The organism is Pseudomonas sp. Irchel 3A18 (genome assembly GCF_900187465.1).
GTDB lineage: Bacteria > Pseudomonadota > Gammaproteobacteria > Pseudomonadales > Pseudomonadaceae > Aquipseudomonas > Aquipseudomonas cichorii.
In genome coordinates this window covers 1-57,213 of sequence record NZ_FYDI01000008.1, presented here as the reverse complement: position 1 = coordinate 57,213, position 57,213 = coordinate 1, and the positions used below count along the sequence as shown (strand labels likewise).

The following is a 57,213-nucleotide window of genomic DNA, read 5'->3' as shown; positions in this document are numbered from 1 at the left end:
ATGGGTGCCATCGGTTTCGATTGCCTGCTCTGGCTGCACAGCACCCTCAGCCGTCACGACGGCAGCGAGTTCAATCGGGTAGACGGCATGCTGCGTTTCAAGCGGCGTTTTCGGCGCCTGTTTGTCGCGCCTTTTGAAGAGTTCGACCCGGTACTGACCACGCTGCCCAGCGGTTATGGCTCCCGTGACTATGCGATCACGCTCTATCACCGCTACACCAATACCCGAATCTGTCTCGCCACCAAGGTGCATAGCCTGGGACTGGACAAGGCCAATGCCCTGGCCTTCTGGGATTGCCTGCAACGCTATATGGACATCACCCAGCCCCTGCCCGACCTTCCGGTACTGGAACAAAGCCGCCATCTGGACCCGGTTACCGCCGCCCACGACACCCGCACTGGCCGCAACCCTCGCCGCTGGCGCGATCAGGCACTAACCGGCTGGAAAACCTCGGGAGAAAAGAAGCTCAACGAGCAATTGCAACACTATCCCTGGCAACAACAACCCTGCGTGATCAAGGCCCGCCTGAGCGAAGAACTCACCATCGAAGCCTGGTATCGCACTCAGGAAGCCAAGGGTATTCAGGCAACCTCCAAGGCTGAGGACTTTGTGTCGTGCGCTGGTGACTGAGAGAAACGGATCCCCCCAAGCATAACCCGGACTGTACAAAATCCGGGGCTCAGGCAAAATCTACCCGCCCGATACAAGACCACTGCTGCAAGCCCTTCTGCAAGGAGCACCATGATTCAGATTCGCCCCATGACCCACGACGATTTCGAGATTTTCTGGCCCACGTTTCAGGCTGTCGTGGTAGCACAGGAAACCTACGCTTATGACCCGGCACTGACTCGGGAACAGGCACAGGACCTGTGGATGGGATTGCCTTTGCATACGCTGGTCGCTGAAGAAGACGGCCAGTTGCTGGGCAGTTATTACCTCAAGGCCAATGCCGCCGGCCCCGGCAAGCATGTCAGCAATTGCGGTTATATGGTGACCGAGGCCGCACGCGGACGCGGCGTGGCGCGTCTGATGTGCGAGCACTCTCAGCAACTGGCTCGCGAAAGCGGTTTTCTGGCCATGCAGTTCAATTCGGTGGTGTCCACCAATGAAGCGGCGGTTGCCCTGTGGACCAAGCTGGGGTTTGCAACCGTGGGACGCCTGCCACGCGCCTATCGCCATCGGCAATCGGGGTTGGTGGATTGCCTGGTGATGTTCAAATGGCTGATTGATGAGCCCGAAGCTCAAGAACCAGCCCAGCCGAAGTTGATCGGACGCAAGAATATCGAGTCAGTGGTCTCGCGACCACGACGCCGGTAGTCAAAAGCCCGCTCAGTCCTTGACTTCGTTCAGGGCAAATCTTCGCCCCTTGGTGTCCCGCACCTCGGCGCCCACGATATAGGCGATGGTTTGCCCGTCATGGTCAACCAGACGCTGTGGGGTTCCAAGGCTCAAGGTGCCTATCTCGCCACTCCAGTCGCGGCGCGGATCATGTTCCAGATAGGCGTAGACCTTGCGCTCGCGGATACGCCAGACGGGATAGGACTTGCGGGTTGAAACAACGTCATAAGTCAGATTGGGATTGAACAGGAAGGCAGTGGCCATGGCAGTCTCCGTTTGTGGACGTGGTTGACTGCATGTTGAAACCACAGGGAATGAGGCAGGATAGACCAAGCATCACTGGCAGTGCAGGTTCGCCTGACCGCCGACAGCAAAACGCGGGCGGAACGGGCTAAAAGTGCCCGCCCCGCCCGACGTTCAAGGTTTAAGAGGTTTACGCATCAGGTTGCTTTTGCAGCAGAACCCGCGTCACACGCCGTTCCTCGACACCGACGACCTTGAGTTGCCAGCCTTGCCAGTCCAGGTTGTCACCGATCACCGGCAAGCGATCCAGCAGACTCATGACCAGGCCGGCCAGGGTCTGATAATCATCGGTTGCCTTGGCCTGAAAGCCGGTCCGCTCGCGGATCAGGCTCAGGTTCAAGGCGCCCGACACCAGGAAGTCCTCACCCTGCGGCACGATATCCGGCCCTTCCACTTCGCTGGCATCAGGTAACTGGCCAGCGATGGACTCCAGAATATCGGTCATGCTCAAGACACCGATGAAGTCGCCGAACTCATTGACCACGAATGCAATGTGAGTCGACTCTTTGCGCATCTGCTCTAGGGCATTGAGGATGGTGAAGTTATCCAGCAGGTTGATCGCCTTGCGGCTCATCAGACGCAGGTCAGGTTCGTTACCCGCCAGGATTTCCTTCAACAACTCCTTCTTGTGCACAAAGCCCAATGGCTCATCAATGCCAGCCTCGCCGATCAGCGGCAGTCTGGAGTATGAGGAGTGCATCAGCTTGAGGCGGATCTTCTCCGCATCATCACCAATGTCGATGTAGTCGACTTCAGTACGCGGTGTCATGGCGGTGCGCACCTGACGTTCGGCCAGTTGCAGGACGCCGCTGATCATGACGCGCTCGCGACGGTCAAAGACAGGCTCAGTGCCTTCGCCCTCGATCATTTCGATGATTTCCTCCTCGACCTCACCCGCTTCCAGCTTGCGGCCGCCCAGCAGACGCATCACCGCATGGGCTGCACGCTCACGGCGCGGCAGATGACCATGGGCAGACTTCTTGCTGCGCTTGCGAGCGATCTGGTTGAACACCTCGATCAGGATCGAGAAGCCAATCGCGGCATACAGGTAGCCTTTAGGTATGTGGAAACCCAGACCTTCCGCAGTCAGGCTGAAGCCGATCATCATCAGGAAGCCCAGACACAGCATGATGACGGTCGGGTGGCTGTTGACGAACTTGGTCAGCGGCTTGCTGGCAACCAGCATCAGGCCGATGGAGAAGATCACGGCAATCATCATGATCGACAGGTGCTCGACCATGCCAACCGCTGTAATCACAGCATCCAGCGAGAACACAGCGTCCAGCACCACGATCTGCGCCACGATAGGCCAGAACATGGCATAGGCGGCATTACCGGCACGCTGGCTGACATGGCCTTCGAGTCGCTCATGCAACTCCATCGTGGCCTTGAACAGCAGGAACACACCACCGAACAACATGATCAGGTCACGCCCGGAGAAGCTGTGATCGAACACCTCGAACAGAGGCTCGGTCAGCGTCACCATCCAGGAAATACTCGCCAGCAGGCCCAGTCGCATGATCAGCGCCAGGGACAGGCCAATCACGCGAGCCTTGTCGCGCTGTTCGGGAGGCAGTTTGTCGGCCAGGATGGCAATGAACACCAGGTTGTCGATACCCAGCACCAGTTCAAGCACGATCAGCGTAAGCAGGCCAAGCCATGCCGTGGGGTCAGCAATCCATTCCATAGGAATCATTCAGTCTCGTGCAAAAAGTGGCGGGAGGATGTCATCGGCAGAATCAAGCATGCACTGCGAGGCGTTACCGGGCTTGGCTCGGTAAATCCGGAGGGCAAAAGGCTGACGGGGCGAACACCCTGCAAGAGAGTGAAGAAACCAATGCTTGAATGAAGTGATCCGCTCGATAACGAGGCGTGGGCACGCGAGCAGATGGGGGGTGTTGATGAAGCAGAGCGACCAGGAGGCTCCTGAGGGGTATTCATATAGTCCTGAAAATTAATGCGGGATGAGATCCTACAATAGAAAAAGATATTTCACCCGTCGAATAAGTATTACAAAGATTGACTGAGATCATGGGTAAGTCATCCTCCAGCGACACTATGTCGCACGCCCAAAGGCGACCAGTTATCTGACGACGGCGGCCAGGCGGTAGCTGCACGCCTTCATTTGTCTTAAAATGTTGCAATACCGTCAAGCGAGTGCGGAATCGAACATGGGCAGCCAGCCTGTCCTGTCGCGACATCCCACTTGACTTGAACCGACTTATAAAAAGAAAGCCCGTCCCTGACGGGCTTTCTGCGTTTTCAGCTTTTGCTTTCTGGCTCACAAAGCCGTAAAGCCAGCTCCGTTTTCTGATATTGAGGCTATTTCCAATGCTGCGGCTTGTTGTGATTCACCTGTTCCAATGGTTCAAACGTCTTTCCTCGGTGCTTGCATCCCGCCGCTCTGCAGACACCCCCTACTCCCGTGATTTCAATCGCGAAGACGATCAGGGCCGCTGGACCTTCATTTCGATCTTTATCGTGCTCACCCTGAGCCTGTATTGCCTGGCCGGGCTTGGTTACTATGCCAAGGTCAATGTCTGGGACCACTTCACCGAAGAGCAGAAGGCCAATATCGCCCAAGCCATGGTGATCAGCACACAGAACCTGTGACACAAGACGCAGTGACCACCGGACGGGGAAGTGAAAGCTTCCCCGTTTTCATTTGCGCAACTTGCCACCCACAGGCTTTTCTGCGAGAAAGCAGCCCCGACCATCACAGGACAATCAGGCCATGAGCAACGAACTACAGATTACCGACCTGCATATCGGGGACGGCAAGGAAGCGGTAAAAGGCGCCTTGATCACCACTCATTACACTGGCGTTCTGGACGACGGCACCGTCTTCGACTCATCCCATGAGCGCGGCAAGCCATTTCAGTGTGTAATTGGCACCGGCCGGGTCATCAAGGGCTGGGACATTGGCCTGATGGGCATGAAGGTTGGTGGCAAACGCAAGCTTTTCGTCCCTGCTCACCTGGGCTATGGCGACAGAAAGATGGGTGCCCATATCCAGCCCGGCTCCAATCTGACGTTTGAAATAGAGCTGCTGGAAGTCCTGACCCGCGACGATTGATCACGGGCAAGGTATGGCCTGCCCGACACCATTTCCTTCGTGAATGTCTGATACAGCCCCCGGATTGCTTGTTACCGTGGAAAAAGCCATGCTCTGGGCATGGAGTTCAGACATTTATCTGACAGGAATATATATGGCTCTCAATAAGCCGACCCAGGAGCTGAAACGGCACCTGAAGGGCACTGCCTCCAATCTTGAAAAAACAGCCGATGAAATTCTCAAGCTCGCCTCTGGCATGAAAGATGTCGATGTGACCGCCATTCTGCAGTTGGTCAATCGGCTCTATGGCGATGCCGACCAGCTCAAGGCCTATGTGGATGAGGTCAAGGCGAAAAGGATCGTGCGCACCAAGCCGCAGTGAAACACGGACAGAACCCCAGCCCCCGCGCAGCCTACTGCCAGAGAGCCATCCATGTTGCCATCCGCCACAAAGATAAGCGCCAGCCCCAGACACCTGAACATGCAGAAATGGCGTGGCAGGGTCGGCATGGCACTGGCGGCCAGCCTGTCAGTGCTGGCGGGCATGACCGATGCGATAGGCTTCATGGCCACCGGGGATTTCGTTTCATTCATGAGCGGCAACACTACTCGCCTGGCCGTCGCTATCAGCGATGGTGACTCGGGGACAACCACACGCCTGATACTGGCCATTATTGTTTTTATTGCAGGCAATGCCCTGGGCGTCATCATTGCCCGCCTGGGTGGCAGACGCGCCCTGCCCTTGTTGCTCAGCGTCGCCACACTGCTTTGCGCTGCCGCGGCCTGGCCAATGGATTCAAATATTCTGGTACTTGTCTGGGCCATTCTGGCAATGGGCATGCTCAATGCTGCTGTTGAACAGGTCAACGGTCTTCCCGTGGGCCTGACCTACGTGACCGGCGCGCTGTCACGCTTCGGGCGTGGCCTGGGGCGCCGGATGCTGGGTGAGCGCCGCGATGGCTGGCGGATTCAACTTGTCCCGTGGGCAGGCATGTTTGTCGGTGCCGTCATTGGCGCCGTGCTTAAAAGGTATAGCGTTTTCTAATAATTTAGATCGAGGCGGCCAAAGGTGCGGAGGCTTTGCATCCGTGCCTTTGGGTGCCGGAAATCTGTGATATTGATACGATCCAATAAAATAGCTATGGAAAGTAGAGCATGGGAAGCCTAGGTTTTTATGAGGAGTTGCTTGGGAAGAACGGGCTAATGATACCGGTCTATTCCAATATGGGTTTACTGGACTCTATGTGTCAGGTGTTAATGGATAATGACCACCCAAGTGACTCATTAGTGGAAGATTTGCTGGCAAGGGTATATAACCCTAATCAGTTAGCGGCGATGGTATTAAATCGCTATCCAAAAATTCCGATTGTCTGTGATTATAAAATATCTATTGCTGAATCAATAGAAGCCCATTTTTTAGGACTTGACCATGTTGCTGTTGCGGGTCTTATGCCCGTGGTCGAAGGCGTGGGCAGGTCGCTATATGAGAAAAATGGGCTTGGCTCAAAGAGGGGTAAAGGTCTTGTTGGACGTTTCCAACGTCTTACTGAATTTGCAATATGCGATATTACAAAAAAGAAACTTGGCGACTATTTGGAAGTTGAATCTATGCTCGCGTCGTTTCAAAATTTTCTAAAAACTTGCTTCTTCAGTGATTCAGACTCCTATCCCTTGAGTGACAAAACTAATAGAAATGGTATTTTTCACGGGGTGTATACTGACAAGGATTACGGCAGCCCATTAAATTTCTATAAGACATTAGGTGCTGTGGATATGTTGTGCCTTATTTCTAATTTTCAAGTATTTCAACCTAAGCCCACTCCGGAGAGTGAAGCATTAGCATCATATTATTTCGCTATTAGTCATCAAGCAGCTGTGCGTGAAAAACTGTGGGGGGAGGTTGTATTGGGCGTATAAACAAGTTATTGAGTTGGGTGTACGTATGTGTGTTACGTATGCGTGTGTCTTTCTTACTAAAGATGATCTTCTTTATTTAACTCAAAAAGCCTTAGGCTTTTCTCGCTTTTTAATTCCAGAATTGCCTTCGAAGAAGGCTTCGCCTTTGATCTTCTCAGGCAAATCTGGTCTTCCTCGTTTTTACCAAAAAAAACAAGTAAAGCCTGACCTGATTTTGTTTATTTCTCAGGGCTTAAATTCAGTGATACTCAGTTTAAGCTTTGAACACTATAGTGGCTAACAAGCTATCATCGCCACACTGGAACCCTGTTCAACATATATTACTATATGGCTGGCGGGTCGAAGAATTTCCAGTTTCCCCATTCTATTCCTCTTAGGCTACGCAACGGAACCATCTCTTGAATTTCCAACATTGCTTACAGGGGTTAATACTATCTTTCTTGTAGTTATGGATTATTTACAGCAGAAGGGACTTGAAGGATTAAAATCATATGCTATAACTTTAATTACAAGTTGAACTGCCGTTAACAGTATCAACGCCGAACCCTAAATACTAACTACATTTGGGGTTCACCTTTTTACAAACTACCATTTAATTCTACTCTGTCAAATTCCGACAATAAAAAACCCGCTCAATGGCGGGTATTTTCATTGTGCCTGCTGCACTTTTTCTCTATATCGTTTCTCAAGGTCAGCAGCAGTGGTAAAGGTTTCATTATAAAGCCATTCAGTCACATTGCCATTTTTGTACAGCTCGGCAGTTTTACGATAGATGTTAACGGCAATGTTTCTTGAAATTCTTAGGTCTTCGATATTATTAAGGTCTAGCTTTCTACACATATTATTCTCCTTTGTTTTTCACTTTAATATCAAACCATAGTTTTTTCGACTTGCAAGCGGAAAACAAAAAAATATTATCGTGCTTATTGCTCTTCGCTTTAGCTCTAGCTTTGGCAATTGGTTTTAAGCCCGTCAGGGCTGGGGTATTAGGGGGTATCCCCCTAACAAGTAGGAAGGCGAAGCCGTCAACCCGAAGGGTTGTCCTATCTTGAATACCCTATAATAACCGTGCCAGTTGCAATTATTTGGTTGCGTGGTAAAACATATATATCAACAATATTTTATATATGGCAAAAATCAAAAACTGGACGGTCGTTTCCCAGCGAGTGAAAGACAAACAAGATGGACTAGTAGCGTATTCAAAATATCTACTGGATGAAAAACACAAAAATCACTCAAAAAAAGACACTCGCATAGTGCCTATGCATGGAGATGTGAAAGATTTCGTAAAGTACTCCACCTGCCAAGCGTTGGACTTTGATATGGCTAATACAAAGGGTGGTAGAAGAGTTGAATCATATGCTCAAAGCTTCGTTTTCACATTGCCCGATACGGTCGAGAAACCGACCGATGCACAATGGAAGTCGATATCGGCTGATATTATTAGAGCGGTACATAAGCACTTAAAATCAGATGTGCCGGTAAATAATTTTGGGAAAAGGTGTTTCACTAACTTGCACGACCAGTCAAATCCGCATCTAAATTTATTAGTCTCTCGAATATTTGAAGGTGAGAGGTTGGACAAGTTAGATAAGAAAGGGCTGATAGTAGCACTTAAAAAGCAGTTCAATAGCTCTGTATTGAAGCACTGCAATATTAACTATGCGAATTATCAACCAACCAACCCCAGCAGGGGTAAAAGGTTGGAAAACTGGAAACTAGAACAACAAAAGCTAAGGGAGGAGCAGGAAAAGTCCTTGAGATTGAAGCAAGAGGCGGCAGATGCGGCCCTGCAAGCCGCCAGCCAGTTGCTACTGGCCCAGCAGGTCAAAGATGAATCAGAAGTGACGGAAATCGCAGCACGGGAAGCCGTAGCAGCGGCCAGAATGGCCAAAGCTGATGCTGATCGTTCAATTTCTCTATTGAGTGAGATGAAGAATCTGTTTTCTCAGTTCAAGATGTCATTAGCTGATTGGATTAAGAACATTAAAATTTACGATCCGATAATGGAAGAGCTGAGCAGGGTCGAAGTTATTGATAGAGCAGAAACTATTCAAAAACATCCAATATATGACAGCGAACTAGAAATAGTCATGTTTAACTCAATAGAGCAGGCTGAAATAGAGGCGGAACCTTATACTGTCGAGGAAAAACCAATATCGGGGAGAATTCGTAGAAGACGGACTAATAAACCAAGCTAAGAAAAATCCTTTTGGGACTTTTCTCAGTTCGGGTATGAGCTATTTTATAATGTGAGATAGGTCTGATATTCCAAATTCGGCTAAGGGCGATTTTTCTGTAATGCGATGCCATATCGTCAATTTGAATTGTTCATCGCCTTTTATCCTGACATTTAAGGACATGTAGTAGTTATCTTTGCTACGATTGACCTCAAAAATAATGCCTCGACTGATGAAGAAAGTATTTAACTTTAATCGGCCTTCTTCCGTTTCGTATAACTCAATGACATCTTTGTAGGTGGTGACCTCTAGGGTTTCTGTCGAGATGGTCAATTGACCTTCAATGTTTTGGATTTCGCTTTCGAGGGCTGTAATCCTCGATTCGCAATCTGCTATTCGCTTAATAAAAGTCTTGGGTATGATGCCGTCGAACTGGGCCAGTGAGGCGTCTAACATTTCCAAGGTGTTCCTTTCCGTGCTTAATAGTGCTTTCTTTGCTCGTATTTCTTCTTTGGGTGCCGAAGTATCACGAACTGAAAAAAACCGGCTAAAAGCGTCATTTACGACGTCCATGTTTTGATACTGCTCTTGGCTGAACCACGTAAAATCTTTTCGTTTTTTTGTAGTGCGTTCATCGACATATCGGTTTTCGGATATCTGCTTTACAAAGGCAAGGAAGGCTCCGAAAACTTGCTCGAATCGGATTCGGTTATCGCATTCACACACTCGTTCGGCTCTGTTAGAGCATACGAGGTAGGCATAACGCTTCTTTTCTTTTCCTAAGCCTTGCAGATTGAACAACATTCCTACTTTATGAAGTTCGCACTGTATGCAGTGCCGGAAAATGTTGTAATTGCTCGGTGAACGCCTACCGCGTTTATTTTCGTTGAATCTGCCCTTAATTGCCGAGACAGCAGCGTCGAAGTCGGCTTCTTCGATTACTTTTGGAAAATAGCCGGGAACGTATCGGTCTAATACCCTACCGTTGCCGTCTTCCTTTCGACGGCTAAGGCACAAAACCCCGATGGGACTTTTTGTTTTGATAAGTTCGTCAATATGCTTGCGAGTCCATCGGCGTTTTGAGTATTGGTTAACTCGCTTGATACTTTCCAAAATTCCCATATGTTTGAGTAATTCAAAAATGTGGCGGATTTCTTGGGCCTCGCCTTCAACAATGGCGAAGGCTTGTGTCTTTTCGTCGTAGCGGAATCCGTAAGGGCATTGTTTACGAATGATGGTTGTTTCGGCAGCATCTCGCTTTTTGAGCCATGAAGATTTGAGTCGTTTACTCTTCGTTTCGCTTTCCTCATGTGCTCGCTTGGCAATGACGCCCACAAGGATCAGCGTCTCTAGGTCGCGGCTAGGATCGTCATAGGAATAGGTCTTGTTGTCGAAGACAGTATGTAGTCGCACCCCTTTTTTGAGAATCGACTGGATAAGATCAACGGAATCGGTGAGCTTCTGGCGGGTAAGACGGTCGATAGATTCAACAATGATGTAATCACCTCGTTCGATCTCTCCGTTCTCTACTCTATCCAACAAGCCTTTGAGCTGGCCTATGCGGGCGTTTGCACCCCGGAAGGCACTGATTCCCTTGTCGATGACTGTTTCGACCACAGGGACGCCTTTGGCCTCCGTGAAGGCTTGTAGCGGGGTGATCTGACGGCTGTGGCTATCTCGGCCTTCCTCACCTTGTTCTGCGGTTGACCAGCGGACGTAGGCATAAGCCTTGGACATGGTGACGACTCCGGATAAATTCTAAATGTGATTTTATTAGAAAATACACCACCGTTGTTGAACGGCACATGGGACTCAATGCACTGCTGGTCAGCGGCGGGCTCTCAGCCTTGCTGGGGCTTGTGTCACTGAAAATCCCCCATCGCTGGCAACGCCGCTATATGCCACGCTGACGCGACTGGATTGCTCTTCCATTTCAGCGTCGCTTGAAATGCGTTTAACATACGCGCCCTTTCACTGCCGACCCTTGTCATGACCCCTGATGCGCTCGCCACTCTGCAACAGCACGTACTCGATGCCTTGAGCACCGTGCCCGATGAAACCCGTCGCCTGTTTCATGGACGCGGCAGAGTATGGCCGGGGCTTGAACACATTACCGTCGACTGGATGCAGGGCGTGGTGCTGGTCTCGCTGTTCAGGGAATCACTGGAGTCAGAACTGGAGTCATTGACCCGACTGCTGCTGGAGCTTACGCACTCCCCTCAATGGCAACAGAGCCAGGCCCATACGCTGTTGCTGCAACATCGCTATCTGCCACAAAGCACTGTGCAATGCCTCGTGGGCGAGCTGATGGACGAGTGGGTCATTACCGAGAACAACCTGCGCTACAAGGTGGATTTCGGCAAGAAACAGAACAGCGGTCTGTTTCTGGACATGCGTTATGGCCGCGAATGGGTTCGCTCCCGGGCCAAGGGCAAGCGGATACTCAATCTGTTCGCCTATACCTGCGGCTTTTCGGTCGCTGCCATTGCCGGCGGTGCCGATCATGTGGTCAATCTGGACATGGCCAAGGCCGCGCTGAATCGTGGACGTGAGAATCATCGGCTCAATGGCCATGATCTGAGCCGGGTCAGCTTTCTGGGACACGATCTGTTCAAGTCGTGGGCCAAAGTCACCCGTTCGGGTCCTTACGATCTGGTGATCATCGACCCGCCGTCATTCCAGAAAGGCAGTTTCATGCTCGACAAGGATTATCAGCGGGTTTTGCGCCGCTTGCCGGAACTGCTGACCGAGGATGGAACGGTACTGGCCTGTATGAACGATCCGGCAGTCGGCACGGACTTTCTGATCCGACACACAGCAGTTGAAGCTCCGGGATTGCGCTTCGAGCAACGCCTGGAAAATCCGCCCGAATTTCCCGATGCCCGTATCGAGGGTGGTTTGAAAGCTCTGGTGTTCAAGGCTGATGGTGAACCCCGGGCAGGATGGGCATAGCGGCGAGGAATGCAGCCGGGAATACCTTCCTCAAATGCAATAAGCGGCTGGCGCATACGCACCAGCCGCTTATTGGTTTGCAAGCATCAGTTTCTACCGGCACACTCAGTTATTGCCTTGTAACTCAGTGTATTGAGATCGCCTTGCGAGTCTTCATAAGTCATGAACTTATAGTTGATACCGCAGTCGCCAGGGGCCGGGGTCTTGATGACCACCTTGGCAACATCCAGCTTCATTCCGTAGGCATAGTTCTGTATAACGGGAACCGGCTTCTGGACCTTGGCCGCATATTCCTCGACCTTGATCTGATGCGCTTTGCTGCGCTCATCACTGCCCCGCAAGTCCGTCGTACTGAAAGCATACGAAGTCAATGGCGAAGCCAGTGCAAAGGCAAGAACGGACAGCTTTAAAACATTCATCTATTTTCTCCTGTTTGGTGGTAACTCAATGTAGCAATACAATCACTCGGTAAAAATATGCCACCCGGCATACCCTGAAGCGCCAATTGTTTCTGTTTGTTTTTTATTTGTAAAAAGATCGTGATATTTAAAGAAACCTGCTCACTGGCTTACCGTGACCTGCCGCCGGCCACGACGACAAAGCGAGGCAGCCAGAGCGTCATCAGTTCTTGCCAGCGCAGTCACTCAATACCTTGTAGCGCAGCGTATTGAGTTCGCCTTGGGAGTTTTCATACGTCATCAACCTGGCGTTGACCCCGCAACTCTTCGGCGCCGGAGTTTTAACGATCACCCTGGCAATATCCAGGTTCATACCGTAGGTGTAGTTCTGTATTTCAGGAACAGCCTTCTGCATCCTGGCTGCATATTCCTCAACTTTAAGTTGATGCACCCTGCTCCGCTCGTCGCCTTGAAGGTCCACAGAACTGAAAGCGTACGAGGTCAGTGGCGAAACAAGCGCAAAGGCAAGAACAGACAGTTTTATAACATTCATCTTGCGACTCCTATCAAGTGATGACTCACTGTAGCAATCAGACACTTTCCAGAACGTTGCTCGAGAATTACCATTTTGTAATCGCGCTGAACGCTTTATAAACCCCAAATAAAAAAGCCCGTGGCAGTTCACCCGCCACGAGCCTTTCAACAACTTGAATTCTTATTCTTCTCGACGATGAGCCCACTGATACAGCGCTGGCAATACCAGCAAAGTCAGAATCGTCGACGACAGGATCCCGCCGATCACGACGGTAGCCAGAGGCCTCTGCACTTCCGCGCCAGTGCCAGTCGCCAGAGCCATGGGGATGAAGCCCAGAGAAGCAACCAAAGCCGTCATCAGTACCGGGCGCAACCTTGTCAAAGCGCCTTCATGGATGGCTTTTTCCAGGCTGAAGCCTTCCTCACGAAGGTTACGAATGAAGGCAATCATCACCAGACCATTCAAGACCGCGACACCGGACAGGGCAATGAACCCGACCCCGGCGGAAATCGACAATGGAATGTCCCGCAGCCATAACGCCAGGATACCGCCCGTCAAGGCAAAGGGAATCCCGGTGAACACCAGCAAGCCATCCTTGAGGTTGTTGAACATCATGAACAGCAGCGCCAGCACCATCAGCAACGCCACGGGCACCACGATTTGCAGGCGCTGGGCCGCTGATTGAAGCTGCTCGAACTGGCCACCCCAACTGGTCCAGTATCCCGGCGGGATCGTCACCTGCTCCTGAATGGATTGCCCGGCCTCTTCCACGAACGAGCCAAGATCACGGCCTCGTACGTTGGCGCTGACGATGACCAGACGCTTGCCGTTCTCGCGACTGATCTGATTAGGCCCGAGGACCAGATCCAGGCTCGCCACCTGGGACAATGGGATGAAGCCGATCTGCGCATTGCTGCTGCCCGGACTGGCCGGAATGGGAATCAGCAGATTGGAGAGCCCGTTCACGTCGGTGCGCAGTTTCTCGGACAAGCGCACCACCATGTCGAATCGGCGGTCCCCGTCATACAGCGTGCCGGCCTGACGCCCACCGACAGCAATCGCAATGGCATCCTGCACATCGCCCATGTTCAAGCCATAACGGGCAGCCTTGTCGCGATCGATATTGATCGTCAGCACCGGCAGGCCGGTCGTCTGTTCGACCTTGACCTCCGAGGCGCCGCTGACCTTCTGCAGCGTTGCGGCGATCTTGTTCGCCGTCTGATTCAGTACATCCATATCATCGCCAAACACTTTCACCGCAACATCGCTGCGCACACCTGAAATCAGCTCGTTGAAGCGCAACTGAATCGGTTGGGACAGCTCGTAGTTGCTGCCCGGCACGCTGGCAGCGGCGGCCTGCAACTCGGCAATCAGTGCCTCGCGGGACTTCTTCGGATCAGGCCATTGATCGGCAGGCTTGAGCATCACGTAGCTATCGGAAATATTCGGCGGCATCGGATCGGCGGCGATTTCCGCAGTCCCTGTACGGGCGAACACGCGCTCCACTTCCGGCATGCGCTCGATAATGGCTTTCTCGAGTCGCTGTTGCATGTCCACCGACTGGGTCAGGCTGGTGCCCGGAACACGCAAGGCCTGCAAGGCAAAGTCGCCTTCACTCAGACTGGGAATGAACTCACTGCCCATTCGGCTGGCGGCAACACCAGAAACGGCAATAACCGCAAACGCCATGCCGAACGCCAGGGTACGGTTGCCAAGCACCCAGTCCAGAACCGGTGCATATCGCTGGCGGGCCGTACGCATGACCACGCCTTCCTCTTCCTTCACCTTGCCAGTGACGAACATGGCAATGGCAGCCGGTACGAAGGTCACGGACAGGATCATCGCACCCAGCAGCGCAATGACCACGGTAAAGGCCATCGGGTGGAACATCTTGCCCTCGACACCTGTCAGGGCAAATATCGGCAAGTAGACGACCATGATGATCAACTGACCGAAGATCAACGGACGCCGGGCCTCACGCGCGGCTGCAAACACTTCATGGAAACGTTCGGAACGGGTCAGCATCCGGCCATGCCGCTGCTGGGCATGGGCCAGCCTGCGAATGGCGTTTTCGACGATCACCACCGCGCCATCGACGATAATCCCGAAGTCCAGCGCCCCCAGGCTCATCAGGTTGGCACTGACCTTGTTGGCGAACATGCCGGTAAAGGTGAAGAGCATGGCCAGTGGAATCACCATGGCGGTGATCAGGGCAGCACGAATGTTACCCAGGAACAGGAAGAGGACCGCGATAACCAGAATCGCGCCTTCGATCAGGTTCTTCTTGACCGTGGCAATAGCCTTTTCCACCAGATTGGTACGGTCATACACCGTCACCGCAACGACGCCCTTGGGCAGCGAGCGATTGATCTCGGTCAGCTTCGCAGCCACCGCCTGGGAGACGCTGCGACTGTTTTCGCCGATCAGCATGAAAACTGTACCCAGCACGACTTCACGACCGTTTTCGGTCGCTGCACCGGAACGCAGTTCCTTGCCGATCACCACATCGGCAACATGACTCACCCGGATCGGCGTGCCCTGCACATTGGCAATCACGATATTGGCGATATCGAGTTCATTGACCAGTTGCCCCGGCGCCCGGATCACCAGTTGCTCACCACCCCGCTCGATATAGCCAGCGCCGACATTGGAGTTGTTGCGCTCAAGGGCCACGATCAGGTCGTTGAGTGTCAACTTGTAGGCAGCCAGCTTTTTCGGATCGGGCGCTATCTGGTACTGCTTGGCAAAGCCGCCAATGGTATTGATCTCGGCGACACCCGGCACATTGCGCAACTGTGGCTTGATGATCCAGTCCTGAATGACCCGCAGGTCAGTAGGCGTATATGGCGTGCCATCCTCTTTCAGCGCCCCCTCTTTGGCCTCGACCGTCCAGAGGAATATCTCTCCGAGACCGGTTGAGACAGGCCCCATCATGGCATCGATGTTTTCAGGCAACTGCTCCTTGGCAGTCTGCAAACGCTCGCTGACCTGTTGGCGGGCGAAAAACAGGTCGGTGCCATCCTCGAAAATCACGGTGACCTGGGACAGCCCCGAGCGCGACAGCGAACGGGTCTGCTTCAGGCCTGGTAGACCGGCCATGGCGGTTTCGATGGCAAAGGTAATGCGCTGCTCCGTTTCCAGCGGAGAAAAACCCGGTGCAGCGGTATTGATCTGCACCTGGACGTTGGTGATATCGGGCACCGCATCGATGGGCAGCTTCTGGTAGCTGGCAATGCCCAGCCCGGCCATTAGCAGGACCGCCAGCATGACGACAATGCGTTGCTCTATGGCAAATTGAATCAGGCGTTCAAACATGGAAGAGTTCTCGTGCGTAGCGGATCAATGGGCATGCTCGGCCGAGCCCTTGCCCAGCTCCGACTTGAGGACGAAGCTGCCTGCGGTTGCAACTTGTGTGTTGACTGCCAGCCCCTTGAGCACTTCCACATAGCCGCTGTCGCTACGCCCGAGCGTGACTGGCTGGACCTGGAAACCCTGTGGCGTACGTACGAAGACCGAAGGCTTGTCTTCAACGGTCTGAATCGCTTCTTCGGGAATGCTGACCGCGACCTCGCTGGCATGCGCCACCACCGCAACGGAGACGAACAGTCCTGGCCGCCAGGCGCCCTGCGGGTTGGCGAGTTTCACCCGAACCGTCGCAGCCCTGCTCTGCTCGCCCAGCAGGTTGCCGACATAGCTCACCTGCCCCTCGACTTCGGCATTCATATCGGGTGAACTGACTTTGACATTGCGCCCGACCAACACCTTGTCCAGATCCTTGGGCGTCACACCAAAGGTGGCCCAGACACGGGAGAGATCCGAGAGCGTGAAAACGTTGCTGCTCTCGCTGACCACTTCACCGAGCCCCAGATGCTTTTCAACGACCACGGAATCGAAAGGCGCAACGAGTTCGTAGCGATTGCCAGTGGCTTTGCCGGCAGCCCCCATGGCACTGACTTTCTGCCGGGCATTGCTCAGGGCGATTTCGGCCTCCTGCAAGGCCTGACGCGCCTGCTGGTAATCCTGCTCGGCCGAGATCTTGTCTTCCCAGAGTTTTTTCTCGCGCTGAAATGTCAGGCGGGCCAGTTCGACCCGACGCTGCGCCGCGCTCAACTCACTGCGCTGCTCCGAGACCTGCTGGCTGGCAATCACCGCCAGAACCTGGCCTTTTCTGACCTGCTGCCCCAGATCGGCTTTCACCTCTTCCACGACACCGCTGACTCGTGGCACCACATGAGAGGTGCGATCCTCATCGAAGCGGATTTCACCGGGGAACGAGACGGACGTGCTCATCTGGCGAGAAACGGCCACACCCAGCTCAATGCCCGCCGCCTTGATCTGGGCCTCGCTCAACTCCAGCGCGCCCTCTTCTTCATGGCCCTCCTCTCCATGCCCTTCTTCCCCATGGCTTTCATCGTCATGCTCGTCCTTGTCGGCCGGTTTGCCTTTTGGCTCATCCCCGTGATCGTCATGACCTTCCCCTTCATGGCCTTTCTCCTGGCCGTGAGACGACTCCTTTTCATCGTCATGGGCATGTTCGGAAGAAGCATTGGAGAAAGACTGACCGCCGCCCAGGGTCAGACTGCCCAGGCCAATGAGAACCACCACTGCCGTCGCAGCGGCAATGTTGCGTTTGTTATTCATGAAGACTCCTGATTGGCCACTCAGGGCTTTACGCCCCTGCCGCTGGCCACCGCTGGCTATTGAAGTTGAGTGAGGAAACGGCCCGAGTCGCCGTAAATGCGTTCGATGACGACCCGTGCATCAGCCGCGCGGGCCAACGACTCCAGATACTGGCTACGTGCAGAAATCAAGGTGCGCTGTGCATCGAGCACTTCCAGGAAACCGAACTTGCCCATCTCGAAACCGCGGGTTGCGGTGTCGACGGCCTGTTGGGCGGCAGGCAGGATGACCTTGGTGAACGCCTCGGCTTCCTGGGCTGCGGTGTCCCACTGATCGACCGCCAGTTGCGTCTGGGTGCGCAGCTTCAACTCCACGGAGTTGCGCAAGTCTCGGGATTGATCGGCACGTCGCGCGGCCGCCAGGACATTGCCCTGATTGCGATCGAACAATGGAATCGGCACGGAAAAGCCGACCACATTGACCCGCTCGCGGTCTTCACGGCTGTACTGGCTGCCCACGCTGACGGTGAGGTCTGGAATACGTTGCGCCTTCTGCGAACCCAGTTGCGCCTCGCCTAGTGCGATGCGGGTTTCGGCCAGACGCAGCTCGGCGGTCTGTTTGATTTGATTCAACAGGGTTGGCCCGTGAGGCGCCTTGCCCGGCGACAGATTCGGGGACTGCAGGCGCTCGAAAGAGGTCTGCGACTGGCCCATGATCTGAGACAGTTCACGCCAGGCAGCCGATTTGGCGATCTGCGCCTGACGCACCTGCAGACGGGTTTCGGCCAGTTGCACCTGAGCCCGGGTGGCTTCTACAGGCGACGACTTGCCAGCCTGGATACGACCCTCGGCAACCTTGAGTCCTCGCTCGGCCAGTGTCTGGGATTCCAGCGCCAGATCCAGCCCGGCCTGGGCTCGCAAGGCTGCATAAAAGCTCTGAATCACTTCGCCACGCAAGGCATTGCCACGTTGCTCCAGCTCAAGTGCGGCGACATCCTGACCACGGCTGGCGACATCGACACGAGCGCCTCTTTTGCCTCCCAGTTCCAGCGCCTGACTGATGGCGATGGTTGTGGTGCTGGTGGACTTGCGGGTGTCCTCCATCTCCCAGGACAGCTCAGGATTGGGTATCAACCCGGCCTGCTGCCGCTCCCCAAGCGCGATGTCGATTTCCCTGCGAGCGGCAGCCAGATCCGGATTCATGGAAAAGGCCGTGTCCAGAGCGTCGGACAGTGTGATGGATTGCGATTGCGCTGCCGTCGCGCTCTGGCTGAAAAACGCCAGGAACAGCACACAGGCAAAGCCCATTTTCATTCTGCCGGGTTTGCCGCCCGGTGAACTGTTCAAGATTCGATAGCCGCGCACGTTGTACTTCCCCACTTGCATGATCCACGCCTGAGCGGCGATTGCACCGGCGAGCATGAGCTGCCGGGGTTGACGCAGGGACTTTAGGGAATGGCAGTTATCAGCGGGGTTGCTGGAAAATTACAATTTCGTTATCTGAAAAAAGTGCGGCGCTTTGGCCTTAAAGTAAGTAACACATCAGCATTGACTCTGTAGTCGCTACAGACTTCAGAATCCTTTCGCTTCAGCATCCACTGACTCAATTCAAACAGGATATTCAACCATGCGAATCCTTGTGGTCGAGGACGAGCCTAAAACTGCCGAATACATGCATCAGGGTCTGACCGAAAGCGGTTATATCGTCGATGTTGCCACGACAGGAATCGACGGCCTTTGTCTGGCCCAGCAACAGATCTATGACGTGGTCATTCTGGACATCAACCTGCCGGGCATGGATGGCTGGGATGTTCTGGCACAACTGCGCAAGACCAGTAATACCCGGGTCATGATCGTCACTGCCCGCGGCCGTCTCGATGAAAAGATAAAAGGCCTGGAATCGGGAGCCGACGACTATCTGGTCAAGCCGTTCGAGTTTCCCGAACTGCTGGCACGGATTCGCACCCTGATGCGCCGCAGCGAGCAGGCCAATGTGCCTCAGGTGCTGCAAGTGGCGGACCTGGAGCTCGATCAGGGCCGACACCGGGCATTCCGGGGCAAGCAGCGTATTGACCTGACCACCAAGGAGTTCGCACTCCTGCATTTGTTGATGCGCCACAGCGGCGAGGTTCTGTCACGTACCCAGATCATTTCTCTGGTGTGGGACATGAACTTCGATTGCGACACCAACGTGGTGGAGGTGTCCATCAGGCGCCTGCGGGCCAAGATCGATGACCCGTTCGATAACAAGTTGATTCATACCCTGCGCGGCGTGGGTTATGTGCTGGAGTCCCGGGAATGAAGCCCACGCGGCTATCGATGCAACTGGGGCTGACCGTCAGCCTGATGTGCGCCATCCTGGTGATCGTCATGGCGACGCTGGCCTCACTGGCCATCTCGCGCCAACTGGATCTGCGGGCCAGCAACAGCCTTGAAGAAAAGCTCAAGCAGATCGAGCACAGTCTGACCGAGACGGCCAGCAGCGCAGATATCATGCTCAACCCCCATAATCTGCGCGACCAGATCATGGGCCATGACGATTTCAGTCTGGCGATCATCGATCCGGCCGAGCCGACACATGTGCTGTTCAGCATGGGCCCTGCGACGGCAGAACAGATTCTGGCCATGAACGCCGACAGCCCGGACACCGGCAAGGTACTGATTGCCTCAAGGCTGGTGCCCTTGCGCGACAAGGAGAAGGTTACCGTCCTGCTGTCTCTCGACCGGCAAAGCGATACTGACTTGCTGCAGTCTTACATGACCTCGACCCTGATCGCCTTGCCGCTGATTCTGCTGCTGGTGGGCGCGGTCGCCTGGTGGGTGGTGCATCGCGGCCTCAAACCGTTGCGGGCCTTTCGCAAGGTGGCGCAAATGATATCGGCCCGGGATCTGACGCATCGGGTCAAGACCAGCGACTTGCCTGATGAACTGAGCAATCTGGCCCATGCGATCAATTTCATGCTGCACCGCCTGGACAGTGATGTTCAACAGTTGACACAGTTCTCGGACGATCTGGCCCATGAACTTCGCTCGCCCATGAACAACCTGATGGGCAAAGCCCAGGTGACGCTGTCCCGGGAAAGACCACCCGACGAGTACAAGCAGGTGCTTGAGTCATGCACTGAAGAACTGGAGCGCATGTCACGCATGGTGTCTCAGATGCTGTTTCTGGCCAGCGTCAGCCAGCCGTTGGCCCCCATCGCCTTCAGCCGAATCGATCTGGATGAAGAAGTAAGCAAGGTAGTGGAACTCTTTGCCTTGTCAGCCGAGGAAAAGAACATTGCCCTGCAGGTGACAGGTCGCGCCCGGATAAACGGAGAGCGCCTTATGATTCAGCGCGCCATCTCGAATCTGCTTTCCAATGCCATCAGGCACAGCCCTGAAGACAGTACGATCAGCATCAGCCTCGAACAGCAACAGGGTCAGGTTTCGCTCAGTGTCGGCAACACCGGAGAAGGCATCGAGGCCGAGCACCTGCCACGCCTGTTCGACCGTTTTTACAGAGTGCATGCCAGTCGTTCGCGGCATCAGGGCGGCACCGGGCTGGGGCTGGCAATCGTGCGCTCCATCATGAGCCTGCATGAAGGCCATGTAAGCGTACAAAGTACCCCGGGCACTTATACCCGCTTCACGATGATTTTCCCTGCTCCAGAACAACTCACTTAATAATTGACGGCAAATTAATGACACCGCATTAATTACTCTCATTCACTTTAGAGTGAAACTTTATAACCCTCCAAAGCGATAGACAGTTAACCTCAAAACTGTCTATCGACCCCTCACGTCTACGTTCCAGAAAACTTGAATTAATAGATTCAATTGATACCGCTTTTACGCAATAAAAGTTTTCTGCACTCACTATATTTTTTTCACATCACAGCACCTACAGTGATATTACGTTGCCATGCGATTGATGTTGGCTGCTGCTCTATGGTGAGCAAAGAGGATCCAAAAATGAAAACAAGAAATATCCGATTGAACACCCGCGCCTTTCTCAGTTTCGGCATTATCTGCCTGCTTCTTATAGGCTTGGGGACAACGGTCATTTACAAGATGGACAGCCTGCATGACTCGGTCAGCAAGTTCCAGACCGATCTGCTGCCCAGCGTAAGGCAGGCAGGCAAGATCGAAAGCGCTGGCCTGCTCTACCGCCTGGATGCCCGGCGGTTCGTGATGGACGAAGAAAGACAGGGCAGCGCGTCCATCGACAAGTTGAAGGGTCTGAAAAACGCATTGATTCAGATAACCGACAGCTATGCTCCCATGGTATCCAGCGAAACCGAAGAACAGGCTTATCGTCAGGTCAAAACCAATGTCCAGGCCTATACCGCCAAGATCGACGAGTTGATGGAACTCAGCAAGACCAAGACCAACAACGAACTATTCATCTTTATCCGCGACACCAGCAGCCCACAGGCCAAGGCCCTGCAATCGTCCATAGAGGCTTTGATTGAGGTCAATGTCAAAGGCGCGGAAAAGTCGAGTGACACGGCAAACAAGGCTTATGAAAACGGACTGACCGTCACCATCGCGTTTATTGTTATCGCCGTTATTCTGACTGTACTGGTCGCGACCGTGTTTACCCGTAGCGTTGCCCGCCCCGTCAAGGCTCTGCTTGAAACCACTAAACGCATTGCCGAAGGCGATTTGCGTACGCACGTAGAAATTACCGGTGCCGATGAACTGACCGAATTGCAAAGTGCAACGGCAACCATGCTCGCCAGCCTGAAAAGTACCATCCAGCATATCTCCGACTCCTCCGGCCTCCTGGCTTCGGCGGCAGAGGAAATGAGCTCGATCACTCAGGAATCGACACATGGCATCCAGCGTCAATCCATGGAAACCGAACAGGCAGCCACTGCCGTCAATGAGATGACTGCCGCCATCGAAGAAGTTGCCCGCAATGCGGTATCTGCCTCGGAATCCACCCAGGCTTCGGAACGCTCGGCCAAGACCGGGCAGGAATGCGTCAGCAAGACCATAAATGCACTCGAAAAACTCAGCTCTACGGTCGACCGCACCAGCACAGAAGTCGAAGGGCTGGCCAATCAGGCCCAGAACATCACCAAGGTGCTGGATGTCATTCGCGCCATTGCCGAACAGACCAACCTGCTGGCACTCAATGCGGCCATCGAAGCAGCCCGTGCCGGTGAGCAGGGTCGTGGCTTCGCAGTGGTTGCCGACGAGGTCCGGGCACTGGCTCATCGCACTCAATCCTCGACCCAGGAAATCGAGCAGATGATTCAGAGCATCCAGAAGGACTCGACTCTGGCTGTGCAATCCATGAAGCAAAGCAGTGAGGAAGCCGATGCCACCTTGCTGATCGCCCAGGAATCCGGGACCGCGATAAAGGAAATCACCACTGCCATTTCCCAGATCAACGAACGCAACCTGCTGATCGCTACGGCTTCCGAAGAACAGGCCCATGTAGCGCGGTCCGTCGATCAGAACCTGGTCAGCATCAGGGACCTGTCGGTGCAAAGCTCTTCGGCTGCCGATCAGACCTCAACTGCAAGCCAGGAGCTTTCAAGACTGGCTGTCGATCTGAACCGACTGGTTTCCCGGTTCTCTGTCTAACTATCGAACTCGTCTGAACACTACAGGGATGAATGTTCTGCTGATTCACGATCAAGCCAAAGCAGGTATTTATCGTGCTGAAACACATTCCCGTCACCGAGCTTCGCCTCGGCATGTATGTCCACGAACTGTGCGGCTTGCGCGCCGACCACTCCTTCTGGACCAGCAGCTTTCTGCTCAAGCATGAAAGCGATCTGCAACGCATCCGCAACTCCAGCATCACCCAACTGTGGATCGATGGCAGCCGGGGGCTTGATATACAACCTGTCAGCCTCTCAGAGGCCCCTTCACTAACCGATGGCCAGGACCAGACTTGCGCGCTGGAAGAAGAAATCGGCTACGCCCGGGAGCTTTGCGCCCGCTCCAAAGCCGCCGTTGTCAGAATCTTCAGCGATGTACGCATGGGCAGGATCGCGGAACTGGAAGACATGGGTGACCTGATCGACGATATTTCCGACTCCCTGGCCCGTCATCCCGATGCCCTGCTCAGCCTGGCCCGCCTTAAAACGGCGGATGAATACACCTACATGCATTCGGTGGCGGTGGGCGGATTGATGATTGCCCTGGCACGTCAACTGGCACTGCCTGAAAGCCTGGTCAAGGAAGCCGGCATGGCAGGCCTGCTGCACGATGTCGGCAAACTGGCGATACCTGCGGCCATTCTCGGCAAGCCCGGCAAACTCAGCGACGAGGAATTTGCAATCGTGCGCAAGCATCCGGAAATCGGCCACCAGTTACTGGGCGAAAGCAAACACTTCAGCCCCAGGGTGCTGGATGTCTGCCTGCACCACCACGAACGCTTCGATGGCAGCGGCTATCCCGACCGGCTCGCCGGTTCACAGATCAGCCTGTTTGCACGCATGGGTGCCATCTGCGACGTCTACGACGCCATTACTTCCGACCGCCCTTACAAGACCTGCTGGAGCCCGGCAGAGTCCATCAGCAGAATGGCCGAATGGACCGGGCATTTCGACGAGAAGATATTCCAGGCCTTCGTCAAATGCGTCGGCATCTACCCGGTGGGCTCACTGGTGCGTCTGGAAAGCGGCAACCTGGGCATCGTCATGGAGCAGAACAAGGCTTCACTGCTGACACCCAAGGTCAAGGTGTTCTACTCGGCCCTGTGCAAGATGCCCATTGCCCATACCCTGATAGATCTCTCCATACAGGCTGGCGAGGACAGAATCGTCAGCCGCGAGTGCGCGAAGAGCTGGGGCTTCAAGAACCTGGACCATTTGTGGGCGGGGTCGCCTGAAAGCGTGGCGCATTGAATCTTTGGCGCCCTAGGAGCGAATTCATTCGCGAGAGGCGCGTTGAAATCCAAGGAAGATGTATCGCCTTCAATGACGTCTCGCGAATGAATACGCTCTTACTGGCGTTATGCCTTGGCCGCCATCGCCGTCACTTCCACTCGCATCCCTTCAACCGCCAGAGCTGCCACGCCGACAGCGGCACGCACTGGCCAGGGCTTGGCGAAGAAACGCTGGTAGACCTCATTGAATGCAGCACGGTCAGCCATGTCGGTGAGGTAGATGGTCAGGTGCAACACCCGGTCCATGGAACTGCCCGCACGCTCCAGCGCAACCTTGAGTGCCTGCAAGGTGCACTCGCTCTGCTCGACGATACCGCCCAGCTCCAGGCTGCCGTCGGCGCGTGTGGGAATCTGGGTGGAAACCAGCAAGCCACCGAAACCGGCAACGTCGGAAGAAATGGATGTGGCGTCGGGATCGGGGGTGAAGGTGATGTCCTGGTTGGCCATGAGAATCTCTTGATCAGTAGTAAGACTGGCATGTGGTGTCACGCCTTTTCGCGCTGCAGTTTACACACTTCAAAAAACGACATGGCCACTCTACCCCAACCCGAACACCTGACTCGGCCGCCTCAGCGAAGGATCAAACGGGTTGATCTTTGCAGTGATGGCGCTGGCTTCGCGCTTGAGCAGTTCGACCACGGTCATGAGCCGGTCCGGCCCCAGCCGGTCGCTGATAGTCGCCACGCTCAAGGCTGCGACGGCACGGCCGGTGCGATCGAGAATGGGGACGGCCAGTCCTGCCATCCCGGGCAAGGCGCCGGTATTACGGGCTGCATAACCCTGGCGCCTGACGTTTTCGACTTCCGAGCGCAGAAAGACTTCGTCGTACAGGTGGAAATCCTTGAGCCGTGGCAGGTTGTAGCGAATGACGGTGTCGCGCTCTTCCTCAGGCAGGAAGGCCAGGATCGCCAGGCTGCCCTGCCCCACACCCAACGCCACACGCCCACCGATATCGCCGGTGAAGGTACGTATAGGATATGGCCCTTCGCTGCGGTCCAGGCAGATGGCATCAAAACCGCTGCGCGCCAGCAGAAACAGTGAATCCCCCAGAGACGCCGACAGCCTTAACAACCCTGGCCGTACCAGGTCGCGCAGATTACCGGCATTACCGGCCCTGGCCGCCAGGGCGAAGAACTCGATGCTCAATCGATAGCGTTTGCTGAGTACATCCTGCTCGACCATCCCCTCGTCCATAAGGCTGCGCAACAGGCGATGAGTCGTGGGCTGGGAAAGGCCGACTTGCTGGGCCAGTTGCGTGACTCGCTCGCCTCCTTCGGGACATTCGCCCAGACAACGCAGCACGGCAAACAGGCGGGAAACAGCACCTGTACCGACTTCTTTTGATTCTTCATTCCGATCAGTGGAATTCATTGCCAATTTTCCAAACATTAAATTCATTAAATGAATAAATTCAAAAAAAGATGTTATTCAGTGAAATTCTCCATTGAGTGCATCCTAGCCTTCGTCCTACTCTCGGTCCACAAGGGCGATTTGAACAATCATCGGTAGCCGACACAGAGCGAGCACCCCGTCCACGCAACTGCATGATCTCACTTCGCATCTGCCCACGATAAACGCGTGCTTCGGCACGCACGTAGAACAAGGTGCAAGCAGATATGGCATTTCTCCAGCTTGAAGGACTATCAAAACGCTACGGCTCCATCGATGCCGTCATCGCCACCCACCTGGCGGTAGAAAAAGGCGAGTTCGTTTCACTGCTTGGCCCCTCAGGCTGCGGCAAGACCACCACCCTGCAAATGATCGCGGGCTTTGTCGACGTCAGCGCCGGACGCATTGTGCTGGACGGTCGCGACATCACTCATGCCAAGCCCAGCAGCCGAGGCCTGGGCGTGGTGTTCCAGAGCTACGCGCTGTTCCCGCACATGAGCGTTGCCGACAATGTCGCCTTTGGTCTGCGCATGCGCAAAGTGCCAGCGGCAGATATTCAGCGGCGAGTAAGCCGGGTACTGGAGCTGGTTCGCCTCAGTCAGCATGCCGCTCGCTATCCTCGCGAGCTGTCAGGCGGGCAACGTCAGCGTGTCGCACTGGCCCGGGCGCTGGTTATCGAGCCGCCCGTGCTGTTGCTCGATGAGCCGCTGTCCAACCTGGACGCCAACCTGCGCGAGGAAATGCAGTTCGAAATCCGACGCATCCAGAATGAGGTCGGGATCACCACGCTGATGGTCACCCACGATCAGGCCGAAGCGCTGTCCATCAGTGATCGTGTTGTTGTCATGCAGGCCGGTCGTATTACCCAGATCGACGAGCCTTACACACTCTACGAGCACCCACGCACGCGCTTCATTTCCGGCTTCGTCGGCAAGGCCAACATGCTGTCGGGTGATCTGGATGAAAGCGGTTTGCCTCAGGTGCGGGTGGCTGGCGGTGAGGGTGCCCTGACCCTGAGCCTGCGCCCGGAAAAGATCGACCTGACAGAGCCCGGCACAGGCCGCCTGCAAGGCCGGATAGTCACCCGTTATTTTCTTGGCAGCCAATGGCTGTACCGCATTGAAACCGAGATTGGCGAGCTGACCGTTGTACGCCGCAACAATGGCCAGCCGCCGCTGCCGGAAGGCTCAGCCGTTGGCATGGACTGGCAGACCGAACTGCTGCGCGTGCTCGATACCGATGAGGTACACCCATGAGCCCGCTGAAGGAAATACGCCAGGGCGGGCGTGGCTACTGGCTGTCAGCGCCCGCACTGGCGCTGTTCATCGGCCTGCTGATCCTGCCTCTTGGCTTGACACTGGTGCTGTCGTTCAACGTTTTCGACTACGAAGTCGGGGTCAAAAACGATAGCTACACACTGGCCAACTACATCGCCGTCCTGACTGATTCGTACTTCTACGAAATCTTTCTGCGCACCTTCTGGATCAGTGCGCTGGTCACCCTGCTCTGCGTGCTGATCGGTGTGCCGGAAGCCTACATTCTCAGTCGAATGGGTACGCCTTGGCGTTCGATATTCCTGATTCTGATCCTCACTCCCCTGCTGATTTCAGTCGTGGTCCGCGCCTTTGGCTGGAGCCTGCTGCTAGGTGCCGACGGCCTGATCAATCAAATGATCCAGGCCATGGGCGGACGCCCGGTCAAGCTGCTCTATACGCCGTTCGCCGTCATTATCGCCCTGGTGCATGTGATGCTGCCGTTCATGATCATTCCTGTCTGGACCTCGCTGCAAAAGCTCGATCCGGCTGCCGAACAGGCTGCCCTGTCGCTGGGTGCAAGCCAGGCCAAAGTCATGCGCCTGGTGGTTCTGCCTCAAGTCATGCCAGGCGTGCTGTCCGGGACTCTGATCGTCTTCGGGCTGGCCGCCAGCTCCTTCGCAATTCCCGGCCTGCTGGGTGGTCGACGTTTGAAAATGGTCGCCACGGTGATCTACGACCAATACCTCTCGGAGCTGAACTGGCCCATGGGCGCGACCATTGCGGTGGCGCTGCTGCTGGTGAACCTGCTGATCATGCTGTCGTGGAATCGCATGATCGAAGGCCGTTATAAAAAATCCCTGGGGGAATGATCCATGTCCAAGAACGGTCCTCTGGCCTTGTCATTTCATACGCTGGTCGTGGTGTTCATGCTCGCGCCACTGGTGGTTGTATGCCTGGTGGCCTTTACCCCGGAAAACACCCTGAGCCTGCCCACCACCGACTTCTCGCTGCGCTGGTTCAAGGCGGTTTTCGAGCGGGCGGACTTCATCGACTCGTTCTATAACAGCCTGATGCTGGCCTTCGTTTCTGCCACGCTGGCCACCCTGATTGCCGTGCCTGCTGCGCTGGCCATCACTCGCCATGAGTTCCCGGGGCGCAACTTTCTCAATGCGCTGTTCCTGTCGCCGATCATCATTCCGCATCTGGTGCTGGGCGTGGCAATGCTGCGACTGTTTGCGCTGATGGGTGTCAATGGCAGCTTTACATGGCTGATCCTGGCCCACGTGGTGGTGATTACGCCTTATGTGTTGCGACTGGTGATCGCCGCCGCCATCGGCATCGACCGCAGCGCCGAACAGGCTGCCGAGTCATTGGGTGCAAGCCGCTTCACGCTGTTTCGCCAGATTACCCTGCCGATGATCCTGCCTGGCGTCGCCGGAGGCTGGCTGCTGGCATTCATCAACAGTTTCGACGAGGTGACCCTGTCGATCTTCGTCACCTCGCCAGCGACCCAGACCCTGCCGGTGCGCATGTACGTCTACGCCACCGAATCCATCGACCCGATGATGGCCGCCGTTTCCGCGCTGGTCATTGCGCTGACCGCCGCCACCATGATTCTGCTCGACCGGGTCTATGGCCTGGATCGCGTACTGGTCGGCAAACATTAACTTCAGGCCCGGAGCGCATATTCAATGGCATTGCTGAAACGACTGGTCGAACTCGACCGTCCGGCCCTGTCCTTCACCCTGGATGGCCAGCCCGCCAGCGGGTTGCAAGGCGATACATTGCTGACCGCCGTACTGACGGCGAGCGAGCATCTGCGCGGCAGCGATTTCAGTGCAGAACCCCGTGCAGGGTTCTGCATGATGGGAGCCTGCCAGGAATGCTGGGTACGCTTGGGAGACGGGCAGCGGGTGCGGGCCTGCTCGACCCTGTTGCAAGCCGACCAGATAGTCAGTCGCGAACCGGGGCGTCAGTCATGAGCACAGACACTGACCTCAGAAAGGTCGTCATCATCGGCGCAGGCCCTGCTGGCATCCGGGCGGCGCAGACCTTGCTCGAACATGGCGTAAAACCCTGCCTGATCGACGAAGGCCTGCGCGGCGGCGGGCAGATTTATCGCCGCCAGCCGGAGAACTTCAAGCGCTCACCCAAGGACCTGTACGGCTTTGAAGCAGGCAAGGCGGTTACAGTGCATAAGGCCATGGACGATCTGGCCGACAGCATCGACTATCGTGCGCAGACACTGGTCTGGAATGCCGAAAACGGCAGGCTCGACACCCTGAGTCAGTTGCGTGCCGGGCAGATCGACTTCTCTCAAGTGATTGTCGCCACCGGTGCAACGGATCGCATTCTCCCCGTTCCAGGCTGGACACTGCCAGGTGTCTACAGCCTGGGCGCTGCGCAAATCGCCTTGAAGTATCAGGGCTGTGCCATCGGCGAAAACGTTGTGTTGGGTGGCAGTGGCCCTCTGCTCTATCTGGTGGCTTATCAATATGCCAAGGCCGGGGCCAAAGTCGTGGCCGTGCTCGATAGCGCCCCCTTCAGCGCACAATGCCGGGCCTTGCCTGCCTTGCTGAATCAACCGGCCACCCTTGCCAAAGGCCTTTATTACCGGGCATGGCTGACGGCTCATGGCATACCGGTGCATCAGGACGCGACACTGCAGCGTATCGAAGGTGAGAAGCGCGTCACTGGCGTGCGTTGGCAACACAAGGGCCAGCAAAAGCAGTTGACGTGCGATGCCGTGGCCTTTGCCCATGCCTTGCGCAGCGAAACCCAACTGGCGGATATGCTCGGCTGCACATTCGGCTGGAGCCCGTTGAACCGGGCCTGGCTGCCGACACGCGACAATGCGGGACGCAGCAGCGTCGCAGGCGTTTATCTGGCAGGTGATGGTGCTTCAATAATGGGCGCCGATGCTGCACAGATGAGCGGAGAGCTGGCAGCACTGAGCCTGCTTGAAGACAGCGGGCACTCTATCGACCAGGGCCGCCTCTCAACCCTGCAAAGCAGACTGCAGAAGATCGAGCACTTTCGCCTGGGACTGGAGACGGCCTTCCCGTTCCCTGTCGAGTGGGCCGCCAAAGTGCCCGACGAAACCATCATCTGCCGCTGCGAAGAAGTCAGCGCAGGCGAGATCAGAGCCACAGTGCAAGAAGGCCATTGGGAGATCAATCGGGTCAAGGCCATGTGCAGGGTCGGCATGGGGCGTTGCCAGGGCCGCATGTGTGGCATGGCTGCGGCGGAAATCATTGCCCGGGAAAGCCATCGCAGGCTGGACAACATTGGTCGACTGCGCGGCCAGGCTCCGATCAAACCGCTGCCGTTCGGCCTGGAGACTGAAGCATGAGCCGCCCCATGGAAACCGATGCGTTGATCATTGGCGGCGGCATCGTCGGCGCCTCTGCTGCGCTGATGCTTGCACTCAAGGGCAAGCGGGTAACGCTGCTGGAGCGTGACTTCTGCGGCTCACACTCCAGCGGAGTCAATTACGGCGGCGTCAGGCGCCAGGGTCGGCCTTTGTCCCAACTGCCTCTGTCACAGCGGGCCCACGAGCTATGGGGAATCCTGCATGAATTGATCGGCAGTGACGGTGAGTACGTGCGTTCCGGGCACCTGAAACTGGCCCGCAACGAACAGGACATGAATGCCTTGCGCGCCTACGAACAAGCCAGCCGGGCCTTTGGCCTGGGCCTGCAACTGCTTGATCGCACACAGTTGCTGGCTCGCTACCCCTGGGCCGGTGATGTCGCCGTAGGCGCCTCACTGTGCCCGGACGACGGGCATGCCAACCCGCGCCTCGTATCACCGGCCTTCGCCCGTGCGGCGCACAAGGCAGGTGCGCAGATCTTCGAGCAGGCTCAGGTCATCGACGTGGAACATGACAGTCAGGCGTTCATCGTCCGCACAGCCAGTGGCCTGCAATTGCGCGCTCCCTGGCTGCTCAATTGCGCCGGTGCATGGGCAGGTACGCTGGCGGCACAATTCGGTGAACCCGTGCCCATGTATTCGGGTTATCCCGCCATGCTGGTGACCGAACCACTGCCCATGTTCATGGATGTCAGCACCGGGGTCGAAGGTGGCGGTATCTATGCAAGGCAGGTGGCCAGAGGCAATTGCATCCTGGGCGGCGGTCAGGGATTCGCCCAGGACCCGTTGCGCGCCCGACCGGGACAGGCAGCGATTCTGGACATCCTGCGCAACGCCGTCGAACTCTACCCGCCACTGGCTGGCGCCCACGCCATCCGCACCTGGAGCGGCACCGAGGGCTACCTGCCCGACCGTGAACCGGTGCTCGGCCCCAGTCTGCACCAACCCGGCCTGTTGCACGGCTTCGGCTTTGCCGGCGCGGGCTTCCAGATTGGTCCGGCAGCTGGCGAAGCCCTGGCCGAATGGGTCTGCCATGGTCGGTCATCGATTGCCATCGAAGCCTTTTCCATCGGCCGCTTCCAGATCCCGGAAACACCAGCCATTACCCCCGTACTTGCCAGCAACGTCATTCCAATACACAGAGGAAGGTCGCCCAAATGAAGATTGCCAAACGTATCGCACTCTCAGGCCTGTCATGCCTGCCACTCACCGCCCTGCTCGCTTCGCAGCCTGCACTGGCTGAAACGACGCTGTACCTGGGCATGAACGGCGGAACCATGGAGCGCCTGTATGCCGATCATGTGCTGCCGGCTTTTGAAAAGGCCAACAACGTCAAGGTCGTGATCGTGCCCGGCACTTCTTCGGACATCTTGGCCAAGGTTCAGGCCAGCAAGGACAATCCGCAGATGCACCTGATATTCCTTGATGACGGCATCATGTATCGGGCCATTTCCATGGGCTTGTGCGATACCTTGCAACCCAGCGCGGCATTGGCCGAATTGCCCCCTCAGGCCAGAATCAAGGATCAGGCTGCCGCCGTGAGCCTGGGTGTGACAGGCTTGGCCTACAACACCCGCATGTTCAAGGAAAAAGGCTGGAGCGCTCCTGCTTCCTGGATGGATCTGGCTGACAAGCGCTTCAAGGACAAGGTCGTGTTCCAGTCACTGGCATCCTCGACCTTTGGCCTGCATGGCTTTCTGATGTTCAACCGTATCCAGGGCGGCACCGAGAGCAACGTCGAACCCGGCTTCAAGGCCTGGCCGAAAACCATTGGCCCCAACGTGCTGGAATACATCGCCAGTTCGGCAAAAATCTCCGAGATGGTACAGACCGACGAGGCCGCCCTATTTCCCCTGACACCGACTCAGGTCACGGCCCTGAAAATCAAGGGTGTGCCCGTGGAATACGCACAGCCCAGGGAAGGCGCCGTGGTGTTGAACGTCGCCGAATGTGCCATCGCCAAAAACAACCAGCCGCAACTGACCCAGAAGCTGGCAGCCTACCTGCTGACCGCCGAAGCTCAGGCCCCGGCCCTGGAGCTTGGCGACCAGATCCCGTCCAACCCCAATACGCCCACCACTGACAAGACCCGCGATCAGGTCCAGGCCATGAAGAAATACCTGGAAACCGCCGTGACCATTGACTGGGATCAGGTCAACCAGATTCGTCCCGAGTGGAATGCACGCTGGAGTCGCAGCATCGAGCGCTGAAACTCAGCGCGAATGAGTGCGCTGGCGTCCCGCACCACTCATTCGCGTCTCCCACTGTCAGATTCCTTCAACTAACCCGCCACCCCACAGTCACACCCTCATGCGCCCTACTTTAAGGACGATATGGCGATGGGCGTGATTCCATGAGCTTCACTATCTGCATGACTGTGCTCGGCGCGTTGTTGATGCTACTGGCACTGACCTCATCCTTTTTGCGCTGGTTGCCAGTCACGACGTCGGCGGTGTGCCTGGCGTTCGGTTTCGCCATTGGGCCGATGGGGCTGGATATGCTGAAGCTGGACGTCCATGAAGCCAGGCACTGGCTGGAGCGTCTGACCGAGGTTGCAGTGTTGTTTTCGCTGTTCAATACCGGGATCAAGTTGCGACAGCCGCTGCGCAGCAAAGCCTGGCATTCGGCGTACTGGCTGGCCGGCCCGGTGATGCTTGCCACGATTGCTGGTACGTGCCTGGCTGCGCATTACCTGTTCGGTCTGTCATGGGGCATCTCGCTGCTGCTGAGTGCCATGCTTTCGCCCACCGATCCGGTGCTGGCCGGGCTGGTTCAAGTGACCAATGCCCAGGATCAGGACCGCCTGCGCTTCGGACTTTCCGGCGAAGCAGGCATGAACGATGGCACGGCGTTTCCGTTCGTGATCTTTGCCTTGCTGTATATGAGCAATGGCGGGCTGGAAGCCGGATGGATTCAGCACTGGGTACTCAAGAGTCTGGTCTGGGGCGTACCGGCCGGCATGTTGATCGGCTACGGCATGGGCCGTGGCGTCGGGCATCTGATGATCTTCCTGCGGATCAGGAATTCAGACAGCACCACTTCACCCAATGACTTTCTCGCACTGGCCTTGATTGCCTTGTCTTACGTGGTGGCAGAAGGCGCAGGCGCCTTTGGTTTTCTCTCGGTATTCACTGCAGGGTTCGGCTTGAGACAGGCAGAGGCGCGCATCACTCAATCCCACGTTCCCTCGGAGCATGTTGCTCAGCCGGTGATTGGCCATATGACCGCCAATCAGGAAAAGGCCACGGTCGCCGAGGGCGAGGACCTGAGCGAGTCGCAATTGGCTGCCGGAATCATGATGGGGGATATGCTGGCATTCGGCAGTCTGATCGAACGCTCCATGGAGGTACTGTTGATTACCCTGCTGGGGGCAGCTCTGGCGTTGTACTGGGACTGGCGAGCCGTTGGTCTGGGTCTGGCCCTGTTTTGCATCATTCGTCCGGCCAGCGTCTGGCTGCTGGTGGGCAGACGCCTGCTGGACCGGCGCCAGAAGGCTCTGGTCGGCTGGTTCGGCATACGTGGAATCGGCAGCCTTTATTACCTGTGCTTTGCCTTGACCCACGGTTTACCGCAAGATGCAGTCCATACCGCCATAGGGATGACGTTGTCGGTGGTTGCGTTGAGTATCCTGCTGCATGGCATTAGCATCCAGCCTTTGCTGGAGCATTACGAACGTCGCTCGGCAGGCGATAGCAAGACGCCATAGATCCAGTCGATCATGTCATCATCACAAGCGATTGGACTGCGGCAATTGGACTCAGCAAGCTTACGGCTACAGCATATTGAGAAGGTGAGATGTCAGATCCCGTCCTGATGGACCGTTTTGCACGCAAAGTCGATTATCTGCGCATGTCGGTCACCGACCGGTGCGATTTTCGCTGCGTGTACTGCATGGCCGAAGAGATGACATTTCTGCCTCGCCAGCAGATCCTGTCCCTGGAAGAAATCCACCAGATTGCCGAACGCTTCGTTGCCCTGGGTACCCGCAAGATACGCCTGACCGGTGGCGAGCCGCTGGTACGTGCCGGTATCGTCGACCTGTGCAAGCGCATCGCCGCCCTGCCCGGCCTGCGGGAACTGTGCATGACCACCAATGGCTCTCAACTGGACAAACTGGCCAGGCCGCTGTTCGACGCCGGGGTCACTCGCCTCAACATCAGCCTTGATAGTCTGGACCCGCAACGTTTCCGGGAAATGACACGCACCGGCGATCTGAGCAAGGTGATTGCCGGGATCGACGCTGCCAATGCTGCCGGTTTCACCCACACCAAGCTCAATTGCGTAGTGATGCAAGGCCGCAACGATCATGAGATCAATGATCTGCTGGCCTTTGCTATCGACCGCAAGCTGGACGTTTCCTTTATCGAGGAAATGCCCCTGGGCATCATCAGCGAACACAGCCGCGCCGAGTCGTTCTATTCCAGCGATCAGGTACGCGAGCGCATCGCCGAGCGCTACACACTGGTTTCGTCCACCGACTCGACCCAGGGCCCTTCACGCTACTGGCGTCTGGCCGAAGCCCCTGATATTCGCATCGGCTTCATCTCCCCCCACAGCCATAACTTCTGCGGCACCTGCAACCGCGTGCGCCTGACGGTTGAAGGCCGGCTGCTGCTGTGCCTGGGCAACGAGCATTCGGTTGACCTCAAAGCCGTGCTGCGGGCCAACCCCGGCCAGCCCCAAAAGCTGGAAAAGGCCATAGTCGATGCCATGCAGCTCAAACCATGGAGCCATAACTTCACGCTTGATGACAATGTGCAGGTCGTGCGTTTCATGAACATGACAGGCGGCTAGTTACCAGGACGACAGAAGTGATACCGGCCTGAAACACAAAGAACTCATTAAAGACACAAGCCCAATGAAACAGCTGGTTTCATTGGGCTTTTTGTTTGGCAATTGGTCAACGAAGGACACATTCATAAAAGCTTTACTGAGGCGTCATTTACCCAGCAATTGCTCACGTAAATCGGGGTTGCGGGTCTTGGGGTCCAGCCAGATGGAGAAGAACGCCTTGGCGAACTCGCTATCCTGGACCACATGCTGCAGCTTGGGGCCTACATAGAAGCGCGCTTCACGTCCCGGCAGGTAGACACCGGTGATTTTCATGCCTGGCTGAACATCGACGAAAGACTGCTGCATCTGCTGACGCCACACGGACAACTGCTGATCGCTGACGGCAGATCCGGAAATACGCTGGATCTCATCGATGCTGGCATCCACCAGGTCTTCCCGGTCGATGTCGCGATGATAAGTGAGCTCCAGCGCCATGGGAGCATCCGCCACAAACGGCTTTGCAGGGCTCCAAAGACGGGCCGAATAGATACGGAATCCAAACACACTGAAGTCGCCGGAACCGACGACACGGGAATCAGGCAATGCTTCACGCCAATCGGCAAATGCGCTGCCGCTGAGCAGAAGCACCAGCCACAACCAGCGCGACGCGATCATGTGAAGCCTCTGTGGTGCCTGCGGGATGACCCACAGGTAGAAAGATGGAAGAGCCAGTGGCGTGGTCTATACCGTAAACGGCAATGTCAGCGCCACGCCAGCTGGCTCTGCTGTAAAAGCTATACTACAGCGGTAATTTTGTACAACACTCGGACAAAGTTTTTTATCAAAAATGAAACAATCTTTCACACTGCTGGATAAAGCGGCTCACCCAGATTGAGCATCAACCGGTTGGCCCAGGCAAAAATGGAAATGGCGTGGATCAGATCCAGTACCTGTCCATCATCGAGCCCCTGCTCACGCAACGGCCTGATATGTTCGGCGCCCAAGGCAGCCGGGGCCAGGGTCAGATCAATTGCAAAGCGCACAATGGCCTTTTCCCGTTCCGTGGTTCCCGACGTCTGTGGATCGGCAAATATCTGCGCAATCACATCATTGCGCTTGGCCAGTTGCTCGAAACGCTGGGCATGCACTGAAGCACAATAAACACACTGATTGACTCGTGACACGACGGTACTGGCCAGTTCGCGCTCCGCACGGGACAAACCGCCCGGCGCATACATGATCGCGTTGAACGCAACGGACCGCTGACGCAGGATCTGCGGCTGATGGACCAGTGTCAGGTAGTAATCCGACGTCTTGGCCTGGGGATGGCTCTCTTCCAGCACCGCCAGTTGCTCCGGCGTGGCGCTGTCCACTTGCACCGTGGGCAACCAGGCCTTCCAGCCCAACACTTCGTTGGTAAATCCGTTGCTGCGAATGGGCTCGCTCATTGTGCTTCTCCCATGGCTGACAAGGCACCAAGGCCGGCCGCCAGCCGTACCTGATACGACAGGAACGCAATCAACTGCGCCAGCACCACGATTTCAGACGAAGAGAGACCCGCGGCCTGCAGGACCTGCAAAGCAGCACGATCGCCTTCGACCGGCGACTCGATCAAGGTCCGGGTGAACACCAGAATCGCCGACAGACGCACATCGCTGAGCGCTTCGATGGAGCCGGAATCAATGGCGGCCACCAGTTCCGGTTCGACATTCAGCACCTGCAACTGCTCAAGGTAGTAGCCTGCCAGCAAGGCGTTTGGTGTCAGATGGCTGGCGTAATACGCCACCAGCAGACGCTCGACGAGGGACAGATTATCTTGAAGCGCCGGGTCGAAAAACAGCTCATGACTGCCCTGCGTTGCCGCCACGACTTTGTCACGGGCATGGCGCACCTTGTACAGACCGGTTTCAGGCTCGATGCCCAGCAAGGTATCCAGGACATCGAGGCCCGGTTCTACAGTTGAGGTCATATTCATTCCCATCAAAATCATGAATTAACAAGTAGGAGCGAATTTATTCGCGAGAGGCCCAAGAGCATCTGGCGCCTTCGGTGACGTCGTCGCGGATGAGCGGAGCGCCGCCCGATCCGCTCCCTCTCATATAACTAAGGCTGTTCGGTCACCATGCTCGCGGCAGTGCGGTCACTGACCAGTGGCTCGACTTTCAGGCCTTTGCGCGCAGCCCAGATGTTCTGGTAATGGAACAGCGGGATGATGCCGACATCGTCAGCCACCACCTTGGCAGACTGCTCCAGGATCGCCCGGCGCTTGGCATCGTCGAACTCGGAAGTAGCATCAACCAGCGCCTGATCCACCAGCGGGTTGCTGTAATGACCCCAGTTGGAGGCACCGCGACCCTTGACGCTGTCCACCGTGGTCAGGATGTTGGTCAGTGCATAGGCGGCTTCGCCGGTGCCGTTACCCCAGGCAACTACACTGATCGCAAATTCGTTCTTGTTGGCCTTGCCTGCATAAACAGCCCATGGCAGCACTTCCAGTTGCACCTTGACGCCAATCCGCGACCAGAACTGCGCCACGGCCTGCAGGGTTTCCGGCGCTTGCGGGTAACGGTCGCCCGGCACATGGACGGTCAACTGGAAGCCTTCAGGGAAGCCCGCCTGAGCCAGCAGTTCCTTGGCCTGTTTCGGGTCATAAGGGATGTTCTTCAGCTCGGGGTTGTAGCCGAAGGTCTTGGCCGGCATCCACTGATTGGCCTCGGTCACCGTGCCCTGCATGATGCGCTCGACAATTGCCTGACGGTTGATAGCCAGGTTCAAGGCCTTGCGCACCCGCACATCGCGCAGCGGGTTCTCGGCCAGTGGCTTGCCGGCATTGTCACGAATGAATTCGTTCGGACCCTCGCGGAAGCTTGGCTGAATCAGCAAGGCACGCAGGCCCGGATACGCGAAGACACTGACATTCGGGCTTTTCTTCAGGCGTTCCACATCGGTTGGCGACACCTTATCGATCACGTCCACATCACCGGCCAGCAAGGCCGCCGTACGGCTCGCGGCGTTGGAGATGAAGCGATAATCCACTTTGTCCCACAGCGGTTTCGGCCCCCAATAGTCGGCATTGCGCTCGAAGATCGTGCGGTCGCCCGGCACGAATGACACAAAGCGATAAGGCCCGGTACCGACCATCGCCTTGCCGCTGTTGTAATCGGCGCTTTGCGCGTCGGCACCCACGTGGCGGCTGACGATGTAGATCGAATCCACGTCCGGCAGCAGGTTGGCGTTGGGTGTAAGGGTCTTGATGATCAGGGTGTGATCATCCTTGGCCGTAACCGACTCCACCGTGCGCATGGCCCCGGCATAAGACGCCACGCTGCCCGGCACCTTGCGGGCACGCTCGAAGGAGAACACGAAGTCATCGGCGGTCAGGGGCTTGCCGTCCTGCCATTTGACGTCCTTGCGCAGGTTGAACTCCCAGGTCTTGTCGTCCAGGACTTTCCAGCTTTGCGCCAGACCCGGCAGGGTCTTGTCGTCACGGCGATTGACCAGCGACTCGAAGGCATGCAGGGCAACCGAGCGGTCACCGGCATAGTTGTTCAATTGCGGGTCAAGCGAGGAGACCGGATCGGCATAACCGATACGCAGACTCTGCGCCGCTGCGCTGCCGGCGGCCAGGATCAGGGCCGAGGCCAACAGTGAACGGACAAGTGGTTTCATGGGCTATTCCTTGTGCGTAATGGCAATGAGCGCCAGCATTGCAGCGCTCGTTCGGTGCTATTCATTGAGGTGACAGGCGCTCAGGTGGCCGGGTGCAACCTCCCTGAGCGTTGGAACTTCCTCGCGGCAGCGCGCCGTGGCATGCGGACAGCGAGGATGGAAATGACACCCGGCAGGCGGGTTCAGCGGGCTGGGGATTTCCCCTTTTATCGCGTCATAACGGGCACTGCGAACATCAAAGCGCGGAATCTGCGCCAGCAGGGCCTGGGTATAAGGGTGATTGGCTCGTGCAAACAGGTCATCGACACTGGCGCTCTCTACCACCCGCCCCAGATACATCACCACCACGCGGTCGCAGAGGTGTTCCACCACGCCGAGATCGTGGCTGATGAACAGATAGGTCAGGCCCAGCTCATCGCGCAGGTCCATGAACAGGTTGAGGATCTGCGCCTGAATGGACACGTCCAGCGCCGCCACCGACTCGTCGCACACCAGAAGCTGCGGCTGTACCGCCAAGGCCCGGGCAATGCCGATGCGCTGACGCTGGCCACCGCTGAACTGATGCGGGTAACGCTGGCGCAGTTGCGGGCTCAGACCCGCACGCTGCAATTGCGCACTGACATAATCGTCGAACCCGGCCTTGTCGGTCAGACCATGCAGCAAGGCGCCCTCCCCGACAATCTGGTCGACCCGAAGGCGCGGATTAAGGCTGGAAGACGGGTCCTGGAAAATCATCTGAATCTTCAGGCGCGCCGCCAGACGCTCCTCGGCCGTCAGGTCCTCAAGGCGCTTGCCGTCGATGGAAGCGGTCCCGGAGGATACGGGCAGCAACCCGGCCACCATGCGGCCCAGCGTTGACTTGCCGCAGCCAGACTCGCCCACCAGCCCAACGACTTCGCCACGGTTGATCCGCAAATCGACGCGATCCACCGCATGGGTCACGGCTGATGGCCTGGTCCACTGCATGCGTTGCAGCCACTGATTCAAGGTGCTGTCGTTATTGCGCTTACCGAAGGTTTTACTGACCTGGCTCAATTCGACGATGGGCGTCTGGTTAATACTCATCGGCAGCTCCCGGGTGAAAACAACGGACCAGACGACCCGCTTCGATTTCGCGACTGTGTGGTTCCTGCTCGCACTGATTGCTCGCTCGGGAGCAACGTGCAGCAAAGGCGCAACCGGTCGGCATCGACAACAGATCCGGTGCCATGCCGGGGATCTGGCGCAGACGCTGACCACGCTTGTTACGGCTCGGAAGGCTGTCGATCAGGCCCTGGGTGTAAGGATGCTGTGGACGATCCAGCACCGCCGATACCGGGCCTTGCTCGACGATACGACCGGCATACATCACGGCGATGTCATCCGCCAGACCGGCCACCACTGAAAGGTCATGGGTAATCCAGATCAGGGAGGTTCCTTGCTGACGCACAAGCTTTTGCACCTCGCTGAGGATCTGCGCCTGAATGGTCACGTCCAGCGCCGTGGTCGGCTCGTCGGCGATAATCAGGTCCGGTGCGTGCAACAGGGCAATGGCAATCGCCACCCGCTGGCGCATGCCACCGGAGAGCTGATGCGGATAGGCATTCAAGCGCTCGTCAGGGCTGGGAATTCCCATCAGCGCCAAGGTGTCACTGGCATGCTGACGCGCCTCGCGACGCCCCATCGGGCGATGAGCCTGCACCGCTTCGATCATTTGCGTATCGATGCGCAGGACCGGATTGAGGGTCATCATCGGGTCCTGAAAGATCATCGCAATGCGATTGCCTTGCAGGCTGCGCAACTGCGAAGCGCTCAGCTTCGTCAGATCGCGACCTTGAAACACCACTTCACCACCGCTGATACGCCCCGGCGCATCGACCAGCCCGAGAATGGAAAAACCGGTCACCGACTTGCCGGAACCCGACTCGCCCACAAGACCGAGAATCCGCCCCGGTTGCAGGCGCAGAGAAACATCGCGCACGGCAGGCAGAATGCCCGCCCGGGTATCGAACGACGTACAGAGGTTGCGCACATCCAGAGTCGGTTGCGCCAGAGACACTTCAGGCGCGCTCATCGTTGCAACCTCGGGTTCAAGACATCACGCAAACGATCACCCACCAGATTGATGGCCACAATGGTGATCAGCAGCGCCAGCCCCGGAAAGAAACTGATCCAGTATTCGTTGCTGAGCATGTACTGGAAGCCGTTGGCAATCAGCAGCCCGAGTGACGGTTCGGTAATCGGCACGCCAAGCCCCAGGAACGACAAGGTCGCCTCCAGCGTGATGCCCCTGGCAATCTGCAAGGCGCCGATCACGATCAGCGGCGGCAGGCAGTTGGGCAGGATATGCCGCACGACGATCCGCCATGAACCGATCCCCTGCCCCCGCGCCGCATCGACGTACTCGCGACGGCTTTCGGTCAAGGCCTGCCCACGGGCGGTACGGGCGTAATAGGCCCATTCGAGCAGCACCAGCGTCAGCATCACATTGCCGACGCCCTTGCCCAGCCAGGCCAGAATCATCAACGCCATGAGAATGACAGGGAAAGACAGCAGCAGATCCACCAGACGCATCAACAAGGCATCGAGCCAGCCGCCGACATAAGCCGACAGCAAACCCAGCAAGGTGCCAACGGCAGCGGCAATCAGTGCAGAACCGATACCGACCCACAGGCTGATACGCAGCCCGTAGATGATCGCCGACAGCAGATCACGGCCCTGGCCGTCAGTGCCCAGCCAATAGGTGTAGCCACCGTCGAGGTTTTCACTGCCCGGCGGCAGGCGTGCATCCAGCACATTGAGCTGCATCAGGTCATAGGGATTCTGAAACACGATCCACGGCGCCAGTGCCGCCATCAGCATGATGACCAGCAGCACCAGCAGACCGAACATGGCCGTATAGGAACGGGAAAACTCCACAGCACCGAGCCGCCATGGCGATTGCACGTGCAGGCGTGCGACCTGTACCTGACTCATCGGCCAGCCTCGATGCGCACACGCGGATCAAGCAGGTAATACAACGCATCGACGATCAGATTGAGCACCACGAAAATCACGACCACCACCATCAGATAAGCCACGACAACCGGGCGATCCAGCATATTGATACTGTCCAGAATCAGCTTCCCGGCACCCGGCCAGGCAAAGATACTTTCGGTCACCACGGCATAGGCGATGGTCGACCCCAGCTCCATTGCCAGCACTGTCACCAGCGGGATCATGGTGTTGCGCATCACATGCATGCACATCACCCGCATCGGCGACAGGCCCTTGGCACGGGCGAACTTGACGAACTCCTGGGGCAACACTTCGCGCACACCGGCACGAGTCAGGCGCAGCACAAGGGAAATCTTGAACAGCGCCAGGTTGAGCGCCGGAAGAATCAGGTGTTGCAGGCCATCCATCGTCAGGAACGACCACTGCACGCCAAGAAACTCGCGAGTCTCCCCACGCCCGCTGGCTGGTAGCCAGCCCAGGTGGATCGAGAACAGCATGATCATCATCAGCGCCACCCAGAACGCTGGCAGCGAGAAGCCCACAATGCTGGTGGCCATCATTACCCGCGAGACCGGGTGATCGGGATAAGTGCCCGCGAACATGCCCAGCGGCACACCCAGCAATACCGCCAGGAACAGGGCACTGAACGCCAGCTCGAACGTGGCAGGCAGGCGTTGCAGAATCAGGCGCATGGCATCTTCGTGATAGACGAAACTCTGGCCGAGATTGCCGCTCGCCGCGCCCTTGAGGAACAGCAGGTATTGCTGCCACAGCGGCTTGTCCAGCCCGAGGTGTGCGATAGCCGCCAGACGCTCGGCCTGATTCAGGTCCTCACCCACCAGAATGTCCATCGGATTACCAATGGCATTCAGGCCGATGAACACCACCAGCGTCATGAGCAACACCACCAGCAGCGACTGAACCAGACGCCGCACAGCCCAGCCGATCATCCGAGCAGCTCTTGGGCTGTGGGCGCACCGGCGACCCATTCGTCGCCCAGCAATTCGGGCTCGTTGTAGCTCTGCATGGCGGCAAAATGCAAATCGATGTCCTCGTTGAACAACTGCCCTGCCAGCCCATGGGCCAGGCGCTTTGCGCCTTCGCTGATGGCCGGAATATCCCCGGATACCGCCCCGTAACTCAAGGCTGCCGGGTAATTGAAGCAATGAATCTTCTCGATCCCCGGACACGCGCCAGGGGTTTTCTGCTGAAACTCGAAGCAGGTTCCCAGATCCGGCAGGGAACCCAGCTCGGCATCGAACTCATCCTCTGGTGCCTCGAAGCGATCGCTCCAGACCTGAATGTGCCTGGCGAAAGAAGAGAACTCGGGACGCAGGGTGAAGTCGGTCCGAAAGCCTGTAGCAAAGACCAGAAAGTCGTACTCCAGCTTCGCATTGGGCGTACGCACCACCAACGCGCCGGATTCGTTCTGCCGGACCGAAACAACCGGGCTGTTGAGCAGAAAGCGCGAGTCGGGTGAACGGGAAACACGCTGCGTACTGCCACGGGGTGGAGGTACTTGCTGGGCATTGAGGTAACGGCGGATGCGCCACTTCCAGCTGTCCGGCAAACGCCAGTAACCGTGGGTCATACCCGGATTACCCGCGCCCTTGCCTTTGTTGACCCTCGGCAACTCTGCACGACGTATCAGCAAGTCAACCTTCTGCGCACCCGCCTCCAGGGCCGTGGCGGCACTGTCCATGGCCGAAGCACCGCCACCGATCACGGCCACCCGCTTGCCGACAAACCAGTCATCCTGCAAACCATCGGCCGAGTGCGCCCATACATGGCGAGGCAGCTCCTGAGCAAAATCCGGCACCCAAGGGCCGCCGAGGCCATCACGCCCGGTCGCCAGCACCACATGCCGGGCTACATAGTGCTGATTGTGGCCGGGGCTGACGATATCCAGCTCGACCAGACCATCGGCGCGAGGCTGAACGCGGCTGACCCGGTGCTCATTGCGCACATCCAGATCCAGCACCTTGCGATACCAGCGCAGGTAATCCGCCCATTGCAGACGCGGGATCTTGTCCAGAGCATTCCAGGCCTCAAGCCCGAACTGCGCCTCGAACCAGGCACGGAATGTCAGGGCCGGCAAACCCAGCGCCGGACCGGTCAGTTGCTTGGGCGAACGCAGGGTTTCCATGCGCGCCGTGGTCGCCCACGGGCCTTCAAAACCGGTTGGGGACTGATCGAAAATCGTCGTCACCACACCCAGATGACGCAACTCGGCTGCCAGCGCCAGGCCGGCCATTCCGCCACCGATGATCGCAACATCCAGTACCGGGGCATCCTGATGCAAACGCGGCTTGACCCAAGGCGAGGCTGGCAGATCCAGCCACTCCAGATCCTGCTTGAGCCGGGCCTGCAAGGCGGCAAGGCCAATCGGTGCGTTTGTATCGGACATTTTCAGTACTCGTGCTGAAGATCATGGATAGAGCGAATCCATACAAAAAACGCTCCAAACTCACAATTATTGAATTCATAAGGCTTATGAATTCAAAAAACGAATACTAAAAGCTGATATTTATTACTACAACGGCAAAAAATGAATATTGATATAGCTTAAAACGATAAGAAATCAGAAAGGCGGATAAGCACGACGCTCGCTGCCGGGCTTCAACCGGCGTAAATGCTCTGCAACAGAGCATCATGCTCGCTGGGGGCATGCATGATCACGGAAGGCAGCAAGGCCTTAGCCGATGCAGCAAGCTCCGTCACCAGCGCCTGCGCCACATCGGACAACGGGCTGGCAAACGCCGAAACCAGACCGAAGAAGAACGGGATATTGAACTCGACCGGCCGCACCACCACCCCATCCACCGGCACACCCAGCGCAGTGAAAGGATCGACCAGCGCCACACCCAGCCCCACCCGCGCCATCTGCATGGCAATCAGCGACGTATTGGTATCGAGCATGTGCGGCACAGCGCCGCCGACATCCTGAAAAGCCTTGTCGATACGGCGTCGAAAACGATAAGGGTTGGACATGGTAATCAGCGTCTGGCTGGCCAGAACCTGCATCGGCAAGACATCGAAACGGGCCAGCGGAGAATCCGCAGCCAGCACCGCCACACAAGGAGACTCACCGATCCAGTGAATATCCAGCCCGCGATGCTCCAGCGGCAGGCTGACTGCGCCCAGGTCCATGGTCTTGGAAAGCACCGCCTGCACGACATTTTCAGGAGACATGCTGTGCAACTGGATGTGCTGCGGGCGCAGATCATCCGGCAAACGGGACAAGGCCAGCGGCAACAAACCCGCCGCCAGCGCCGGTATCGCCACCAGCTTGATCTGCCGGTTCTCGTCCAGCGCAATATGCTGCGCGCGCTGCCGGATATTGCGAATACCCAGCAGCGCACTCTCCACCTCGGCATACATCATGAACGCCTTCTGCGAAGGCGTGACCTTCGGCCCACTGCGCTCGAACAAGGCAAAACCCAGCTCCTGCTCCAACTCCTGGATGGCACGGGTCACCGAGGGTTGCGAACGCCCCAGCATCTTCCCCGCCGCCGTCACACTGCCCGCCGACATGACAGCCGCAAAAGCCTCGAGTTGTCGCAGATCCATATGCACGCCTTGAATCAATGAGGTGGAAACGTCCATCAGGCAAAGACTGCGATGAACAAACGGCAGGCAGTCTACACGCAGACAGGGCAAACAGAAGTATTGATCTGGATCACGGCCTGAAGGTGCCGAAGCGTAAAAGATAGGTAAACCGCCTGCTCAATCGACGCACGGCCCCAGGGGATAGACATGAACACCGTCACCAGCGACACGATCAGCGACGACCTCTACGCCCCTGACCTGCGCTTCATCCACTGGATCGAAGAACTGAGCGACGGCACCCACCTGCTGATCAGACCGATCCAGGAGGACGACCGCCAGCGAGCATTCGAATTCATCACACGCCTGTCGCCACAGACACAACACTTCCGCTTCCTCTCCCCCAACACCGAACCCGCCCCGCTGGCCCTCGACCAGATCATGGACGCCGACTACCAACAGCGAATGACATATGTCGCCTTGGTCATGGAAGACAATAACCAACTGAGCGAAATAGGCCTGAGCCACTACGCCGCGACAGAAGGCGACTACTGCTGCGAATGCGCCGTGGTGGTTGCCGAAAAATGGCAAGACCTCGGACTGGGCAAGTTGCTGATGCAACATCTTATGAATGCTGCGCGGTTGAACGGGTTTTATCGGATGTTTTCGATAGATTCGGTGAAGAATGCGAGGATGTTTAATCTGGCGCGGTCATTGGGATTTGAATGTCATCCGGATCCGTTGGAGCGGGGGCAGGTTGTTTATAAGGTGGGGTTGTGAATTAAAAACCGGTCAACTTGTGTGAACCCTTAATAAAATTTAGCCTGCAAGCAGGATCTTCTCACTAAGCGATATATACACATTAACTGACCAGCATCAACTCAAAATTCATTACCCCCAACACACAACTTATTGACAATAGCCACCCTACCACCCAAACCATTTAAACTACTCACCCCCTAACACAGTAAAAACCCAAACAGAGATACGCACTATGAACTGCACATTAATCAACCACATTTAAATCACCACTTTCAATCTTAAATTGATCGCCAGACAATGCCAATTGAGCAATAGTACGTCCCTCTTCGCCACAGAACTTGACCTCATAACCTTCAGCTTCCAGATGCCAGATGCCAGATGATAAATCTCAAAAATCGCTCCCCCCTGTTATAAGCTCTTCCCCAGAAACATCCTCAGTCAATACTGACAATATCAAAAACAAATAACTCATATACTACCCTCAACTAATATAAACAGTCATCACTCTAGAAATAGAAGAACCTGAATCATAAACCCACCCAGCGCGAACAATTGCCGCATTGCCATTTGGCCCGGTTATTGGCATATCTAATGTTACTCTCTGACCAAACTCATCAATACTACCCAACCTGGATGGATATATCTGCATTCCTTCCTGCACTTCCCTCATCAATGCTCAAGCATTCATTTGATTGCAACCAAAGCTGCCTCAAAAACCCTTGCTTTACCTACTGAATGTACCGAACTAAATGCATAAGATGCCAATTCACCAGAATCAATCACTATTTTTCAGCATTCATCAATCGACCCGATGCCTACGTCTGAATTACAGTTTTTGCATAACTGTAATTTTCCAGTTAGCTATAAGATCTGCCAACGAGTACGTAAAGTAGCAACAACTACCCCCCTAAATTTTTGCGCCTACTCAGAAACAACCTGCAACTCACTCCACAGTGGTTTCAGCCCTTGATCCTCCATATAAGTTCCATAGTCGAAAAAGTCCTTAACCCCAATATCATCATATAAAAGCCATGAAGCCTCGCACTCTTGACATATAAATAATAAAGTATCGAGAGCTAAAACTCTAGCCTTGACAATATCGCCCTGCTCACACCTTGGACACAGCATATAAGACCTCTTTATTTAACAGGATAAGCGGTAATGACCTTATTGGTCCCAGGCCGAACAATAATTTTAACACTTGTTTCTCCCGCAGTGCCAATTGCTCGGCCCATCGGGACAACATATGCACCAGGATCACCTACCACGGGGCTACCTTTCTTGAGCCATGCCTCATCAATAGTTCCTAGAATTTCTTTTCTTGCCATGCTGAAGACGCTATGCATTGTCTTGGTCGGGTTCGGCTTCGCATGCTCTAAAACATGCAAAATCCTGTTTCCCTGAGCCGATCCTTGCCCATATTCTAGCCCTGCAGGTGTTGTCCAAGTCCGCGTAGTTTTATCAAACGCTAGCTTTACTGCACCAGCTGTTTCTTTTGCCCCCGCCCTCCCAACCTGCGTGGTCGCCGTGGCTCCACCACCCAATACAATCGGAGTCACCTCCCTTTGGAAGCTGGACAACCAAATATTACGAGCTATCACATGATCAGAAAAATTACTTTCTACAAACTCCTGTAATATTTCTTGTTCATTGGGGCTAAATTCATCCGCCAAAGCATATTTATCCAGTGCTTTCGTGGCAGTCTCAACTGCGATTGACTGCTTATAACACTCATCCTCTCCTACACACCCGCCTAGCTGTGACTTTGTTTTCTGATCACTAAGAGCTTTATATCGAATTTGAAGATCTGCTTGACAAGCGGAAGGGTCACCAGCAGAACGACACCCTCTGATAGCCTCAACAAGGCTGTCAACCTCTTTATGGTCCAAATAGTTATAAATAGTCCCCTGCTGCGCGACCCAACCCGCAACCTGCTGATCCTTCTCACTGCCCCCTGCCACAGCAGCAACGCTCATACCAAGCAACTGAGAAGTCATTGCCAGTACTTGGTCATGAGCAATGCCTGGGAAAACTTTATCCCCAACCATTTGAATCAAGGCCTTGTTGGCACCAGCAGCCAACGCTGAGGTGGCGAAGTCTCCTCCTGCCGCCTCACCAATCAAGCCACCGACGATGGCATGTACTGCAATCTTGGTTGGCAAACCGCTTCCAACCAAACTGTCGCCGACTTGCTCGTAGATGGCTCCTGTGAGCATATCGGCAGCTAAGCCAATCGCAGCCTGACTCAAGTTGTCTTTAAATTTCCCACCATTGGTAACGGTTTTCATAGCAGCGTTAACCGCCAGACGAACACCTATATTGGTGCCTCCAATACCACCACTGACACCCGCTGCAAGGTAGCCTTTCAAACTGTCACTGGAGGTTACATCCTTAACTACTGCCCCCAGATTGCCTCTGTTATTGATCGTACTTATAACTGCGCCACTCGCTGCACTGGTGGCAACAGCCGTGAGAGCCACGTTGGCCCAGCCTGCTGCTACAGTCGAGCCCACTGCAGCTCCGCCAGCCACAGCAGATGCAGATGCAGTACCAGCCGCCGCCATGGCTGATCCTGAGCCAGCAGTGGCACTGGCAGCAGCACCTAGTGCACCGCTTGCGGCTCCAGCCGTTAAGGCCGCCACAATGATCATGATCGCCAACATCGCGCCCTGACCAAGACTGGAGTTGCTGTATTTGAAGGAATCATGAAGCTCCTTCACCTGACGCCAGTCCACATCCCCACGCTTCTCGGCTTCTTTCAGCCAGGCCAGTTGAGGGTCGGCCTGGACCATGGCATCAATGGTCTGGCTGACGGTTTGCTGGTCAATCTGCTTGATATCGATCTTCAAGCCTTCCACAGCTCGGATCGCAAGCTCACCTTGGGCCACCATTTCTGTCTGGCGCAGGGTTTCGTCGGTTCGACCCTTCCCTTTCATCGAGGTCCAGGCCAAGCTACTGCTGCTTTTCTCGTGGCTCTCCTGATGCAGGTCCTTCACCCCCTCAAAGGTGATACCCCCACCACTTTCAATAGTCAGGTCATTGCCACTGGTAAGTTTGGCCACCTGGTACAACTGGTCGCCACCGCTCTCCAGGGTCAGGTCGCCGCCTGATGTGATTTCGCTGCCGACATTGCGGATATCGGTCACTTCATCCCGCTTGGTTTTCTTTTTCCCCCAACTGCCTTTGCTCTTCTTGTCGTAGAGGTAGTAGTCACTGTCCTGTGCGGCCAGGATGCTGAGGTTTTCGCCTGCCGACAGGTTGGCGTTTTCGCCTGCGGTGATGCGGCTGGAGATGACGGCCAGGTCCTGGCCGGCGTTCAGGGCAATGCTGCCGCCGGCATTCAGGTCGGCGGAGACCTGTTTGACGTGGTCGGTCTGGACGGTGAGTTTCTTGCTTCTGGACAGGGAGTGGGTTTCGTCTGCCGCCGAGCTGATGGTCATGTTCTCGGTCGCGGCCATGGCGATATCGCGCTTGGCATCGATGTCGCTGGCTGCAACATTGATATCGCGTCCCGACAGAGCCATGAGGTCACGACCGACGCTGACGCTGGAGCCCAGTTGCGTGATGCTGGACTGGGTATTCGCTCCCTGTACCTTCGATGTCTCGGTTTGTGCCGCGCCGATATTCAGATCACGACCGGCAATCAGGCTGAGGTCACGACCGGCCTGTAGGGTGCCGCCAATATTCATTACATCGCGGCCAGCCTTCACAACAAGATCGTTTGCAGACTCGATACGGGCAGCATTTTCAACGAAATCCTGAAGCACACCCGCACTTTGCTGATCGCGAATGACGGTACGCTCGTTGACAACATCCCCACGGGTAGCGCTCAGCGTCACATCACGGCCATACAGAATGCCACCAGCCTTGTTGATCAGATCATTACTTGCCAGCAGGTCAAGACGATTGCCCGCCTCGATCAGGCCGACGTTGACCAGATCGTTGCCAGCCGTTGCCGACAGGTTGTTGGTGGCCCGCAAGGTTCCGACGTTATCGAGGTTTTCGCCTGCCGTCAGTGTGACGTCGTTGCCTGCAATCAGTGCACCGGTCGGACCCAGGCGGTTATTGGCCTGGGCCAGGTACAGCACCGGCACCAGGACTTTCTCGCCATTGACCTCATGTTCTTCGAGCCACACGATGTCGTGGGTCAGGGCCGCCACTTGTGGAGGACTCAATGTCACCCCGATCGTCAGGTTCAGTTGCTCCTTGCTGGCGATGGCGTTGTTCATCAGGTACTTGAGCTGGGCCTCGTTGGAGGTCTGCCCGGCCAGAAACGCCTGACCAGTACGGGCCACGATGGCTTGCTGGACAAGACGCTGTTCATACAGCCCATCACCGAGGCGCTTGGCACTGGCCTCCGGGTCGTAGCCCAGGCCGGCCAGCAGGTAGTCCGAGCTCATGAACTGGCGCAGATCGGTCAGGACCGGGTTGGTTTCGATGAGGTATTTGTGCGGATTCGGCGGCGCGGTGTTGCCAGGCAAGGCCTGGACACGGGCGACCTGGGTGCTCGGCACCGCCGTCGGCGTGGTTATGCCGTTCTGAACCGTGGTGTCATTGGAAGCCACAGGGGTGAAGGGAACGGTGCCGTTCTGACCCTGAACCTGTGTCACGTCGGCAACCTGCGTCAGGCCTGTGTTCCCGGTGCTATGGCCGGTAAGTTGCAGACGGGTCGCTGAATCGACCGGGGCGCTGGAATCAAAGGCGGAAGCATTGGCGCTCAAGCCGGAGTTCTGACGGACTACATCGGCCAGTTGGCGAGTGGTGGTCGAAACTTGCCCGGTTGTCCCGAACTGAAGGGTTCTGCCCTGAGTATCGGAAACGGTCTGCTCGCGTTGGGCGACAGATACGCTGGCACTGCCGAGTGTCCAGTTTTGTGGCGTAGTGCTGGCCTGGGTAGCGGCGACATTGCTGCCGGTCTGGGCACTCAGACGGAACAGGCCGTTCTGGCCGGTGGGCAGACTGAAGCCTGGCAGGGTGAGTGGGTTGACCTGTTGTTGGGACAGGTCGGGGGGTAGTTGGGCGTTGACGCGGATAATCGCCGTGCCAGCACCAGAGGGACTGATGCCCTGTACTTTGCTGGTGCCGCCAGCGGCTACATAATCCTGACGAATGACACTATTCTGCAAATTCTGGGTGGCTGTAATAGATACATTACCGCTGGATTGAATGACAGCGCTTCGGCCAGAATTTCCGCCATCTACAATCTTTTCAACATCACTTACAAGCCCAGAGCGCGTGATTAACTCCGGCACTTCAACAAGATTATTTTTATCATACAACGACACAGGCAAGGGCCTATTGTATGCACCCTCACTATAATAGCCATAGTACACATTGTTTGCATATGTAGAATTTATCGGATTCCTTATAAGATAATTATAAAACGTCCACCCGCCCTCATCATTCGTACTATATGCCTCACCAACAATCTCCCCTAGCCGAATCTCACCAGCATCATCTATGTAATAGACATTAGGAAAGTCCGGATTATTACGCTGATTATAACTTCTAAAAGCATCGTAACTCTCCCAGCTAGTTGAAGTATATATACGCGTACGCTCTACCGCTCCGCCGACAGCTCCAACATTCCTTACATTATCAGCACTAACACTTATATCCCCGACAGCACTGATCGTACTTTTACTGTTTAAAAAGTCTCCTCCAGCAAAAGTAAAGTTCCGCCCCGACGTCAATATCGCGGAAGCCGTGATATCAGTATCTTGCCCACCTTCAAAATACTCTCTTACAGCGTAATCCGCCAAAAAACGCCTATCGCAATCGTAACACCTGATCGCAATAATCCCTTTCACCAAAGTCCGACCGGCAGTAGAAGCCTGCTGGCTATCCGAACCTTCCGTGCGGTTCTCAAACGCCGTCGCGCTGATCGCAAAGTTGCCGCCACTTTCCATCGAACCCGAGATATTCGAGACCTGATTGGCCCGCTCAACGCCATCCCCTTTAATGGTCAAGTTATTCAGCGCATAAAAGTCGCCCTTCAGGTTGGTCAAACTCCCCACATTGGCCTGCATATCCCCACCGCTGAAGATCAGCCCCTGGCTGTTGAGCAGGCTCGCGGTGTTGAAGGTGAGGTTTTGCGTGGCCCCCAGGGTGCCGTAGTTGTTCACACTCCCGGCATTGACGATCAGATCGGCTGCCGACGTGATACGCCCATAGTTGCTGGCCAGACCGGTGATATTGAGTTCGGTGCGTGCGCCCCCCATAAGGCTCGCGGCACTGGTCAGTGCCAGTTGGCTGGCGGTCAGGCCCAGGGTGCCCAGGCTGCTGGTACGCCCACCTCCCCCATACCCCCCGCTCAGGTTCAGGCTCAGCGTCCCGTCACTGGCGATCAACCCTTCATTCGTCCAGGTCCCACCCGTGCCCACCAACGCACTTGACGCCAGCAACTGGCCGCTCGCGGTCTGGTTGAAGGTGCCGACGTTGACCGTCAGGCGCCCGGCCTGGATCACGCTGCTGTTGGTCCAGTTATCCGCCGTGATGGTCAGGCCACCGCGGGTCACGAGGTTGCCGCCGGCCTGGGTCAGGTTGGCGGTGGAAATATCAAAAGTGCCCGCGCCGGCGTGCAGCAGGTTGCCGTTGGCGTTGAGGAAGCTGGCGGCGTTGAGGATCAGGTTGCTGTTGGCAACTTCCACGGTGCCGTTGCGGTTGTCGAATTGGGTGCCGATCTGGAAGTCGGCGGTGTCGAGGGTGCCGAGTGAGCGGATCTGGCCGGTCTGGTTGTCGAGGCTGGCGGCCCTGATCGCAAGAGTGCTGTCGCTTTCGATGATGCCCAGGCGGTTGTTCAGGGCACCGGTCAGTCTGAGGTCGACCTGGCCGCCGGCGATCTGGCCGTCGTTGTCGCCGCTGTTGTCGAAGTCGTTGCCGATGACCCTCACCAGGCCTTTGGCGTAGATGCCGCCGTTGCGGTTGTCGACGTTGGCGGTGGTGAGCAGGGCTTCGCCGGTGCTGGCCGAGACGCGGCCGCCGTAGTTGTCGAAGCCGCCCAGGGCGGTCAGGCTCAGGCGCTGGGCCTGGATGACGCCGCCCTGGCGGTTGGCCGCGAGGTCGTAGCCATTTTTCAGGACGCCGCTGATTTGTGTGGTCAACAGCCCTTTGAGGCTGGAGAGCACGCCGCCGCGGTTGTCGAGGCTGGCGGCTTCTACTGTCAGGTTACCGTTCTGGGCGATGAGGCGACCGTTGAGGTTGTCGACGCCCTCGCCCGCTTCGACCTTGAGGGTGCTTTGGCCTTGTACCGCGCCCCGGGTGTTGTCCAGGCTCGCGGCGTCCAGTTCCACGCCCGCGTTCTGGCTGTAGATCAGGCCATCGGTGTGGTTGAGGACCTTGCCGCTGGCGGTGATCAGCAGGGCGCCGTTGGCGGCGACGGTGCCGCGGTTGCTGTTGTCCAGCAGCCCGGTGTTGAGGGTCATCAGGCGCTGGCTGACCAGTTGCCCGCCCTGGTTATGCACGGCGCTGCTGCGTTTGAGCAGCCAGTCACCGCCACTGGCGAGTTGGCCACCGGTGTTGGTCAGGGCACCGATCAGGTCGAGGGTGACCTTGCCCGGGCTGGTGAGCGTGCCAGTGCTGTTGTCGAGGGCATTGGCAGTGACGGTCAGGTCGGCCCCGCTGTCGATCAGGCCTTTCTGGCTGTTGTTCAGCAGGCCGGTGACGGTCAGGGTCTGTTCGGTGCCGCTGGAGAGGATGCCGCCGCGGTTGTCGAGGCGGTCGGCGGTGACGGTCAGGGCTGTCTGGCTGACCAGTGCGCCGTTGCCGCTGTTGAGCAACGCGCCGCTGAGGTCCACGTCCACCGCGCCGAGGCGGCTGGACAGGGTGCCGTTGGTGCGGTTGTCCAGGGAGGTGGCGGTCACGTCCAGCCCTTGCCAGCCGGAGAGCAGGCCGTTCTGGTTGAGCAGGCTGTCGGCATTGAGGGTCAGCATCTGGCTGCTGATCAGTTGGCCGCCGCTGTTGTCCAGGGTCCGCCCGGTCAGGGTGAAGCTCTGGGCGCTGGAGATTTCACCGCCCTGGTTGTTGATGTCCCGCACCCGGCTGAGGGTCAGGGGTCCGGTGGCGGTGATCAGGCCGGCGTTGTTGTTAAGGTCCGCACCGTTGAGGTCGATGCTCAGCGCGGTTGTGCCGATCAGGCGGCTGGCATCAAGGGACAGGGCCTCGAGGATCAGGGTCATACTGCCCGACGCCGAGACTTCGCCACCGGTGTCGGCGCTCAAGCTGTCAGCGGTGATGTTCAGGGTGCCAAGGCTGTTGATCAGGCCGTTGGCGCCGGTGTCGAGCGCTGCGGCATTCACGGTCAGGCCGGTGCCGCCCAGCAGTTGTCCGCTGCGGTTATTGAGGTCGGCCGAGGTGATCTTGAGGGTTTCGGCAGCGTTGATCAGGCCCTTGTCGCGGTTGGTGAGCAACCCGGTGACGGTCAGTTCCAGGGCGTTGCGGCTGGTCAGGGTGCCGCCGGTGTTATCCAGGGTGGCGGCCGTGGCGTCGACACCCGCGGCGGCGATCAGGCCCTTGACGTTGTTCAGGGCCTGGGCGATGCGCAGGGTCAGCAGTTGATTGCTCAGCAGCGTACCGCCGCTGTTGTCCAGCGATAGGGCCTTGAGGGTGAAGGCCTGGGCGCTGGAAATCTCACCGCCCTGGTTGAGCACGACCCCGAGGTTTTTCAGCAGCAGGGTGCCGGGGGCGTTGATCAGGCCGCCCTGGTTATCGAGCAGGCCCTGGTTGAGGTCCAGGCTCAGGGAGGTGGCGCTGGTCAGGTTGCCTTTGTGTTGTTCGAGGCTGTTGACGCTCGCCACCAGCGCCTGGCGGCTGGCAATGCTGCCCTCGTGGTTGGTCAGTTGGGCGGCGGTGAGGTCCAGGCGCTCGCCACTGCTGATCCGGCCCTTCTGGCTGTTGTCCAGGTCGCCGGTGTCGATCGTCACCCGGCCTTTGGCGCTAACAGTGCCTTGCTGGCTGTTGTCGAGAGCGGTGCTGTCCAGGTCCAGTTCGCCATCGGTGACCAGTTCGCCGCCCTGGTTGCCGAGGGCACCGGCGATGTCGAGGGTCAGCTTACCGGCACTGGAGACGCTGCCCGTCGTGTTGGTCAGGCTGCCGACCTCGAGGGTCAGGCTGCCTTCGCTGCTGATCAGGCCCTGGCTGTTGTCGAGCGCACCGGACAGGTCGATGCTCAGGCCTTGCAACCCGCTGATCACCCCGCCGCTGTTGTCCAGTGAAGTGCCGGTCAGGGTCAGGCCGGTGTTGCCGGACAGGACGCCCTTGGCGAGATTGGTGACGTGGTCAACGTCGAGGGTCAGTAATTGTTGCGCAAGGATCTGGCCGCCAGTGTTGGTCAGCGTCTGGCCGGTCAGGGTGATGCCGTGTTGCGTGGAGATCTCGCCGCCCTGGTTGTCGACGTCATCGACGGTCAGGGTCAGGGCCTCACCCGCCCCGACAAAGCCTTTCAGGCTGTTGTTCAGGGTGGCGCCGGTCAGGTTCAGGGTGCCCAGCGCGAAGAGTTGTCCGCCCTGCTGTTGCAGGTTGCCGATCACGGCGGTGAGGGCTTGTTTGCTGGAAATCTGGCCCTGGGTGTTGTCGCCGCTGGCAGCGCTTATTTCAAGATCGCCATCGGCAATCACGGTGCCCTTGACGTTGCCCAAGGCCTGGTCGACGGTCAGTGTCAGGCCGGCGCGGCTGCTGATCAGGCCTTCGTTGTTGTCCAGGCTGTCGCTGTCGATGTTCAGGCCGGTGGCCGACACGGTGCCCTTGAGGTTCCTGAAGAACTCGACAAGGTCCAGGGTCAGCCCCTGGCTGCTCAGCAGCTTGCCGCCGCTGTTGTCGAGGCTTTTGGCCGCGAGGGTAAAGGCCTGGACGCTGGAGATTTCACCGCCCTGGTTGTCCACCGCCTTGAGGTTTTTCAGCAGCAGTGCGCCGGGGCTGTTGATCAGGCCGTTCTGGTTGTTCAACTGGCCGTTGTTCAGGTCCAGGCTCAGGGTGGTGTTGCTGAACAGTTCGCCGCCCTGCTGATCCAGGCTTGTGACGCTGGCGGTCAGGGCCAGCGCACTGGCGATACGGCCCGCGCTCTGGTTGATGACTTCACCGGCAATCAGTTCCAGGGTGTCGCTGCTGGTCAGTTGCCCGCCCTGGCTGTTGTCGAAGGCACCGGTGGTGACGGTGGTGGCGCCCAGGCCGGAGAGTTTGCCTTTTTCGCGGTTGTCCAGGCTGGCGCTGACCACGGTCAGGGCGGCGTCGGTGGTGATCGAGCCGGTCTGGTTGATCAGTTCGCCGTCGGTGGTGACCTTGAGCGCCCCGGCGCTGGACAGCGTGCCCCGTGTGTTGTCCAGGGAAGCGGCCTTGACCGTCAACGCCGCTTCACTGCTGATCAAACCGGCGCGGTTATCCAGTGCGCCGCTCAGGGTCAGCGTCTGGGCCTGCTGGCTGGCCAGGGTGCCGCCGGCGTTGTCCAGGCGTTTGCCGTCCAGGGTCAAGGTCTGACCGAACAGCAGGCCCTTGTTCTCGTTGATCACCCGCTCGACGATCAGTTGCAGCGCCGTACCGGCCAGCACCTTGCCGCCGTCGCTGTTATTGAGTTGTTCAGCGATCAGTTCCACGCCCACCTGGCTGGAAATTTCACCGGCCCGGTTGTCGATTTCGTCGACCTCGAGTTTCAGCGCTTTTGTGGCGCCTACCAGACCACCGGCCCCGTTATCCAGGGTCTTGCCGGTCAAGGTCAGGGTGCCCTGGGCCACCAGTTCGCCGCCTTGCTGGGTCAGGCTGTCGACGGTGGCGGTCAGGTTGTTCTGACTGGCGATGCGGCCCTGGCCGTTGAGCACCGTGTCGGCCTGCAACGTCATCACGCCCACGGCGTTGAGCAGGCCGTTCTGGTTATTCAGTTGGGTGCCGGTGAATTCAAGCCCGGCCTGGCTGGTGATACCGCCCTTCTGCGCAGCGCTCAAACCGGTCTGGCTATTGTCGAGGTCACCGATCAACAGCGTCATCAGCTTGTCGGAGCGGATCACCCCGCCGCGGTTGATCGCGCTGTCGCTGTTCACGGTCAGCAGGTCCTGCCCCACTACCCGGCCGCCCTGATTGTTCAAGGCCTGGCTGGTCAGGTTGAGGATGCCCTTGGCCTGCACCTGGCCGCCGGTACGGTTATCCAGGGTGCCGGTCAGGGTGATATCCAGTTGGCCATCGGTGAGCACGGCACCGGCCAGGCGGTTATCCAGGCTCGCGGCCTGCAGGTTCAGACCCAGGCCTGCCCCCAGGGTGCCGGCCTGGTTGTCGAGGGCTTGAGCCAGGATGACGGTCA

Annotated in this window: 44 protein-coding genes and 3 pseudogenes; 24 read left to right on the top strand and 23 right to left on the bottom strand. The window is 56.9% G+C overall.

The features are described from left to right. Positions 1–630 (top strand): annotated as a pseudogene (locus CKW23_RS16905) (hypothetical protein); the annotation flags it as partial. Positions 631–741: 111 nt separating this feature from the next. Next, on the top strand, positions 742–1,317 hold the full coding sequence (locus CKW23_RS16900) for a GNAT family N-acetyltransferase (RefSeq protein WP_025260013.1): 576 nt from the start codon (positions 742–744) through the stop codon (positions 1,315–1,317). 12 nt (positions 1,318–1,329) lie between these two features. Here CKW23_RS16900 and CKW23_RS16895 read toward each other — a convergent pair whose 3' ends face one another. Continuing rightward, on the bottom strand, positions 1,330–1,602 hold the full coding sequence (locus CKW23_RS16895; RefSeq protein WP_025260012.1) for a hypothetical protein: 273 nt from the start codon (positions 1,600–1,602) through the stop codon (positions 1,330–1,332). A 169-nt stretch (positions 1,603–1,771) separates the two neighbouring features. Continuing rightward, positions 1,772–3,328 carry a TerC family protein gene (locus tag CKW23_RS16890; protein WP_025260011.1) on the bottom strand — a complete coding sequence of 519 codons (1,557 nt, stop codon included), beginning with the start codon at positions 3,326–3,328 and terminating at the stop codon, positions 1,772–1,774. Positions 3,329–3,972: 644 nt separating this feature from the next. Between CKW23_RS16890 and CKW23_RS16885 the strand changes: the two genes are divergently transcribed. The 5 genes and pseudogenes from CKW23_RS16885 to CKW23_RS16865 all read left to right on the top strand — a co-directional run bounded on the left by CKW23_RS16885 (position 3,973) and on the right by CKW23_RS16865 (position 6,613). Then, positions 3,973–4,254 carry a hypothetical protein gene (locus CKW23_RS16885; protein WP_025260010.1) on the top strand — a complete coding sequence of 94 codons (282 nt, stop codon included), beginning with the start codon at positions 3,973–3,975 and terminating at the stop codon, positions 4,252–4,254. 121 nt (positions 4,255–4,375) lie between these two features. Continuing rightward, positions 4,376–4,717: an FKBP-type peptidyl-prolyl cis-trans isomerase gene (locus CKW23_RS16880; RefSeq protein WP_025260009.1), complete on the top strand. Its 342-nt coding sequence runs from the start codon at positions 4,376–4,378 to the stop codon at positions 4,715–4,717. 133 nt (positions 4,718–4,850) lie between these two features. Beyond that, entirely contained in the window at positions 4,851–5,078 is a 228-nt protein-coding gene (locus CKW23_RS16875) for a hypothetical protein (protein WP_025260008.1), read from the top strand. A 51-nt stretch (positions 5,079–5,129) separates the two neighbouring features. Further along, positions 5,130–5,726: pseudogene (locus CKW23_RS16870) on the top strand (YoaK family protein); the annotation flags it as partial. A 125-nt stretch (positions 5,727–5,851) separates the two neighbouring features. Continuing rightward, on the top strand, positions 5,852–6,613 hold the full coding sequence (locus tag CKW23_RS16865) for a hypothetical protein (RefSeq protein WP_095068024.1): 762 nt from the start codon (positions 5,852–5,854) through the stop codon (positions 6,611–6,613). A 648-nt stretch (positions 6,614–7,261) separates the two neighbouring features. On the opposite strand, the gene CKW23_RS16860 is transcribed toward CKW23_RS16865, so the two are convergent. Then, entirely contained in the window at positions 7,262–7,453 is a 192-nt protein-coding gene (locus tag CKW23_RS16860; RefSeq protein ID WP_095068023.1) for a hypothetical protein, read from the bottom strand. A gap of 287 nt (positions 7,454–7,740) precedes the next feature. Here CKW23_RS16860 and CKW23_RS16855 point away from each other — a divergent pair, with 287 nt between their 5' ends. Continuing rightward, a complete protein-coding gene (locus tag CKW23_RS16855) occupies positions 7,741–8,814 on the top strand; it encodes a hypothetical protein (protein ID WP_095068022.1) in 1,074 nt (357 codons plus the stop codon). A gap of 39 nt (positions 8,815–8,853) precedes the next feature. On the opposite strand, the gene CKW23_RS16850 is transcribed toward CKW23_RS16855, so the two are convergent. Then, positions 8,854–10,530, bottom strand: a complete 1,677-nt coding sequence (locus tag CKW23_RS16850; protein ID WP_095068021.1) for a recombinase family protein — start codon at positions 10,528–10,530, stop codon at positions 8,854–8,856. A 53-nt stretch (positions 10,531–10,583) separates the two neighbouring features. Here CKW23_RS16850 and CKW23_RS16845 point away from each other — a divergent pair. Together CKW23_RS16845 and CKW23_RS16840 are read left to right on the top strand one after the other, a co-directional pair. Continuing rightward, positions 10,584–10,703, top strand: a pseudogene (locus CKW23_RS16845) (DUF1275 domain-containing protein); the annotation flags it as partial. A gap of 79 nt (positions 10,704–10,782) precedes the next feature. Beyond that, a complete protein-coding gene (locus CKW23_RS16840) occupies positions 10,783–11,745 on the top strand; it encodes a class I SAM-dependent methyltransferase (RefSeq protein ID WP_025260006.1) in 963 nt (320 codons plus the stop codon). Between the two features lie 86 nt (positions 11,746–11,831). Here CKW23_RS16840 and CKW23_RS16835 read toward each other — a convergent pair whose 3' ends face one another. From CKW23_RS16835 to CKW23_RS16815, 5 genes are all read right to left on the bottom strand, one after another. Continuing rightward, a complete protein-coding gene (locus tag CKW23_RS16835) occupies positions 11,832–12,164 on the bottom strand; it encodes a DUF2790 domain-containing protein (RefSeq protein WP_025260005.1) in 333 nt (110 codons plus the stop codon). Positions 12,165–12,366: 202 nt separating this feature from the next. Next, a complete protein-coding gene (locus CKW23_RS16830) occupies positions 12,367–12,696 on the bottom strand; it encodes a DUF2790 domain-containing protein (protein WP_038399841.1) in 330 nt (109 codons plus the stop codon). A 162-nt stretch (positions 12,697–12,858) separates the two neighbouring features. Continuing rightward, a complete protein-coding gene (locus CKW23_RS16825) occupies positions 12,859–15,993 on the bottom strand; it encodes a CusA/CzcA family heavy metal efflux RND transporter (RefSeq protein ID WP_095068020.1) in 3,135 nt (1,044 codons plus the stop codon). Positions 15,994–16,017: 24 nt separating this feature from the next. After that, complete coding sequence (locus CKW23_RS16820; RefSeq protein WP_025260004.1) at positions 16,018–17,319, bottom strand: efflux RND transporter periplasmic adaptor subunit; 1,302 nt, start codon at positions 17,317–17,319, stop codon at positions 16,018–16,020. 56 nt (positions 17,320–17,375) lie between these two features. Continuing rightward, a complete protein-coding gene (locus CKW23_RS16815) occupies positions 17,376–18,611 on the bottom strand; it encodes a TolC family protein (RefSeq protein WP_095068062.1) in 1,236 nt (411 codons plus the stop codon). Positions 18,612–18,924: 313 nt separating this feature from the next. Between CKW23_RS16815 and CKW23_RS16810 the strand changes: the two genes are divergently transcribed. The 4 genes from CKW23_RS16810 (at position 18,925) to CKW23_RS16795 (ending at position 24,145) form a co-directional block, all read left to right on the top strand. Next, positions 18,925–19,599 carry a heavy metal response regulator transcription factor gene (locus CKW23_RS16810; protein ID WP_025260002.1) on the top strand — a complete coding sequence of 225 codons (675 nt, stop codon included), beginning with the start codon at positions 18,925–18,927 and terminating at the stop codon, positions 19,597–19,599. After that, entirely contained in the window at positions 19,596–20,963 is a 1,368-nt protein-coding gene (locus CKW23_RS16805) for a heavy metal sensor histidine kinase (RefSeq protein ID WP_025260001.1), read from the top strand. Before CKW23_RS16810 ends, CKW23_RS16805 begins: the two co-directional genes overlap by 4 nt. A gap of 288 nt (positions 20,964–21,251) precedes the next feature. Then, complete coding sequence (locus tag CKW23_RS16800; protein WP_095068019.1) at positions 21,252–22,874, top strand: methyl-accepting chemotaxis protein; 1,623 nt, start codon at positions 21,252–21,254, stop codon at positions 22,872–22,874. 74 nt (positions 22,875–22,948) lie between these two features. Continuing rightward, complete coding sequence (locus CKW23_RS16795; protein ID WP_025259999.1) at positions 22,949–24,145, top strand: HD-GYP domain-containing protein; 1,197 nt, start codon at positions 22,949–22,951, stop codon at positions 24,143–24,145. A 107-nt stretch (positions 24,146–24,252) separates the two neighbouring features. Here the strand turns inward: CKW23_RS16795 and CKW23_RS16790 are convergent, their stop codons facing one another. Together CKW23_RS16790 and CKW23_RS16785 are read right to left on the bottom strand one after the other, a co-directional pair. Beyond that, a complete protein-coding gene (locus CKW23_RS16790) occupies positions 24,253–24,633 on the bottom strand; it encodes a RidA family protein (protein WP_025259998.1) in 381 nt (126 codons plus the stop codon). Between the two features lie 90 nt (positions 24,634–24,723). Further along, positions 24,724–25,557 (bottom strand): IclR family transcriptional regulator, encoded by an 834-nt coding sequence (locus tag CKW23_RS16785; RefSeq protein WP_095068018.1) that lies wholly within the window; start codon positions 25,555–25,557, stop codon positions 24,724–24,726. A 245-nt stretch (positions 25,558–25,802) separates the two neighbouring features. Between CKW23_RS16785 and CKW23_RS16780 the strand changes: the two genes are divergently transcribed. The 9 genes from CKW23_RS16780 to moaA all read left to right on the top strand — a co-directional run bounded on the left by CKW23_RS16780 (position 25,803) and on the right by moaA (position 34,997). After that, complete coding sequence (locus CKW23_RS16780) at positions 25,803–26,831, top strand: ABC transporter ATP-binding protein (protein ID WP_095068017.1); 1,029 nt, start codon at positions 25,803–25,805, stop codon at positions 26,829–26,831. Beyond that, positions 26,828–27,700: an ABC transporter permease gene (locus CKW23_RS16775; protein ID WP_025259995.1), complete on the top strand. Its 873-nt coding sequence runs from the start codon at positions 26,828–26,830 to the stop codon at positions 27,698–27,700. Before CKW23_RS16780 ends, CKW23_RS16775 begins: the two co-directional genes overlap by 4 nt. 3 nt (positions 27,701–27,703) lie before the next feature. After that, positions 27,704–28,498 carry an ABC transporter permease gene (locus CKW23_RS16770; protein ID WP_095068016.1) on the top strand — a complete coding sequence of 265 codons (795 nt, stop codon included), beginning with the start codon at positions 27,704–27,706 and terminating at the stop codon, positions 28,496–28,498. 24 nt (positions 28,499–28,522) lie between these two features. Next, on the top strand, positions 28,523–28,813 hold the full coding sequence (locus CKW23_RS16765) for a (2Fe-2S)-binding protein (protein ID WP_025259993.1): 291 nt from the start codon (positions 28,523–28,525) through the stop codon (positions 28,811–28,813). Beyond that, entirely contained in the window at positions 28,810–30,183 is a 1,374-nt protein-coding gene (locus tag CKW23_RS16760; RefSeq protein ID WP_095068015.1) for an NAD(P)/FAD-dependent oxidoreductase, read from the top strand. The genes CKW23_RS16765 and CKW23_RS16760 overlap by 4 nt, the downstream gene beginning before the upstream one ends. Further along, the gene (locus CKW23_RS16755) at positions 30,180–31,364 is read left to right on the top strand and encodes an FAD-binding oxidoreductase (protein ID WP_025259991.1); all 1,185 of its coding nucleotides are present in this window, start codon (positions 30,180–30,182) and stop codon (positions 31,362–31,364) included. The genes CKW23_RS16760 and CKW23_RS16755 overlap by 4 nt, the downstream gene beginning before the upstream one ends. Continuing rightward, on the top strand, positions 31,361–32,413 hold the full coding sequence (locus tag CKW23_RS16750; RefSeq protein WP_025259990.1) for an ABC transporter substrate-binding protein: 1,053 nt from the start codon (positions 31,361–31,363) through the stop codon (positions 32,411–32,413). The genes CKW23_RS16755 and CKW23_RS16750 overlap by 4 nt, the downstream gene beginning before the upstream one ends. Before the next feature lie 143 nt (positions 32,414–32,556). Next, positions 32,557–33,909 (top strand): sodium:proton antiporter, encoded by a 1,353-nt coding sequence (locus tag CKW23_RS16745; protein ID WP_095068014.1) that lies wholly within the window; start codon positions 32,557–32,559, stop codon positions 33,907–33,909. 89 nt (positions 33,910–33,998) lie between these two features. Further along, positions 33,999–34,997 carry a GTP 3',8-cyclase MoaA gene (gene moaA / locus CKW23_RS16740; protein WP_025259988.1) on the top strand — a complete coding sequence of 333 codons (999 nt, stop codon included), beginning with the start codon at positions 33,999–34,001 and terminating at the stop codon, positions 34,995–34,997. A 144-nt stretch (positions 34,998–35,141) separates the two neighbouring features. On the opposite strand, the gene CKW23_RS16735 is transcribed toward moaA, so the two are convergent. The 10 genes from CKW23_RS16735 to CKW23_RS16690 form a co-directional block, all read right to left on the bottom strand. After that, positions 35,142–35,651 carry a chalcone isomerase family protein gene (locus tag CKW23_RS16735; protein ID WP_025259987.1) on the bottom strand — a complete coding sequence of 170 codons (510 nt, stop codon included), beginning with the start codon at positions 35,649–35,651 and terminating at the stop codon, positions 35,142–35,144. A 185-nt stretch (positions 35,652–35,836) separates the two neighbouring features. After that, entirely contained in the window at positions 35,837–36,424 is a 588-nt protein-coding gene (locus CKW23_RS16730) for a peroxidase-related enzyme (protein ID WP_025259986.1), read from the bottom strand. Next, positions 36,421–36,945 carry a CMD domain-containing protein gene (locus CKW23_RS16725; protein ID WP_095068061.1) on the bottom strand — a complete coding sequence of 175 codons (525 nt, stop codon included), beginning with the start codon at positions 36,943–36,945 and terminating at the stop codon, positions 36,421–36,423. The genes CKW23_RS16730 and CKW23_RS16725 overlap by 4 nt, the downstream gene beginning before the upstream one ends. Before the next feature lie 134 nt (positions 36,946–37,079). Further along, positions 37,080–38,645, bottom strand: coding sequence for an ABC transporter substrate-binding protein (locus CKW23_RS16720; RefSeq protein ID WP_095068013.1), 1,566 nt, complete (start codon positions 38,643–38,645; stop codon positions 37,080–37,082). Between the two features lie 57 nt (positions 38,646–38,702). Then, entirely contained in the window at positions 38,703–39,710 is a 1,008-nt protein-coding gene (locus tag CKW23_RS16715) for an ABC transporter ATP-binding protein (RefSeq protein WP_025259983.1), read from the bottom strand. Next, entirely contained in the window at positions 39,700–40,698 is a 999-nt protein-coding gene (locus tag CKW23_RS16710) for an ABC transporter ATP-binding protein (RefSeq protein WP_025259982.1), read from the bottom strand. Before CKW23_RS16710 ends, CKW23_RS16715 begins: the two co-directional genes overlap by 11 nt. Beyond that, a complete protein-coding gene (locus CKW23_RS16705; protein WP_025259981.1) occupies positions 40,695–41,600 on the bottom strand; it encodes an ABC transporter permease in 906 nt (301 codons plus the stop codon). The genes CKW23_RS16710 and CKW23_RS16705 overlap by 4 nt, the downstream gene beginning before the upstream one ends. After that, entirely contained in the window at positions 41,597–42,571 is a 975-nt protein-coding gene (locus tag CKW23_RS16700) for an ABC transporter permease (protein ID WP_095068012.1), read from the bottom strand. Before CKW23_RS16700 ends, CKW23_RS16705 begins: the two co-directional genes overlap by 4 nt. Further along, positions 42,568–44,028: an FAD-dependent oxidoreductase gene (locus CKW23_RS16695; RefSeq protein ID WP_095068011.1), complete on the bottom strand. Its 1,461-nt coding sequence runs from the start codon at positions 44,026–44,028 to the stop codon at positions 42,568–42,570. Before CKW23_RS16695 ends, CKW23_RS16700 begins: the two co-directional genes overlap by 4 nt. 212 nt (positions 44,029–44,240) lie before the next feature. After that, the gene (locus tag CKW23_RS16690) at positions 44,241–45,191 is read right to left on the bottom strand and encodes a LysR family transcriptional regulator (protein WP_095068010.1); all 951 of its coding nucleotides are present in this window, start codon (positions 45,189–45,191) and stop codon (positions 44,241–44,243) included. Between the two features lie 186 nt (positions 45,192–45,377). Between CKW23_RS16690 and CKW23_RS16685 the strand changes: the two genes are divergently transcribed. Further along, positions 45,378–45,947 (top strand): GNAT family N-acetyltransferase, encoded by a 570-nt coding sequence (locus CKW23_RS16685; protein ID WP_095068009.1) that lies wholly within the window; start codon positions 45,378–45,380, stop codon positions 45,945–45,947. A gap of 463 nt (positions 45,948–46,410) precedes the next feature. Here CKW23_RS16685 and CKW23_RS27280 read toward each other — a convergent pair whose 3' ends face one another. Both CKW23_RS27280 and CKW23_RS26700 read right to left on the bottom strand, forming a co-directional pair. Further along, entirely contained in the window at positions 46,411–46,578 is a 168-nt protein-coding gene (locus tag CKW23_RS27280) for a DUF6883 domain-containing protein (RefSeq protein ID WP_095068060.1), read from the bottom strand. 490 nt (positions 46,579–47,068) lie between these two features. Next, on the bottom strand, positions 47,069–57,213 hold a 10,145-nt coding region (locus tag CKW23_RS26700), incomplete at its 5' end, for a hemagglutinin repeat-containing protein (RefSeq protein ID WP_177434654.1).

Excerpts from the sequence above, each read along its gene's own strand:
- CKW23_RS16820 (WP_025260004.1), bottom strand. The coding sequence starts at position 17,319 with ATGAATAACAAACGCAACATTGCCGCTGCGACGGCAGTGGTGGTTCTC.
- CKW23_RS16690 (WP_095068010.1), bottom strand. The coding sequence starts at position 45,191 with ATGGATCTGCGACAACTCGAGGCTTTTGCGGCTGTCATGTCGGCGGGC.
- CKW23_RS16730 (WP_025259986.1), bottom strand. The coding sequence starts at position 36,424 with ATGAGCGAGCCCATTCGCAGCAACGGATTTACCAACGAAGTGTTGGGC.
- CKW23_RS16715 (WP_025259983.1), bottom strand. The coding sequence starts at position 39,710 with ATGAGTATTAACCAGACGCCCATCGTCGAATTGAGCCAGGTCAGTAAA.
- CKW23_RS16900 (WP_025260013.1), top strand. The coding sequence starts at position 742 with ATGATTCAGATTCGCCCCATGACCCACGACGATTTCGAGATTTTCTGG.
- CKW23_RS16810 (WP_025260002.1), top strand. The coding sequence starts at position 18,925 with ATGCGAATCCTTGTGGTCGAGGACGAGCCTAAAACTGCCGAATACATG.
- CKW23_RS16860 (WP_095068023.1), bottom strand. The coding sequence starts at position 7,453 with ATGTGTAGAAAGCTAGACCTTAATAATATCGAAGACCTAAGAATTTCA.
- CKW23_RS27280 (WP_095068060.1), bottom strand. The coding sequence starts at position 46,578 with ATGCAGATATATCCATCCAGGTTGGGTAGTATTGATGAGTTTGGTCAG.
- CKW23_RS16780 (WP_095068017.1), top strand. The coding sequence starts at position 25,803 with ATGGCATTTCTCCAGCTTGAAGGACTATCAAAACGCTACGGCTCCATC.
- CKW23_RS16760 (WP_095068015.1), top strand. The coding sequence starts at position 28,810 with ATGAGCACAGACACTGACCTCAGAAAGGTCGTCATCATCGGCGCAGGC.
- CKW23_RS16835 (WP_025260005.1), bottom strand. The coding sequence starts at position 12,164 with ATGAATGTTTTAAAGCTGTCCGTTCTTGCCTTTGCACTGGCTTCGCCA.
- CKW23_RS16755 (WP_025259991.1), top strand. The coding sequence starts at position 30,180 with ATGAGCCGCCCCATGGAAACCGATGCGTTGATCATTGGCGGCGGCATC.
- CKW23_RS16705 (WP_025259981.1), bottom strand. The coding sequence starts at position 41,600 with ATGAGTCAGGTACAGGTCGCACGCCTGCACGTGCAATCGCCATGGCGG.
- CKW23_RS16875 (WP_025260008.1), top strand. The coding sequence starts at position 4,851 with ATGGCTCTCAATAAGCCGACCCAGGAGCTGAAACGGCACCTGAAGGGC.
- CKW23_RS16885 (WP_025260010.1), top strand. The coding sequence starts at position 3,973 with ATGCTGCGGCTTGTTGTGATTCACCTGTTCCAATGGTTCAAACGTCTT.
- CKW23_RS16750 (WP_025259990.1), top strand. The coding sequence starts at position 31,361 with ATGAAGATTGCCAAACGTATCGCACTCTCAGGCCTGTCATGCCTGCCA.
- CKW23_RS16685 (WP_095068009.1), top strand. The coding sequence starts at position 45,378 with ATGAACACCGTCACCAGCGACACGATCAGCGACGACCTCTACGCCCCT.
- CKW23_RS16725 (WP_095068061.1), bottom strand. The coding sequence starts at position 36,945 with ATGACCTCAACTGTAGAACCGGGCCTCGATGTCCTGGATACCTTGCTG.
- CKW23_RS16785 (WP_095068018.1), bottom strand. The coding sequence starts at position 25,557 with ATGAATTCCACTGATCGGAATGAAGAATCAAAAGAAGTCGGTACAGGT.
- CKW23_RS16890 (WP_025260011.1), bottom strand. The coding sequence starts at position 3,328 with ATGGAATGGATTGCTGACCCCACGGCATGGCTTGGCCTGCTTACGCTG.
- CKW23_RS16830 (WP_038399841.1), bottom strand. The coding sequence starts at position 12,696 with ATGAATGTTATAAAACTGTCTGTTCTTGCCTTTGCGCTTGTTTCGCCA.
- CKW23_RS16800 (WP_095068019.1), top strand. The coding sequence starts at position 21,252 with ATGAAAACAAGAAATATCCGATTGAACACCCGCGCCTTTCTCAGTTTC.
- CKW23_RS16880 (WP_025260009.1), top strand. The coding sequence starts at position 4,376 with ATGAGCAACGAACTACAGATTACCGACCTGCATATCGGGGACGGCAAG.
- CKW23_RS16735 (WP_025259987.1), bottom strand. The coding sequence starts at position 35,651 with ATGATCGCGTCGCGCTGGTTGTGGCTGGTGCTTCTGCTCAGCGGCAGC.
- CKW23_RS16790 (WP_025259998.1), bottom strand. The coding sequence starts at position 24,633 with ATGGCCAACCAGGACATCACCTTCACCCCCGATCCCGACGCCACATCC.
- CKW23_RS16805 (WP_025260001.1), top strand. The coding sequence starts at position 19,596 with ATGAAGCCCACGCGGCTATCGATGCAACTGGGGCTGACCGTCAGCCTG.
- CKW23_RS16775 (WP_025259995.1), top strand. The coding sequence starts at position 26,828 with ATGAGCCCGCTGAAGGAAATACGCCAGGGCGGGCGTGGCTACTGGCTG.
- CKW23_RS16695 (WP_095068011.1), bottom strand. The coding sequence starts at position 44,028 with ATGTCCGATACAAACGCACCGATTGGCCTTGCCGCCTTGCAGGCCCGG.
- CKW23_RS16825 (WP_095068020.1), bottom strand. The coding sequence starts at position 15,993 with ATGTTTGAACGCCTGATTCAATTTGCCATAGAGCAACGCATTGTCGTC.
- CKW23_RS16710 (WP_025259982.1), bottom strand. The coding sequence starts at position 40,698 with ATGAGCGCGCCTGAAGTGTCTCTGGCGCAACCGACTCTGGATGTGCGC.
- CKW23_RS16840 (WP_025260006.1), top strand. The coding sequence starts at position 10,783 with ATGACCCCTGATGCGCTCGCCACTCTGCAACAGCACGTACTCGATGCC.
- CKW23_RS16865 (WP_095068024.1), top strand. The coding sequence starts at position 5,852 with ATGGGAAGCCTAGGTTTTTATGAGGAGTTGCTTGGGAAGAACGGGCTA.
- CKW23_RS16745 (WP_095068014.1), top strand. The coding sequence starts at position 32,557 with ATGAGCTTCACTATCTGCATGACTGTGCTCGGCGCGTTGTTGATGCTA.
- moaA (WP_025259988.1), top strand. The coding sequence starts at position 33,999 with ATGTCAGATCCCGTCCTGATGGACCGTTTTGCACGCAAAGTCGATTAT.
- CKW23_RS16855 (WP_095068022.1), top strand. The coding sequence starts at position 7,741 with ATGGCAAAAATCAAAAACTGGACGGTCGTTTCCCAGCGAGTGAAAGAC.
- CKW23_RS16815 (WP_095068062.1), bottom strand. The coding sequence starts at position 18,611 with ATGAAAATGGGCTTTGCCTGTGTGCTGTTCCTGGCGTTTTTCAGCCAG.
- CKW23_RS16895 (WP_025260012.1), bottom strand. The coding sequence starts at position 1,602 with ATGGCCACTGCCTTCCTGTTCAATCCCAATCTGACTTATGACGTTGTT.
- CKW23_RS16720 (WP_095068013.1), bottom strand. The coding sequence starts at position 38,645 with ATGAAACCACTTGTCCGTTCACTGTTGGCCTCGGCCCTGATCCTGGCC.
- CKW23_RS16770 (WP_095068016.1), top strand. The coding sequence starts at position 27,704 with ATGTCCAAGAACGGTCCTCTGGCCTTGTCATTTCATACGCTGGTCGTG.
- CKW23_RS16700 (WP_095068012.1), bottom strand. The coding sequence starts at position 42,571 with ATGATCGGCTGGGCTGTGCGGCGTCTGGTTCAGTCGCTGCTGGTGGTG.
- CKW23_RS16850 (WP_095068021.1), bottom strand. The coding sequence starts at position 10,530 with ATGTCCAAGGCTTATGCCTACGTCCGCTGGTCAACCGCAGAACAAGGT.
- CKW23_RS16765 (WP_025259993.1), top strand. The coding sequence starts at position 28,523 with ATGGCATTGCTGAAACGACTGGTCGAACTCGACCGTCCGGCCCTGTCC.